Source organism: Zwartia lucis (genome assembly GCF_965234455.1).
GTDB lineage: Bacteria > Pseudomonadota > Gammaproteobacteria > Burkholderiales > Burkholderiaceae_B > Zwartia > Zwartia lucis.
In genome coordinates this window covers 519,043-575,316 of record NZ_OZ248472.1, presented here as the reverse complement: position 1 = coordinate 575,316, position 56,274 = coordinate 519,043, and the positions used below count along the sequence as shown (strand labels likewise).

Sequence of the window (56,274 nt, the reverse complement as noted above, 5' to 3'; positions counted from 1 at the left end):
CGTCCGCCACCCACACAAAATCAGCGTGACCAGGCTCCGTGACCACGGTACAACCCGTGTGAAACCTTAGCCAGGGGCCTGCATAGGTACTGGCAAAACCCTCAGACAACCACACCTTGCAATCTTGATCCAACAACGCCAGCAACAATGCTGCGGCGGCTGCATGAGCCTGCTGGGGCACTTGGAGCGCGGGCTGGGATAGGCTTAGGTCAAGCGTCTGGGGCTGGCCAGGCAAAGACAAGGCTTCCAAGGCTTTGCGAAATACGGCCTGGCTGCAAAGCGTAGGATTAGAAAATCCCCGCCCGATATCTTTGAGGGAGGGCTGCATCACGCGTCTTGACCTTCATCAGGGGAATCTTGACCGGCTTCACGCGCCACGGTAAAAAACTCTACCTTGGTGGCTTGCGCCTGCGCATTGCTTTCTTGCTTTTGCTCAGACAACAATTGACTAAGGGGACGCAAGAGCACTTGGTCCCAATGGTCATGCAAGGCGGGTTCTTGCAACAGTGCATCGGCCACCGCCGCGAGTTGGGCATGCCGGTGTGAGTTGCCCATCACATACGCCACGCCAACTTGTTGGCACTGCGTGAGTTGCGCATCGGGTTTCAGAACGCAGCGTGTGAGGCTCACCTCACCCAAGTTAAAGCGCGATCCTGTGCCACCCGCACGTCCTTGCACCATCATGAGGCCTGTCTCAGCGGGGCGGAGCCACTCCAGATTGCCCAAACAGTGGCTGGCTAAGTGTTGCTCTAACAAATCCTCAGGCGCCCGAGCTAAAAGTGCCATCCATGCTTTTCTTGCGACCAAAGCGGGAGGCAAGTCCTTGGCGGGGGTGGTGTAATCACTCTGCAACATTGTTTGGATAACTTGAAACCGTTAATGTTTTAATTTACAAAACTAAGATTTCAAATCTGTGACTACGTCAGTTTGGTTAAAGTATCTTTTCTTATGTCTAGTCCTTTTCGACACGCGGCTTACTTTGCACCCGCACCGCAATCGCAGGCTTGGGAGCTAGGCTCTCAATGGCTAGGACGCTGCGCGTACCAAGCGACAACACTTACGCAGCCGCAATTTGAAAACTTGAGTCCTGAAATATTTGAAATATTGACGTGCACACCTAGACTCTATGGCTGGCATGCCACGTTAAAAGCTCCTTTTGAACTGAATTCAAACGTAACGCTTGAAGCACTACAGCCGGGCTTCAGTCACTTGGCCGACAACACAGTGAACGCCTTTCATCTGCCCTTGAAATTAGTCGACATGGGTGATTTTCTAGCGTTAGTACCTGCACAACCCAACCCAGCCTTGCAGCAGCTTGCAGAGGATTGCGTGCGGGGCTTGCACGCGCTCGCCCTGCCACTGTCAGACGCTGAACTAAAAAGAAGAACGGGTGCAGGCTTGACAGCCAGACAGATAGAGCTGCTGCACGCCTGGGCCTATCCCTATGTCATGGAGCAATTTCAATTTCATATGACGCTGTCGGGATCATTAAAAAATGTGGCGCCGGAGATAAAAAAAGCATTGAAAGCAGCAGCAAAAAAATGGTTTGCGCCTTTTTTAGAGCATGGCCTTTATATCGATGCTGTGACTTGGTTTTCTCAAGACCAACAGAACGGCGACTTTCGATGGGTCGAGCGTTTCAAATTGGGCACTTTAAAATTGGACACCTCAACGTGCGCTTGATCTACGTCATCGGACCGTCGGGCGCGGGCAAGGACAGCTTGCTCAATAGCCTGCGGCAAGATATGGCAGCGATGACTGACACGGCCACCCCACCGCCCCTGTATTTTGCAAAACGCACTATCACAAGAAGCCACGACCAAAGTAACGAGGACCACGAGGTCGTCGATCCATCACACTTTGAGTCGCTGGTCAACAGCGATGCCTTTGCCATGCACTGGTTTGCCAATGGCTTGCACTATGGCATTCGACATCAGGAACTGGCTCCCATGTCAGAGAGCACCTGGGTGATGGTCAATGGCTCTCGCGCGTATTTGGAGGAAGCAAAACAACGCTTTCCGGGACTCACTGTGTTGTTCATTACAGCGCCTATCGAGGTATTGCGTGCGAGGCTGTTGTCCAGAGGACGAGAAAATGAACAAGCCATCGAAGTACGACTGAATCGTTCACAAGAGGTGGTGCTTGAGCCGCAAGACCTGTGTCTGTCAAATGGTGGCAGTTTGGCAGACAGCGTCATAACGCTAAAAAACCTTTTGCAGCAACGGACAGGCATTCCTTTCGTCAACATTTAGTTGAGCCTAATGTGAGCATGGGAAAAATATTGCTCTATGTTTCTATTTAAACGAAAAAATAATAATATCCGCTCATACACTGATTGCTTAGGATCACAAAAATGTATCGAATGACACAAAAGATGATCGGCGTAATGCTAGTGTTTTTTACTCAATACGCAGCCGCAATGGATATCACGATCCAAGGCACAACGGTCTACATGTCAGGGACGGTTGTCGGTGGCGAGTGCGATTTACTCAAGAAAATGATCGAAACGAGCAAAGTTGAGCTTGTCGTACTCAGCAACTCTAATGGCGGCAATGCAAATACGGGCTACTGTGTTGGCGAGACCATTCGAAGAAATAAAATTTCAACCAGCATTGAAGGTTTTTGCCTGTCTTCATGCTCCCGCATGTGGCTCGGCGGTGTGAGTCGGAAACTTGAAGGCGATGACTCTACCGTAGGCTTACACGGAAACTATAAGGGCGTTCATTTGATCCCAGAAAGCACCACGCGCCTGCGTGCGTGGATACCGCGCTTTGCACCCGAAGTCGATGTTGAGCTCATGAATCGTTGGACCGCTCTTTTTTACAACAAAGAGATGATGTATTTTTATAATAAAAGAGCAGCGTTATGCATGAACGGAAGAAATGATTGCTCAAACATCAGAGACAAAAATGTATTTAATGTAGGTTTAGCGACCAAGTGATAGTCTCCCACACTGGGAGAGGTTCTGTTGATCCCGTCAAAGCGTCAATCCGCCATTCACGTGGATACTCTGTCCGGTGACATAGCCTGCAGGTTCCGACAGCAGGAAAGTGACCATCGCGGCCACCTCGGCGCGCCGTCCGATGCGGCTCATGGGAATGCTGGCAGTCACGTGCTGCCACTGCGCCGGGGTTAGCGACGATGGCGTGCCCGGTTCTTTCTCAATGAACCCCGGCACGACCGCGTTCACTGTGATGCCGCGCGGCGCGAGGTTAGCGGCAAAGACACGAACCTGCGCTTCTAATGCGGCCTTGGCTGGGGCAGTCGCGCAAAAGCTGTGTGTCTTGGAGCGGTGTGCGCCAAAGGCACTGATGCAGACGATCCTGCCTCGCGCCTCTGCCAGTTTCGGTGCCAGCGTCGCTGTCAGACGGTGAAACGCCAGCGGCATGGCGTGCAGGGCCTTCTCGACCTGATCCGAGGGCGTGTTGGTGATCTGGCCCATTCGGGCATAGCCGGCGGCAAAGACAAAGCCGGTCAGCGCGCCATCCGCCAACGGTGCCGCCCATTGCGCCACCGCATCAAATAACGCAGCATCCTCGGTCAAGCCGAGACAGGTTGACACCTCGGCACCCGCCTCGCGACAGGTCTGCGCCACGCCCTCCAGCCGTTCGGTATTGGAGCCGGTGTGCAGCAGCAGCGCCACCTCCGGCCCAGCCAGACTGCGGGCGATTTCGGCGCCGATGCCAGATCCCGATCCGATGATGACATAACGTTTCATGGTGTCTTATACCTATGCATTTTGGGTAGCAAGGGAAACTCGTGTTGTGTTGCGAAAAAGCTCCGGCGAACACAGCTTGACCGTTGGGCAACGACCGCTGGGCCGGCTGGCCTTAAATTAAGCCGTTCTTCAACGTAGTCTCCCCGCGCCACTGGCGATCTAAGTTCTCCAGCAGCAGGTTGATCACGTTGTCCTCATACTTCTGCGTCTCGCCTGCAGAGTGCGGCGTGATGAACAGGTGGGGTACGCTCCATAGCGGCGAGGTCTTCGGCAGCGGCTCTTCCCACACACAATCAACGGCGGCCCCCGCGATGCGGCCGGACTGGAGGGCTTCGATCAGAGCCGGTTCGTTCACCACCCGCCCACGCGCCACGTTGACCAAGTAGGCCGTAGGCTTCATCGCCGCAAACGCCTTGGCATTGATCAGGTCTTCGGTCGAGGGATTCAGCGGGCAGGTCAGCGCGACGAAGTCGGCTTGGGGCAGTACCTCGAGTAGGCGCGCTTGCGGCACCGCCACGTCGGCGGCCTCGGCGCCTATGGTCGGGTCGCGCTTGACGGCAATGACGTGCATGTCAAAGGCCTTGGCCAGCTTAGCCAGGCGCGAGCCGATGCGGCCCATACCCACGATGACCAAGGTCTTGCCGCCGAGTTCGTCCTCGCGCTGCGGGATGTCACCGATCATGCCGCGCCACTGCTTCGCGGCCTGGTTGTCGCGCGCCTCCGGAATTTTTCGTGCGATACCAAGGATCAACGCGATGGCATGCTCAGCCACCGCCCGCTCATTCACCCCTTGTGCGCTAGCGAGGCGTATGCCGGCCAACTCAAGCGCATCGCGCGAATACTGATCGGTGCCCGCACTGATCGACTGGATGAATGCCAGCTTGTTGGCAGCCTCGACGAATTCGTTGCGCCATAAGCCCGACACTGACAACACGTCGACCTCGCCGATACGTGCCTTGAGTTCGTCGAGGCTGCGAACCTCAAACGACTTGATGCCGGTGTTGCGTAGCGCAAAGCGCTCCTGAATCCGATAGGCGGGATGGGCGAAGCAGATCGTGAGCTGATCCTTGGGCGAGAGTTTGCGGAGTGTCATTTCTGGGAGGTCCTTTTGAATGAGAGACGATTAGCCAGTCAGGCTGTCGCTGACAGGTAGATTCGGCATGTAGATCTGCGCGTAACCCTCTTTGAGTGCAGATGTAATCTGGTCGAGCCGTCGGTCGATGTGTTTTTCCAGAATCGCGACGCAGACTGCCTCGTCGCGCTGCTTCAGTCCTAGCAGGGCTTGCCGATGCTCGGTCTGCGTGCTCAACCGGTCAACGCGGTCCATGTCGATCCAACGCACGAAACGTATGCGTGCGTTGACATTGGCCAGCACACGCAGCATCTCCACGTTGCCCGACATGCCGAGCAGTCGTTCATGAAACATCTCGTCGAGCTGCACCAGTTCGACGATCGAACGAGAGCCTTGGTCGGGGCCCGTGCTGTCCAGAAACGCGAGCAGCGCATCGATGTCTTCGTCCTTCGCACGCTTGATGGCGAGCTTGACGGCCGCCACTTCGACGGCCTTGCGCAACTCGTACAGATAGAAAATCTCGTGCACATCAAGATCGCGGCAGTAATAACCCTTGCCAGGAGAGAAGCGGAGCAGCCCTTCAGTGTTGAGCCGGTTCAGTGCCTCTCGCAGTGGCGTACGGCTCGCACCGAGGCTGCGCGACAACTTGCCCTCATTGAGCCGCTCGCCGGGTTTGAACTCGTATGCCACGGCCATTGCCTTGAGGCGTTCGTAAACACGCTCCACTACGCTGTCAGTCGAAATTTCCAAACGGCTCATCCTCGGTTGCAAAACATGATCTGGCCGCAGCAAGGTCTGCGCGCCGAGGACTGCACGCGGCCGTGATCGCTGGCGCGCTGCTGTGCAGCGTCGGCGAATATTATATTGCGAATCACACGCATCGCGCCGAGATGTCGGTGGTGAGTGTGGTATCGATCATTGCAGCGCTTTGCAGGCGAGCGCCATGCGTTCGCAGGCTTCGAGAAGATTCGCCTCGGAGGCGGCGTACGAGATGCGGAAATGCGGCGCCAGTCCGAAGCAGCTTCCGGGTACGACGGCGAGGTCGTGCGCGTCGAGCAGATAACGGCAGAACGCCGCGTCGCTGGCTATCAGTGTGCCATCAGGAGTTCGACGCCCGATCAGTCTGGCGCAGCTCGCGAAGGTATAGAAAGCACCTTCGGGGCGGCGGCAAGAGATGCCTTCAATGGCGTTCAGTCGCTGGACAACCAGGTCGCGGCGGTGCTGGAAGGCCTCGCGCCACTCGGTCACAATAGCCTGTGGCCCAGACAAAGCCTCAGTCGCAGCGGCCTGACTGATCGAACACGGATTGGAAGTACTCTGGCTCTGCACCACGGCCATCGCCTCGATCAACGCCTTCGGACCGCCGCCGTAGCCAAGACGCCAGCCCGTCATCGCGTACGCTTTGGAGACGCCGTTGACGGTCAATGTGCGATTCTTTAGCGCCGGCTCAAGCTGAGCACCGGTGGCAAACGGTACGCCGTCGTACAGCAGATGCTCGTAGATATCATCGCTCATCAGCCAAATCTGCGGGTGTCGCAGCAGCACGTCGAGAATCGGACGCAACTGCTCGGCCGAATAGGCGGCACCACTCGGGTTTGAAGGCGAATTGAGCAGCAGCCAGCGCGTACGTGGCGTGATGGCCGCTTCCAGATCCGCGGCCTTTAGGCGAAAGCCGTTTTCCTCCCCGCAGATCACTGGGACCGGGCGGCCCCCGGCAATCAGCACCATGTCGGCGTATGAAGTCCAGTAAGGGGCGGCGAGGATCACCTCGTCACCGGCATCGAGGGTCGCCATGAAGGCGTTGTGCATCACTTGCTTTGCGCCGGCGCCGACGCTGATTTCATCACTGGTGTAGTCGAGCTGGTTTTCACGTCGGAACTTGGTGCTGATCGCCGCCTTCAATTCTGCTGTACCGTCGAGCGCGGTGTACTTGGTCTGGCCAGAACGGATCGCGCGGATCGCGGCTTCCTTGACATGATCCGGCGTATCGAAGTCGGGTTCCCCGGCACCCAACACGATGATCGGTCGACCCTCCTTGCGGCGTTGCGTCGCCACTGCGCCGATACGCAGGATCTCCGAAACCTGGATCGCGGCAATGCGCTGAGCACGCCGGAACGGTGCGGTGGTGGTGTCGTTCATGCTGAGATCCTGAAAAACGGAAATTGATTGGGAATATTTGCTTGTACCCGAAAATAATTATAGAAATTTACAGAATACAGATTGAGTATTATATTCTGTATACAGCAACGTATTCTCTTCTTTACCACGACGCCTATCCACTGGCAATACTTAAGGAGCTCTACAATGTCGCTACACAGTAACGCCGCCAGGCTTTTGATCCTTGCATGTTCTTTATGCATTCCTCTGACTTCGGCACATGCGCAAGCAACACAGCCACTGACTAAAGTACGTTACGAAGAAGCTATCCGCTCTTTAATGTATGTGCCGGCATATATAGCGATGTCCAAGGGTTTCCTAAAAGACGAGGGGCTTGATGTCAGCATGAAAACCTCGCAGGGCACAGACAAGGGGATGGCCGCCCTTTTATCTGGCAGCGCAGACATCGTATTAATCGGACCCGAAGCCACCATCTACGTGCAGAAAAGCGAGTCAACGCTGAAAACGAAAATGTTCGCCGGAAACACCGCGACTGACGGTTTTTTCCTGGTATCCAGGAAAAAAATTGACAACTTCAACTGGAATACACTTAAAGGTAAGCAGGTCATGACCTGGAGACCCGGCAGCGCACCAGATATATTTCTCAATTCGGTATTAAAAAAACATAGTCTTGACGGGGTCAAGGACCTCAAGATCATCAGCAATGTCGCACCGGTGGCACGCATGGGTGCATGGCTAACCGGTCAAGCTGATTACGGTCTCTTTACCGAACCCGATGCCAGCATGCTTGAAAAAAAGGGTGAAGGGTTTGTGGTTGCTTCAATAGGCCACGAAGTCGGGCCTGTCGATTACACCGTCTTTACCGCAACCGATGCCTATATCCAGAAAAACCCTAAAGTTTTGCAGGCCTGGACGAACGCCATGGCGCGTGCGCAGAAATATGCTTACGCAACCCCTTCGGATCAAGTGGCAAAAGAAATCGCCCAGTTCTTTCCAAGCATGGACCTTGCGCTTATCCAGTCATCTGTTGAACGCATGCGCAAGTTCGGCATCTGGAAATCAACACCGCTCATCGAGGCGGCTGCTATTGAAAAACTGCAAGATATGCTGATCCAGAGTGGAGTGCTGACGGACGCCGCACGCGTCAAGTATGAAGATGTCGTCGACACAAAGTTCGCAAAAAATGTCAAATGACACAGCGATCATAAAAAACCCGACTCTACCAGGCCAGCTTCCTGCCAAAATTCAGCTCCAGGACGTTAGCCTGCGTTATTTTTCCCCGGAAGGGGAAACTGAGGCGCTGTCGGAAATTTCATTTTCGCTGCAGCCAGGTGAGTTCGTCAGCATCATCGGCCAAAGCGGCTGCGGAAAAAGCACCTTGCTGTCGCTCATTGCCGGTATTTTTCCGCAAACCGACGGCAAAGTGCTGGTCGACGGCGAGCCCGTTTCCGGGCCTTCCCGCAAGGTAGGCTACATGCTGCAGCAAGACTACCTGTTCGAATGGCGCACGATCCTAGACAATGCGCTCCTTGGTGCCGAAGTACAAGGCCTGGACCTCGTGGAGGCCCGGGCGCGTGCCATACATCTACTGGAAAAATACGGACTCGGCGACTTCCTACACCATCGTCCGCGCCAGCTCTCTGGCGGGATGCGCCAGCGTGCCGCACTGGCGCGCACCCTGTGCACTCAGCCTGATATTGTGTTGCTCGACGAGCCATTTTCAGCACTTGATGCACAAACGCGTTTGTCGTTGGCGGACGAGATCACCGAGATCCTAAGGCGGGAGGGAAAGACCGTCATTCTTGTCACGCACGACATCGGCGAGGCGATCAGCATGACCGATCGGGTCATCGTTTTGTCGCGCCGCCCAGGCCGGGTCAAATCCGAGCACTTGATTAAATTCTCGGACACTTCTGGCGTGCGCCCCACTCCTTTCAAGGCCCGCACTCTCCCAGAGTTCAACACTTACTTCAACACCTTGTGGCAGGAGATTGATGTCCATGTCGAAGACTGATTCAAAGGGTATGCCGCCACCTGAATCCGGCTCGCGGAACGTGACAGCAAGCAGATCACCACAGGCAAAGGCCATGCCGAGTCCGCAATTTTTCGCTTATTTGCGCCATGAAAAAACACGCAAAAACGCCATACTTGGCAGCCAGCTAGCATTGTTAGCGATATTTTTTGGCGCATGGGAGCTTTTCCCACGCATGGGCTGGGTGAACCCTTTGTTTACCAGCTACCCTTCGGCGCTTTGGCCGACCTTTATCTCGATGCTGATGGACGGCAGTCTTCTGGGCCATGCCTGGTCCACCGTTTTCGCCACGATGGTCGGCTTTGCGCTAAGCATGATATTTGGCATTATGGTGGCCGCCATGATCTGGTGGTCGAACTTCGCCTACAAAGTGCTCGATCCCTTTCTGGTTCTGGCCAACGCAATGCCAAAAACAGCTTTTGTGCCCATCTTTTATGTATGGCTGGGTTCGACCTATTCTGTTTACGGCATCGCGATCGCGATCGCGCTGTTCATCACTATCATGATGGTCTACAACGGTTTCCAGAATATCGATCCCAATAAAATGAAACTGCTGCGCACTTTTGGCGCAACACGCTGGCAAATCCTAACCAAAGTCATCATCCCTGGAAGCGTCCCTACGCTTATCGCCACTCTCAAGATAAGCTTCGGCCTGTCACTGGTGGGCGTTGTCGTAGGAGAATTTCAGTCGTCCAACAGCGGTCTCGGATATCTGATTTTGTACGGCAGCCAAATTTTTCAATTCAATCTCGTGATGACCGCAATCACGGTCCTGGCCATCATTTCAGGGCTGATTTACCTGGTGATTTTCCAACTGGAAAAAGCGGTCCTGCGCCGGCATGCATAAGCGTCCGTGCAGATCAAAAGCCCAAATTACCGGAAGGGTTGCTTAATGGAAAATGTCGCTTTCTCAAGCTTGGCGGAACTGGCGCAAGGCCTGCAAAACAAAACTTACAGTTCTGTAGAACTCACACAGTTTTTCCTTGATCGCATTTCCCGTTATGACGGCAAGGTGCACGCCTTCACGGCCGTCTATGCGCAAGCGGCCTTGCAGCAAGCGCAAGCGGCCGACTTGCAGCGAAGCAGCGGCTTGCTTCTTTCCCCACTGCACGGTCTGCCCGTGGCTGTGAAAGACATTTGCGAAATTAACGGTCGCATCACAACGGCAGGCTCACAAGCCTGGTCGGAACGCGTCAGTTCGGTGACTGCAACGGTCATAGAACGGCTGCAGGCGGCAGGCATGATCCTCTTGGGTAAAACCCATATGGCGGAGTTCAGCTTTTGCGGATGGGGCGTCAACCCCCTGATGGGCACGCCATGCAATCCATGGAGCGGATCTGCGGGCCCCAGAGCACCGGGTGGATCCAGCAGCGGTTCGGGCGTAGCGGTAGCCGCGGGCCTGACCCCCCTGGCGATCGGCTCCGATACGGGCGGGTCAGTGCGCATTCCCGGCGCTTTCAATGGACTGACTGCACTCAAACCTACATACGGCCGCATCAGTGTATACGGGACCGTCCCCCTTTCCGGAACGCTGGATTCAATCGGCCCTATTGCCCGTACTGTGCAAGATGCGGCGCTTGCGACCCAGATCATGGCAGGTGCCGACAGCCGCGATCCACGCACGCAAGGACAACAACCGGGCGCGCCGGATCTCATGCAAACAGTATCGGTGCGCAACTTAAGGGTTGCCGTCATGCCGCCGTCGCAATACCCGGTGCCGGTGTCGGACGACGTTCAGTCCGCAACCGAAAACGCCATCCGTACGTTTCGGTCGCTTGGAATGAGCGTCGAACACGCCCAGCTTCCACTTGATTTTACGGATTTAATGATGACGCAAGGCATCATCACAAGTGCTGAAGTTTATTGGCAGCATTCGAACTATATCGAAAACCCCGACCTGGCTTTCGGGCCCTCGATACGGCGCCGCATCATCAGCGGCAAGACAGTTACCGCCCAAGCTTATCTCACTGCACTGGTTCATCGCAAGAATGCCATGGCGCAATTCAACCACTGGATGCAGGGCTACGATCTGCTGCTGACCCCCACCGTCCCATTCGCGGCGCCCTTGATAAACGACGTCGATGTAGAGTCGAAATCTGTCATGGCCTTTGTGCGACCGGTGAGCTACCTTAATGCGTGCGCAATATCGCTCCCCTCGGGCTTTTCGAAAGACGGCTTTCCTGTCGGCGTGCAGCTTATTGCGAAGCCTTGGAACGAGTATGTGCTCATTCAGGCAGGACAGGCATTTCAGCAGGCTACCGAGTGGCACCGTAAGACGCCAGCTTGAAAGGTCCTACGCTTTAAAGCCCTGCCCAGTAAATGCGCTCCACAGGCGCACCATGGCGTAGGTATCGAGTTTGCAATAGTCGAGCAACTGTCGCTCGATCTCGGCTTGTCGTGCGGGTGTGGTCTGGGGCGCGAGAGCTTCGACAAAGGCGCTCATGGCCATGCTGCCGTCTTGGACGCCATCGAGTTTCTCGTAATTCATATCTGGGTCTGGACAAAGTGCGGGCAGGACGGCTTTGATACTCCAACTGCCCTGTTGGCTCGGATGGTAGTAATACTCACGTGCAATGGGTAACAGGTCGACCACGCGTGAGTTAAGCGCGAGTAAGTCTTGGGCGAGCGGAGGAAACCTGTCGGCCAACTCACTGATGCGGGTCTTCTCAAAGCCTGCGTTGTAAACAAAGATCGGGATAGACTCATGACAGGCTGCAATCAGGGCCTTGGCAAAGGCCTCTGAGGGATCGTTGCCGGAGAGATCGATGAAGGATTGTTCGGTGAGCTGTGTTTTGACGTGGTCAGTGTGTTCGCTGTTTTTTGAGAGGCGATGCACGCTGAACTGAAACGGGATCTGCTGATAGGGTCGCGTGCCCTGCCAAATCGGCACGGCAAACATAATGGTTTCAAAATCCAGAAAATACGCGGGTAGTGTGTGCGCAGCGAGAGCCTGTGCCGCACCCTCTTGATTAAAATACGCAACGTTCGTGAGTGTCACGTTTTTAACGCGCTGTTGTTGCGCGTTGAGCAAATGATCGGGGACGTCTCTGAGCTCTGTGATGCCGTTGTTGGCGATGTGTCTGACAACGCCTGTGCTCAGGCGTCCGGGTAGCCACGCAACGGGGTGTTTGGCTTGAGGCACTTGGCTTTGACAGTGGGCATAAAACCCACAAGCATAGGGTTCGTGGCAGTGTTTGCTGATGGTGATCGCGGGTGCTGTAGCTTGAGCGACAGCGCTTTGTGCACCCTCGATCCAGCGCTGGACCTCTGCGCCACGGGCAAAGGCTTCATCGGTGAGGTCATTTTCTATGAGCAGGCCTTGATAGTCTCCACCACCGGGGTAAGTCCAGCGGTTGTCGATATGTGCGAGTGCGATGGTGGTGAGTGGCACGCCTGCTGCGCGGGCAACAAAGGCTTGGACGGCGACATCTTCGCGGTGATAATCCTTAATAGAGGTGGAGGATTTGACCTCGATCATGCGCCAGGACTTTAGGGTATGGGGTTGGGCATTTTCTGGTACCGGCAGCAACACGTCTGCAAACGCCATCGCACCCTCTGCGGCAAAGCCGGCTTCGAAAATAGGTTGTGGGGTGTCGAGCAAGGTCAGAGTCAGTGCGAGTGCAGCATCAATCCCCTCGGCAAAAGGTTCAATGACGGTGCCTTGACCTGTTGGGTCATACACCTGCTGGGCAATCTCTCCGACTTGATGTCCGGTAGCAAAGTTTTTCTGGGAGGCGGCGGTATCGACGCGCAAGTCTGGGTGATGGACTTCGAGCCACACGCGCTTGGGGCACTGCAGATAGGCCATCAGCTTTGACTTGGATAGTGGGCGCATAGGGGTTCTCTCAATCTAGGAACCGCGACGTTTTACGCGTCGTGGTTAGTAGTAAACGCCAGGAACCATCAGGTCCGGTGCCTTGCCCTCGCCCACCCATTTTTTGTAGAGCTCGGCATAGCGTCCGGTACGGACCTGCTGGTTCACAAAAAGGTTGAGGTAGTTGATCAGGCCGTATTCTGTGCGCGGTGCAAGCAGCGATACGTAGTCAATCGGGTAAGGCGCATTGCCACCGACTTTGAGGCGCTGGTCGTACTTGCCGGACTTGATAGACGCAAATGCCACGGTAGAGGTGACAACGGTGGCGTCGATCTTGCCTTGGCTCACAGCCAGGATGGTGTCAGCCTGGGTGGGGAAGGTCATAAAACTTCCCTTTTTATTGTTCCAGGCCTTTACGTCTTTTTCCAGTGCGATCGCCTCGAAGGTGCTGACAGTGTTGCCCACAGGGCGGCCTTTCAGGTCGGCATAGTTGGTGATCTTTTTGTCTTCACGGGTCAAGACGACCATGGTGAATGCGAAGTAGGGAATGGACATGCCTACCGTCTTGGCGCGCTCCAGCGTGTCGGAGGTGGAGCCCGCCACGATGTCGACGCGATTCGAGACCAGCGCGGGAATACGGTCAGCGAACGAAGTTCCCACGATTTCGGGTTTGACGCCCAGGACTTTGGCTAAGTCGTTGCAGTAGTCCACGTCAAAGCCAATGGGGTTGTTGCTGGCGTCACGCGAACCCATGGGGGGGAAGTCGAGCACCACGGCGCAGCGCAGCTTGCCGGACTCGATGATGCTGTCGAGTTTGTCCTTGGCGCTGGCGATTTGGCCTGCACACAAAAGGACGGTAGCAGCGGCAGCCGCAGCCAGAGTTTTCATCTTCATACCAACACCTCAAAAGTTTGCTCGACAGAAAGGGACCGGGGAGTCAAAGCATTTTGTACCACGTCCACGGCAGTGGTCTGACTACGTTGGACAGCATTTCGAGCAATAGTGACCTGTTAATATAGTTTTATCAAATGCCAGTATTGGCGTGACCTAGGCGAAATGAGTCATGGATAACGGCAAATCGCTTTTTAGTCAGAGGACAAGTGCGAAGTATTTTCGTGTCATGGCGCATGCAGAGTTGACATGGCGCTCCTGCTCCAAAACGACCGACTAAAACACGGACATTATTTGGAGATCAACCAGATACTCATGCTTGTACCTTTAAGATTAAATTCATGAAACCCCACTCCTCTACCGAACTCCCTGCGCAAAGCATCTCCGAAAGCAATAAAGATATACTTTCTAAGAGTCCGCGCTCATTGATGCGGATACTCAATATTTTTGAAAACTTAGCTCGTAACGAGAGTGGTATGACTCTGACTGAGCTCAGTCAGGTACTCGACTCCCCAAAAAGCAGCCTGCTCTCATTGCTGCGCACGCTCGTCGCTATGCACTATCTGCAGCTACTCAATAATCGATACCAGCTAGGTCCCGCAATCTTACAACTATCGATGAACATACTATCGGGTCGATCGTACGCAAGTCTGACGCGTACATTTCTGCAGGAATTATCAGAGCGAAGTGGCGAGAGCGTTTATCTAACCTCAATTGATTACGAAAAAATGATTGTCACATACGATGACATGATCGAGAGTAGACAAGCTGTTCGTTATGCCGTGGGTATTGGGGCGGTTCGTCCTCTGTATGTATCAGCGGCAGGAAAGGTCTTATTAGCTCACCAAAACCAATTCTTTTTAGACAAATTTCTAGGCCGCGGACCCTTCACAAACCCTGTTTCAGGAGAACGAATAGAGTCAGTAAACTTGCGCGAAGAATTATTGCTCATTCGTCAGGAAGAATGTGCTGTGAGTTTGAACCATGCTGTTGAAGGAGCCGCTGGAGTGGCTGCACCCATATTTCAGCCAGATGGAACGGCTACCCATGCGCTATTGATCGCCGCCCCGTTAGATCGGATGTTGAAAAATCTAACGAATATGAAAAAATTAGTCACTGATGTTGCCAGGCGAGCTTCGAGGACTTTGGCGAAACCAAACCTTCATAATTGAACTTAACTCTTTGCTGATTGGCCTAGAAGTTTTGACCAATTTGCAGCAGCTTCATCGCCAAGCCAATCCTTTAACGCCTCCAAACCACTTTGATGAGTAGGGAGATGGGGTGGCGTAGGGAGCTCAGTAGGGCTGTGAGAAAACCGCGGAGCAGGAGCTGGCTGGGTAACGCCCTCCACTTCAACAAAAGTTTTTCGTGCTACTAGGTGCGGATGCTGTGCAGCCTGTGACGCACTCAACACAGGTGAAAAACACGCATCGGTCCCCTCCAGAAGAGCGCACCATTCTTGCTGTGTGCGCTCGACAAAAAGCTGGCTCAGCGTTTCCTTGGCAACAGGCCAAGCCTGACGGTCGTTTTGCTTACCAAAATGTTTCGGATCCAAACCTAACCGCTCGCAAAACTCAGCATAGAATTTCGCCTCAATAGGCGCTATGCATATGTATTCACCATCCTTACATGCGTAAACATCATAATAGGGTGCACCGCCATCTAATATATTTCTCCCTCGCGGTTGCAGCATTCCAGCAGCATGCATACCAAACAGCGAAGTGGCTAAAGAGGCAGTCCCATCTACGATTGCCGCATCTACCACTTGCCCTTGTCCGCTTTTACGCGAATGCAACATGGCTGAAAGCATCCCGAGGGCTAAATACATACCTCCACCAGCATAGTCACCCACCAAATTTTGCGGTATTGTCGGCGGGTTTCCGTCACGTCCGAGCCAGTCCAAAACGCCCGTAATCGCGATGTAATTTAAGTCATGTCCTGCAGCCTGGGAAAGGGGCCCTTCTTGCCCCCAACCAGTCATACGCCCGTAAACAAGCCTTGGATTGCGAGCTAAACAAATGTCAGGACCCAGCCCAAGACGCTCAGTCACCCCTGGACGAAAACCCTCAATCAATCCATCCGCCTCCTCTAAAAGTTTTAATACCAACTCGCAACATTCTGGATTTTTGAGATCCAATGCAAGTTCCTGTCGGTTGCGTAACAAAAGGTTGTACTTAAGAGGTCGCTGAATACCCAGCTCTGAGGGTACCGGCCGCTCAACACGGATAACAGTCGCTCCCAAATCCGCCAGCAGCATGGCTGCAAAAGGAGCAGGCCCAATTCCTGCAAGCTCGACAATACGCACACCAGTTAAAGGACCCATCACCGACCTCCTAAGATCTCAGGAAAAGTATTATCAATCAAGCTTAATGCCGGAGGACTGCACCACTTTTTCCCAGCGCTGGATCTCCTTTTGCATGAAATCCCTAAATTCCTTTTCACTTGAGCCAACAGCCTCTGCACCCTGAGCAGCTAATCTAGATTTTACTTCTGGATCATTCAGTGCTGTGATGTAAGCACTACGCATTTTGTTGATAATTTCCACAGGCGTTTGACTTGGGGCCAGTAACGCCTGCCATGCACTCATTGTGAATCCAGGCAAGAGGGATTCCTTCACGGTAGGTACCTGGGGAGCCAATGTTGATCGCTGGTCACTCGTCACGGCGAGAGCAGTGACGCGCTTATCGCGGACAAAAGGGAAAGCTGAATTAATCGGGTCAGCAAACAAATCAAATCTTCCAGCAATAAAGTCTGGAAAGGCTGCAGCACCTCCCTTGTATGGAACATGGGTAGCATCGACATTCAGGCTTTGTAGGATTACGAACATAGCTAAATGGGTCAGATTGCCTGTACCAGATGAACCGTAAGATAATCGTCCGCCATTTTTTCTAATAAATTCGCGCAACGAAGCTGCATCTACGATGCCAGATTGCAAACTAGCCATAATCAAAAGAGGTTGATTGATTAGCAAGGACACAGGCACTAAATCACGTTCTAAGTTATATCCAACTTTTTGTTTGAAGGCCGCAGTGTAGGCAATAGATGAAGTGGTATGTAAAAATGTATAACCATCAGGTGCAGATTTAGCTACAAAATCAACGCCAATATTGCCATTCGCTCCTGGCTTATTTTCGACAATTACATTGGTACCTAAAATTGGACTAATCTTGGCGGCAACAAGCCTTGCCACCTGGTCAGTCGCACCCCCTGCTGCAAAGGGGACAATGAGACGCACTGGCTTAGTCGGCCAATCGGCTTGGGCATAGGCTGGAAGCAAAAACGTAACACTGACAAACAGCCCAGCAATCAATACAAGTCTTCTAAACAGGTTCTGATCTGATTTAATCATGAGTGAAATCTCCTTTTATAATTTTTAGTACTGAAAGAGGGTTTTGTATAAATTGCAGGACCTTCTTTCAATCCATCGTGACGTTATTGGCTCGAACAATCTGATCCCAACGCGCTATTTCTGCTTTTATGAAGGCCCCATACTGATCAGGCGAACTGTGGCGCACCTCAGCACCCTGAGAAGCAAACTTTTCAAGCAGCCCCTTGTCTTTGAGTGATTCCGCTATTGCAGCATTAAGCTTTTGGATGACTTCCGGTTTGGTGCCTGCAGGCGCCATCATTCCAGACCAAGCACCGAGCTCTAACCCAGGCGCTACTGTTTCTATCATTGTCGGCAATTGCGGCATAGCATCCATGCGTTTGAGGGTACTGACTGCCTGGCCTTTGATACGACCATCTTTAATCAAGGGAATCACGCCAGGAGCTGTACCCAAATAAAAATCAACCTGTCCACCAGCAAGATCCGTTACTGCTGGTGCCTCACTTTTATAGGGGATGTGAGTGGCTGTTGTGCCTGTAGACTGAAGAAACAGCAGCGCTGACAAATGTGTGATGTTTCCATTACCAGCAGATGCGTAGTTCAACTTCCCGGGGTTAGCCTTAAGTTTATTGACAAAGTCCTGCGGGGAATCTGCGTTCAGTTTGTTGGCTGTCACTAGAATGATGGGCAAATTCGCCGTAATGGACACCGGCGCTAAATCACGTGTTATGTCATAGGAGAGTTTAGGATACAAAGCCGGACTAATGGCGACGCCAGAGGTGTTGTAAAGCAGCGTATAACCATCGGCCGGGGCCTTGGCTACCAGCTCTGCTGCAATATTGCCATTTGCTCCGGCCTTATTTTCTACCACGACAGGCTGACCCAAAATCTCGGTCATTTTCTGAGCCAAAGCACGCGTGATGACGTCAGTGCCGCCCCCAGCACCAAAACCCAGTATCAGACGAATAGGTTTGTTTGGATAATTATCCTGAGCTTGAACTGAGGGAAAAATAGCCAAACTAACAACAGCCAATAAGGTACTTGCAGCATGTTTAAATTTCATTGTTTATCTCCTTAATTTTTTTATTTGAACGATAAAATCAATCCACCATAGTCAAACTGCCCCCTTAGCGTGCTTAGTTTTTGCACTTGACCATGCGCAAAGGGGTATAGGTCAACACGACATGCCCGTGCTGGTTCACAACTTTATTTGATGTTCTGACTAAAGCTCGACCAGGACGGCTTCGCGAAGCGCGAGACTCAACAACTTCGCACTCAACATGAAGCGTGTCGCCAGCGAAAACAGGCTGATGGACAGTGAGTTCCATATTTAAAAATGCATATCCGGTTTTTTGCATGGTGGACTGTGCAAGCAACCCCTCTGCGATCCCGTAGATAAAAGCGCCAGGTGCAATCCGACCCTTGATATCTGATTCATTCTTAACAAATTCCATATCAGTAAATAGCACCTCAGTCATGTGGATAACATTACAAAATGTGCATATATCTGCATCCATGACAGTGCGTGAGAGGGTCTGGAACTTGCGCCCTACAGGAAGATCCTCAAAATAAAGACCCAGTCCAACTATTGGCAAATCTTGATGACTCATTTTTTCCCCAGTTAAGTTTTAGGTACTACGTGGTATGCGACCCAACAAGCTGTTGGCAACGATGTTGCGTTGAATCTGATTTGTGCCCTCAATAATCTGGAGCACCTTTGCATCTCGAAAATATCGGTTGATCGGGTATTCAGCACTTACCCCAGCGGCACCGAATAACTGCACGGCATCTGTTGCTACTTTCATCGCCGTGTCAGTCGCAAAACACTTTGCCATCGCGGCTACCGGTGCAAGCACTTCGCTTGGAGCCCCCTGATCTACAAGCGATGCAGCGCGATAAACAAGATGACGTGCTGCTTCAGTCTGAATTGCCATGTCTGCCATCATCCAGCGAACACCCTGAAATTCTGATACCGTTTGACCAAAGGCCTGACGATTTTTTATGAAATTGCTAGCATGGTCTATCGCACCTTGAGCGAGACCTACGCCCCTAGCACCAATCAATGGTCGGCTTGCATTAAATGCTTCCATGACGGCTTTGAAGCCGCCTCCCACTAAATCGTCGTCAGAAACGAATACATCATCCAGAAAAAGTGGGCATGAGGGAATTCCTCGCGCACCAATTTTGTCTTCCTTCTTACCCACGGTGAAGCCCTTAGTTCCCTTACCCACTATGAATAAACTGATGCCATCTCGACCTAACTGTTCATACTTTGCAGCGACTAGCACGAAGTCAGCCAATTCAGAATTTGTGCACCAGATCTTGGCACCGTTGATTTTGAAACCGCCCTCGACCTTAATTGCACGCGTTCTGATACCACTCACATCAGAGCCACTTTGAGCTTCAGTCGTAGAAAAGGCACCTCGAAGGTCGCCGCTTGCAAGACCAGGCAACAGTCGCTGCTTTTGCTCCTCTGTGCCACCATGCAAGATGGCACCAAACGGAACCCACTGCACCAACAACAGATATGCAGTGTTGTAACAAACTCGAGCTAACTCTTCGATGGCGATGCAGGCAGAAAGCATGCTGTTAGTTCCGCCATACTTTATCGGAAACGGTAGTGTGAATAGCCCCAGCTCTTTCAATAGCTCGTACATATCATGAGGATATTGCGCGGTACGGTCTATTTCATCCGCTCTTTTTGCTACCCTCTCTCGAGCTACCCGACGAAGCAGTTCCTGAATCTGACGCTGGTCATCATTAATTTCATAAGTCATATCTGACCTTTGGTCATCATTTCAATGACGCGCTGCTCTTGAAGCTTTTCGACCTCTTGCTGACTCAGCTCAAGTAAATCACCCAGCACTTCCATTGTGTGCTCCCCACGGACAGGAGGCGCATATCGATTTTCGATCGGCGTAACAGACATGCGTATCGGGTTGCGGACCGTTGTGACTTCACCACCGTTAGCATGGATTTGTTTTACTTTGAGTTCGCGATGTATGACCTGTGGGTGCTCAAACACCTTGTCATAACTATTAATACTTCCGTTGGGGACATCGCTATCTGCCAAATCGAGCAGCCAGTCCGCGGTGCTGCGCTTCTGGAAAATAGCTGACAATTCGCTGATCAGCGCTTCACGGTGAGCATTTCGATCTGACATGCTTGCAAAGCGTGGGTCCTTTGCTAGATCTTCCCTACCGATAGCCGTGCACAGTTTTCTGAACTGCCCATCGTTACCGCACGCAATGATCAAGTGACCATCTGAGGTCTTGAAGGACTGATAGGGCGTTAAATTAGGATGCGCATTCCCCCAGCGTTTGGGAATCTTCCCACTTGTAAAGTAGCTGACGATCTGATTAGATCCGAAGTGAACGATGGTGTCGAGCAGGGATATGTCGATGTGTTGGCCTTGTCCCGTATTGCGCTGATGCTCTAGTGCGGCAAGGATAGCAATAGACGCATTTAAGCCAGTCAGTACATCGGTAATCGCAATGGATGTTTTCATTGGACCGCCACCGAGTTTGTCGTCTGACTCACCATTGATACTCATCAGCCCCCCCTCGCCTTGGAAAATGAAGTCGTATCCGGGCTTATCTGCATAGGGGCCGTCTTGGCCGTAACCTGTGATTGAGCAATATATCAACTCAGGCTTAATGGCTTTGAGGTCTTCGTAGGAAAGTCCATACCGCTTGAGATCTCCCACTTTGTAATTTTCGACTAGAACATCGCTTTTCTTTACCAATTCTTTGATGAGCCTCTGTCCCTCTAAGGTTGAAATATCGATTGCGACTGAGCGCTTGTTGCGATTGGTAGATGTGAAATAAGCCGAGTCTGAAGTTGGTTGACCCTGTTGATCGGGTATCCAGGGGGGGCCCCAGTGTCTGGTGTCATCCCCTAAGACTGGACGCTCCACCTTTACAACATCAGCCCCCAAATCTGCCAACATTTGGGTAGACCATGGCCCAGCCAATACTCGTGTCAAGTCGAGCACCCTGATCCGCGACAACGAACCTGACATCTGCAACTCCCTAAATGTTCGAATATAAGAATATGATTCGAAAATAATAACGGAAAAGTAACGTTTGTGTTCGCTTTTATGAATTTCGTTGCAATAACTTAACAATTTTCATAATCGATAGATGAACCTATTGCCCGGACGTCGTGATGTCCTTCAAGTAACTCAAGCAAATATCAATCGCAATTGTTTATTATGATATTGGCTTGCGAATGGCGCTTTAAGCCACTAATTTTAAAATCCTACCGACCAAGCCTTTCTTTGGTAGGTCAGGCAATTGCTCAAGTGGGATTTTAAAAATTTCCTCAGCCGCTGAGGCGCTGACCCCCAAGCTTAAGAGCAGGTGATAAATGACCTGATCCTCATAATCCTGTGGCTGTGGGGAAGCGAGCATTTCTTGAATGGCACCTCGTAAGGTGGTCATCACGAGGTTAACCGCGATCTCAAGAGGCATATCTGTAAAACAGCCTTGCTCAATACCTTGAGCAACATCCTTTTTAATGTCTTGATAGCCTTTGTGTTGTAAGTCGGTGAATGGCCACTCAGTTTTCAGCATTAACTTCCCCAACAAGGGCATGCCTGTGAGCAACCGAATTGCCATTCTAGTTTTAGCTGCCATGCGCAGGGGCACATCAACAATCGTGGCGCCCGCTAATGCAATCGGAGACGTTAATTCTCGCCCCGCTTGTTTAGCACTGACATTGAGTAAATCGTTTACGCTGCGAAAGCATTGAAAGAAAGTATCTCGAGACACTTGCGCATACTCAGTCACATCTTCAACGTTGATTTCGTTGGCAGGTTTAATGGAGACCAACTCAGGGCTAGCAGACACGAGATGAGAGCGCATCTGCGAGTGCTGTTTTTTGTTATTGCCAAAGAGGTGGTGAATAATCTTAGCCACTCAAACTCTCGCAGCAATCTTACCTAGCAGGCCCGTTGCTGGTAGTTTTGGTAAAGAAGGCATTGGAATTTTTAATAGATCATCCGCTATTTTTGAATCCAGACCCAAACCCATCAGCACTTGATACAGCACTTTATTTTCATAACTCGTAGACGCTGACTTGCCAAGCATTGTGTGAATACCACCAATGAGACTCCCGATCAAAAGGTTGCACCCAATTGAAGCAGGCATTTTAGTAAATACCCCTTCTTTAATACCAAGTTCGATGTCAGCGCTGATATGTTTAAAAACGTTGGTATCGGGGTTTTGACTCGGCCAAGGCAGTTGAATAAGAAAATTTCCTAAAAGCGGCACTTTCACCAAATAACGCATCGTGAGCTTTGAAGTGACAACCAAGCGGGTCGCTGTGTCTGGAATCTGATGCGTGATCGCCTCGATCTCAGTGGTGAGTTCGTGCGCAAGTTGACTCGCAAGGGCCAAAACGGATGCCTGAACGGATGGAAAGTATTTATAGAAGCTACCCCGAGAGACTTGCGCTTGCTGAACGACGTCATCAACATCGATCTCATGAATCGATTTCTCGAAAGATAGCGACAGCACACTGAATATTAGAGTGTTTTGCATTTCCTCACGTCGCGAGGCTGCAACTCTAATTCGATGGTCTTGGATTTTCAACATGGCGTTATTTTTAGCCCAATGGCGGTTTTGTTTAGGAAATATTAAGAGCCGCTGACTGAGTCGTTTTGCTTGGAGCGCTCAAAACCTATATTGGTTAATTTTACAACCTTGAAAGTCACGCATCAATTGCGCTTGCTTAAATATAAAAGGACATGATTTAATAAACACAATGTCACTATGACATATTAATATTATGACATGAGCGATTGCAGTATAAAAATTCGCATACGTTCATTAGACGTTGCATAATTCGGAAAAAACCATGAATGACATGAAAAAATATCTCGGCCGTTGCTTCGTCATTTTTGGAATGCTGACATTAATGGTGGGATGCGGGGATGGCTCGTCATCGAGCAGTTCGCAAACAGATCCTGGCACGCCAACAACGCTCGTGACTGCGCCCAATGGTTTGAGCACTCAAATCTGCGAAAGAAATGGTCAATGTATTTCTCCTCTTTTTACAAAACTCGCTGAGGTTTCGAACAAACTGAGCATCGCAGCTACGCCTTGGACAGACACCACTACGAATATCATTACCATCAATCAAACCCCTTTCGTCGAAGGTGAGGTGATGGCTGCGCAGATCGACCCGGCTGGCAGCGTGTTCAAAATCACAACCGATGACAAATATCGCTACTTCGAGGGCAATGGTTTACCAAGTACGCCGATGGGCAGTTTTCCTGTGCAACCAGGCACAGCGGCCTACTCTTATTACGCTGCCTTACCGGGCGGGACCGATCCGAGAACAGGTCAACAATATTCCTCTGCAGCCGCCATTTCTATTTCTCCTTACAACCTGACCAGCAAATTGCCGTTAAACCCTAAAGTGACTGGCTTTAATCCGATTAACTCGCTCATCATTGGTATCACGTTGACCGGAACAGCGTGGCATGCAGAAATCGCGAACGATTCGAATGGTAATTGGTACAGTCCAACCAATGCACTGCCTAATGATAAGTGCTTTGGTCATCCCTATGCTCAGCAGTATCACCTGCACGGCTATTCATGGAGGTGCTTCCCCAGTCAAGGGACGACAGGTCATTCACCCTTAGTTGGCTATGCGCTGGATGGTTTCGGCATTTATGGTCCACGCGGCGATGATGGAAAAATGGTCACAAATGCTCAGCTAGACGAGTGTCATGGCCATACACACCCCGTTGAATTTAATGGCACGATTCAAAACATCTATCACTACCATTTGAATAACGAATATCCTTTTTCTGTGGGCTGTTTTAGAGGAACGCCTGACTACGCTGCGGCACTTGGCTCCGAGGACATGCGATTTGGCGTGCCCTATGACAAGCTTCCGGATCTGTCAGGAAATACGGTTCCTCCGGATGTGACCTCTGAAATAATAAAAGGCGGGGTGCGCTAGGTACGATCGAAAACGTGTCCTTCAACATTCGTGCGGTGAATGCTGGCAAAAGCCAAACTTTAGCGCTTTTGCATACGGGCGAGGTACTGGGATGGGGCGGAGCGGGCAGCGGTCGCTATTCGCCCGGAAATATCGATATCTGCAGCCCCCGAAGATCGAATCGCGAGCCTGTATTCGTTGGGCAATCTGAACGTTTTTCTGCAACGTCAGCAGGCTACGGCGTCAGTCTGGGCGTCACGACGAAAAGCGAGCTGTTAGTTTGGGGTTGGAATCCAATTGGTATTGGTGGTGCTCCGGCAAGTTCTGAAATACCCACTTTAATAGAGGCCATCAGTCGCCCAGTATCCGTGGCGGCAGGTCAATCACTCTTTGCTGCCATTGATCAAACAGGCAGCCTCTACACCTGGGGGCTCAATGTTGACCACGCCTTGGGCCGGCCGTCTGAACAAATGAATGCTTTGCCTGGCGTTGTGCAGGGCCTACCCGCCATGCAAGCAGTCGAGCTGGGCGACAACTTTATGCTTGCGTTGACGCGTGCGGGCGAAGTTTTTTCTTTTGGCAGTAATTCTGCAGGACAACTTGGGCTAGGGCATTTAAACAATACCGCCACTCCAGCGCTTGTGCGTATGACGGCTTCGATCAAAAGTATCGCCGTCGGTGCAACCCACGTCTTGGCACTGAGCCGTGAGGGCGACGTTTACGCTTGGGGTAGCAATCAATATGGTCAGTTAGGTCATTCACAGCAGCGCTACGTCAATCAAGCGACCTTGCTAAAGATGCCAGAAAAAATCACAGCACTCGCTGCCGGTACGCATTTTTCCTTAGCGTTAACAGAAGCCGGTCACGTCTATGCTTGGGGGTGGAACGGTTTTGGCCAGCTTGGTACCAATGACACACAGCCTCGGAGCTCGCCCACAAAAGTGCTGGGACTTACTCAGGTGCAGGCCATCGCTGCGGGTGAGATGCATGCGGTTGCAGTTGGCAAGCAAGCTTTATACGGCTGGGGAAGTAATGAAACCGGTCAGCTTGGTCGTGCCGCCCAACAACAATTGATCCCTGTTCCCTTTTGGGAAAATGGCTGATGCGACCATGACCAACGGTCACGATCAAGAAAACGCCAGGCGTCAATTTTTACGCTACGGTTTAACCATCGCCTCGGGCATCGTGGTGCCACTGAGCTTGACGGCATGTGAGCAAAACGAGCGTGAGCGTCTAAAGGCGCCGGTACAGACCTTCGTCCAACCACCTCTGCTCGAAGCAAAAAATGGATTGCTGGATGTCACGCTGACCATTTCATATTTTGATACCTTGATATCGGGCGCACAGCCAAAGGACCGTCATCCCGTGTCCTTACGCGCCTATGGCTATGACACTCAGCGCGCAGGCTACGCAGGTCCAAGCTTAGTGGTGCGTGGCGGCGATACCTTAAGGATTCGGTTGCTGAATCAATTGCCGGAGAATCCTCCCTTTCGAGCCTTTCGCGATCCTACAAATTTCATCAAGCCCAATACGACGAATTTGCACGTGCACGGTTTGCATGTGTTTCCGGGGATCAATGAAAATACGACACCGCCTGAGTATGGTGACTATGTGGTGGATCCTAATTACGGTGGCGTATTGCCAAATGGGGAATCTCGTCAGTATGTTCACCGCATACCCAAAGATCACCCTGCCGGACCGTTCTACTATCACCCGCAATATCATGGCTCAAGTGCCTTGCAAGTCGCAAGCTTGATGTCGGGCGCGATTATGGTCAGAGGGGCGGTGGACGACTTGCCAGAAATGGCGCAAGCGACTGAGCTGATTTTTTTGTTTCAGGCGCCCTATTTTGCATTGAATCCATTCTTTCATGACGGGCTCGGTGTTGCCGATGGTCGCTTAGAAAAGTTTTGGCAGTTGACGCAAAACCCTACCGGTCGAGGCCTAAAGAAACAGAGGCGTGATGATCAGTATAGTGATGCTCAGCCCGTCATGATTAATGGTGTGCGTCGACCGACGATCGTGATGCGGTCTGGCGAAGTGCAGCGTTGGCGGTTGATCAATACTCAGGTGTTTAACTCTCTCAATCTCAGTCTAGATGGGCACGTGCTCAAGCAATACACCGCGGATGGCTGGGGGAGCGCTTCGTATGTTGATCATGACGATGCCAGAAAAACGAGCGGTCTGGGTTTGCAACTCGCGCCCGGTAATCGCGCCTCAGTCGTGGTCCAAGCAGACAAGCCGGGCACGTATTACTTGCGCGGTTTACCTATAAAAATTTCGGAAGGTGCGCATCCAATCGTCTTGCCAGAAGATATCTTGGCAACAGTGATTGTGGTCGACGCTGCAGTCAGCATGTCATTACCGAAGGCACCCTTGCCTGTCAGCCAATTTTTAGCGCCCATTACGGATGAAGAGTTAGCCAACAACGGCGGCAAAAAACGCAACATTATTTTTAAGATGAGCGGTAATGACGCGTTGTTTAATGCGCAACAAACACCGAGTCCGTTGGCTCAGGCAGCTGTTGCGCTCGACTCGCTTGCCGCGCAGGCTGAAAAATCCTTCCAATTTAACAAGTTGCAGCTTCAACAAAAGATCGCATCAACCTTCGGATCAAAGTCGCAGACTCCCATCTTTCCGCCGCCACCAAACCTAGTGCCGCCATTTGATATTCAGGCAGCCAACACACTGAATGAAATTGCGATACTGGATGCGGTTGAAGAATGGACTGTTTTCAACATGAATCACCTCGCGCATGTGTTTCATATTCATGTCAATCCGATGTACGTCATCAAGGTGAATGGCAAGCCCATTGAGCCTTATTGGTGCGACACCATCGCGTTACCCACAGGTGGCACCAGCCAAAAACCAAGCTCAATCACTTTTCGCATGCGCTTTAAGGATTTTGCTGGGCCCTTTATCCTACATAATCAACGGCTCCTAGCCAGTGATCTTGGGATGATTCAACGCGTGACCGTTGTGCCGTCAGGGATGCAACTTTAACTTTTCAAAAACATTAAGTTTCTTTGATTGAACTGGTACTTTATAGCGCAATTAGCGTACACTTTTAAAAATATCGTCAAAGAGTGCAATGTTATAAAAATACTAAATTTTACTTATTTCTGAAATTCGATCGTTTTCATTCCATAATATTGGAGAAACATGATGCCCGCCTTAAAAATACCCATGCTCGCGCGTGGCGTGATGTTTTCTTTTCTTGGATTGATGTTGGCCAGTTGCGGGAATGACAGCAATGTAAGCGACTCAGGTGACAAGGCGCCAGTGGCGCTTGATCAAGGTCCTGACTGGAATCCGACCAATCAGGCAGCCTTTTACTATTCCGATCAGGGCTCTTGGATCATGCCTTATGAATGGGCAAAGGCCCTTAAGCTACCAAATGGCCAATCGTTTTTAAGTCAACTCACCACCAGCTATGGCTATTTACCAAACCCAGTCAGCCCGGCGAATCCAGAAGGCTTGCCCGTTGGCTTTTTAGTTGCAAATCCTGGCACTAAAAACCAACAGTTATCCATGAACTGTGCGGCCTGCCACACCCGACAGATTAAAGTTGAAGGCATTAATTACCGCATTGATGGCGGACCCGCGTTTTCTAATTTATACGCACTCTTTAATGGGATCGATCTTATTGTTGGCAATACCCTTTCAGACCAAGCGGCCTTTGATGCGTTTCAAGCTGCCGTGCAAGTTCCTGCAGATACCTTACGGACGCAGTTAAACACTTGGTATAAACCTTACAACACCTTAATGACGAGGTCATTGCCGACCGAGCATTGGGGAATTGGCAGGGCTGATGCAGTGGCTATGCTTCAAAACAGAGTGTCGGGCTTAGATATTGGCCCCATCGAGGACCAAAATATCATTGCCTCAAACATTGCGGTTGCCGCCCAGCCTGTGCGTTATCCTTTTATTTGGAATTCTGGCAAGCAAGACTTCACACAATGGGCAGGGACAAGCATCAACGGAGATGCCACTTATGCCTTTTCGCGTAACACGGGAGAAGCATTAGGGGTCTTCGCGCTTTTTAAACCTCGATCCGATCTGGCGGTTGTTGGCGGCGTCAATTTTTTAATAGAGAATTCGGTCAATTACAATACTGTAAACAATATCCAAACTTTAGTCGATCAAATAGGATCCCCAAAATGGCCATGGCCGGTTGACAATGGGATGGTGCTTCAAGGTAAAGGACTCTACGAAAAAAATTGCACATCATGCCATGGGATTAAACAAGGCCAGCCTCGACCCGGCAACGCTAACACTTGGGCAACGCCTGTTCAAAATGTCAATACAGATAGCTCGTACTATAAAAACTTTGCCGTAGGCAAAGGCACCTCGGATAGTGGCATTTTAACTGGCCTCACTGTCCCTTTTTCTGATCCCATTTCTACGGTGCTCCCAACAGGGGCTGCTATCGTCTCGTTATTTGATGTGGCAAATTCGTCTGCCCTGTTACAACTCGACCCATCTATTGATCTGAACATCAAAGCCCCCAACCGTGAGGTGGGAGAGTTTGAGTCTAAAGTTTTACAAGGTGTCTGGTCCGCAGCGCCCTATCTCCATAATGGCTCTGTTCCAACCTTGGCAGCCTTGCTCACTCCAGCTGCCGAACGACCCACGAGCTTTCAGGTCGGGCCGGTTTATGACTTGGTCAATGTCGGCCTTGCCGTCGAGCAACCCAATGGCTCAGAAACCGTTCGCGTGACAACAGACTGCCAAGTCATGGAAGGTAATAGTCGGTGCGGACATGAGTTTGGTGTCGGACTCACGGCAGATGAAAAAAAGGCTTTGATCGAGTACCTTAAAACGCTTTGAGCTCACTACTTTAGGTGCAAGCGCGACCTGTCTGCATGAGTTGTTAACTCTAGAGTATAGGTAGCCTTGCTTTGAGGGGTCTTTATCACACAAATGTAATCTAATTGGCTGAATGCGCGCGCACAGCAATGTTAAACTTTGAAAAAAGTTTTAAATTCAATTAGTTACGATGAGACCTTCAGGATTGATCTTCCCTAATGCGCCTAATTATTCGTTGCCCCGTACGACCTGTCGCATACGACCCTGAAGATTGGTCTTCGCAGGATTTGTATTTTTCTTGGGCGCAGAGCACCGACACTGACTTTAGAAAGGTCTTAGATTTAGATGCTTTGCCCGTTGCGGACTCTGTGCTCGCGATCATCCCTGGTATTGATGTTCGCTTAACAGAGCTCAAAGTTCCTGCTGTCAGTACCAAAAAAATTATTCAGCTTTTACCCATGCTCTTAGAGGATGAGTTGTTGTCTTCAGTGTCGGACACCAGCTTTCAGTTGCTTCCTCCGATGTTGAATCAATCTCCAGAACTAAGATTAGTGAGCGTGATCAATCGCGACTGGTTATTGTGGCTCAGTCAAAAACTAGCGGTCATCAATTGCGAACAGATTCAATTGATTCCAGAAAGCATGTTGCTGTCAGTATCAGATTCGGTTGTCTATTTTCAGCAAGAAGACACCACGCATTTCTACACTGCAAAAAAATCAGCCACCGATATCCTCTGCTGGTCGCAACCCGCCACTGAACCCATTCTTGTGACGGATGCGCTCAACACTCAGCCTGAATTGCTTGCGTTATCTGCGCCGTTATTAATGAGCGGTATCGTTTCGGAAAAAAAATCTTACGAAGCGATTAATGTATTACCCGAGGCGTTCTACAACCTCAGAAGAGAAAGTCAAAGTGAATTGCAACATTGGCTGTCGCGAGACTTATGGAAGGTACCACTTCGATGGGCGCAATACGCCACACTGACGCTCTGTGTGAGTTATCTTTGCTATTTCTTGACCCTAGTATGGCAAGACCAACAATGGGCAGCCACTCTACAGAATGCAACCAATCAAGTTTTGTCAGAGGGCGGCGGTGATCAGGCGAGCTTTACAAAATTGGTCAACGCCAGTTGCCTTGCTGCGCATAAAAACCTTGAAAATTGCCGCGGAGACTTTGAAAGACAATTACTGGCCCTGCAAGATGTTCTCAAAAATACCCCTCCTGACACATTAAGGACCTTGGAGTATTCCAAAAAAGGCTTAGTTTTTGTGTTACAAGAATCGTCCCTATCCAATAGTCAGCGTTTAGCGCTTGTGCAAAATCAAGCTGTTCAGCGTCTTGGCTCGGCACGTTTTTTATTAAGTCCTTATGCAGATCTTGCTTATGACTAATTTTTCATCGTCATTGATGACGAAAATAAAGCGTGTGCAGATATTTAAGAAAGTGCCACCTATGCTTGCAATGGGGGGCGGAGTATTTCTGTTAACGGTTGTTCTTTGGTTTTTGTTCCTTAAACCGCTGCAGCAAACGCTCGAACTGCGTTTACAAAAATACCCTGCGCAATTATTGAGTATCCAAGAGCTCAATCAAACGCTGCGTCTGTATAAAGACAAGGACCTGCGCCTCACAGGCCTGTCAGACGAGGCCTTAGGTGCCATGGAGAAAAACCTGTTATCTCAGGGACTCAAATTTACGTTGGTTCGGTCAGAGAACACAAACGCATTGCAGCTAGATTTAAACATTGAAGAAATCGAATTTAGTCGTTGGCTTGAGCTTTTGGTGGATTTTCGAAAAAATAATGGGCTGTACCCGAGCAAGGTTGTCATCAAAAAAAATGATGGTATTGGCGTGATTCAAGCGAACACTACCTTGGTGCAAGCGCGATGAATCTTCAATTTGATCGCCTTTCTTTCCGTTTCGGGTGGCCGAGTCGGATCGTGCTGCTCGCTTGTGTACTCATTCTTGCTATCACTTATTTTCCGATACGTTTCTTGAGTTCGTTCGTTGCTAAAATGACCAATTGTCAGGTCATGCTGCTCCAACCCGAAGGGTCGATTTGGCAGGGCAGTACTCAGCTTGGCTTTTCAGCGATTAAATCCAGTTCCTCAGAAACGTGTCCAAACCCTCAAGTAGGCTCTGAACGCTTTTCTTGGAAAACTCAGTTTTCAGTATTTGATTTAAAAACTACATGGGTGATCCAGTATGTCAACACCGTCCGGCCAGTTGAACTGATCGTTCAACCCCGCGCCATCACGCTGCGTAGCAATCAAATTGAGCTACCGGCCAGTCTGATAGAGGTCGCGGGTGGGGTATTGCGTACGCTGAATTTTCGTGGAAAATTAGACATTCGTTGGGACGACCTTATTTGGGATGGGTCGCCCAGAGGGCTTGTTGAGGTTAAATTTTTGAATGTGGCGAGTCCGATTAGCCCAATTAAACCTCTCGGAAGTTATGCCTTAACACTTCAAATTAATCAGGCGTTAAGGTTTGATTTTTCTACCATCACTGGTCCCTTGCTCTTAACGGCAAAGGGAGGCGTTGATAGAGGTCGCTTGTCTTTGCAAGGAGAGGCAACGGCTGCTCCAGAATCGATTGACTCCTTGATTGGCTTGCTCTCAATCATTGGAAATAGAGACGGCGCTATCTACCGCTTTAAAATTTAAGGGATCGTTATGTTTCGTTTGTCTAAAACTTTTTTACAGTTTGTGCTCATCCTGCTTGTGCAGCAAAACAGTTTTGCACAAAACAATAATATCAACTTGAACTTTAATAATGCGGATGTCGATGCTGTCATTTCGACTATTTCCCGGGCCACCAATCGGTCGATTATTGTTGATCCAAAAGTTCGGGGAAAGATTTCTTTGATGAGTAGTCAGCCGCTCACACCCGATCAAGCGATCGACCGCTTGTCGACAGCCCTTCGTATGAATGGCTTTGCGCTCGTCAATACACCCGGTGGCTATCGCGTTGTAACAGAAGCCGATGCTAAATTGCAGTCTTCTCAGATTTACACCGCAAAAACAGATGTGGCGGGCGATCAAATTATTACCCGCGTGTTTCATTTAAATTTTGCATCAGCCGCCAATGTGGTCAATTTACTCAGGCCTCTGATTTCGCCCAATAATACGATCAACGCCTTACCCGGCAATAACTCAATCGTTGTGACCGATTACGCCAGCAACCTCGGGCGTATTGAAAAAATCATTCAAAGCGTCGACAACCCCGCTGCGACCAAAGTTGAAACGATTGCGTTAAATAATGCGCAAGCGGCCAAAGTGGCAGCGCTTGTCAATCGGGCGCTCGAAACCAGTGTGCCTCAGGGTGGCGATCCTCTTTCGAAACCCACCGTTCTGGCAGATCCCAGAACAAATTCACTCATCATTCGGAGTGGCAATGCCGAGCGGTTAGCGCAAATCCGAAGACTCGTCGCGACCCTCGACACCTCAAAAAATGTGGGGAGTATTTATGTGGTGCCTTTGAAAAATGCAGAGGCGGCCAAATTAGCGATTACCTTACGGGCACTCGTGGCGGCGGATGGTTCTTCGAATGATCCGACCAATACAAACGCCCAAGGCAACTCCAATATCAATGCCCGAGCGCCAACGACCCCTAATCAGGGTGCCGCCTCAGCGATGAACCTAGGCGGAGCCGGCGGCGCCGGCGGCGCCAATCCTCTTGGAGGTGGATCATCCGCTGCAGCCTCCACCGCGTTGACAAGCACCAGCGAGCCCTCTACCGGGGGCATTATTCAGGCCGATCCGAATACAAACTCGTTGATTATTACGGCAACCGAACCCGTTTTTAGAGATTTAATGAAAGTGATCGCGCAGCTCGATCGGCGTCGGGCTCAGGTCTATATCGAATCCATGATTGTGGAATTAACGGATCAAAATGCAGCCGAACTCGGGGTTCAGTGGCAGGCGCTCAACAGTTCAAACACTGCTTTTGCCGGCACAAATTTTATCGGACCTACCACTTCAGGCAATACAAACATCATCGGAGCCAGTGCTGCAATTAACGCAGTACTTGGCACAGCCGGTGCAGTCGCAACAGCGCCCTTAGGTCTTGGACTGAACGTGGGCTCAATCACGAGTTTTGGAAAAAATTTAGCGTTTTCTTCTCTGTTGAGAGCAGTTTCAACCATTTCTGGTGCAAACGTATTATCAACGCCTAATTTAATGACACTCGACAACGAAGAGGCTCGTATCATTGTCGGTCAAAATATTCCAATTGTGACGGGCTCTTACGCGCAAACAGGCAGCGCGACGACCGTCACCCCTTTTCAAACCTTTACGCGACAGGATGTAGGTTTAACGTTGCGTGTTCGACCTCAAGTATCTGAAAATGGCACGGTGAAGCTTCAGATTTTCCAAGAAGTATCGAGTATTCAAAATTTTTCGGCTGCCACCGGCGTGGTTTTAAATAAGCGAAATGTCGAATCCAATGTGATTGTTGAGGACGGACAAATTATTGTGTTGGGTGGTCTCATTGGTGATGACTACACTGACGGCAGTTCAAAGATTCCGTGGCTAGGTGATCTGCCCTTGATTGGTGCTCTGTTCAGATACGACAACAAGTCCCGAAAGAGATCGAATTTGATGGTTTTTATACGCCCTACTGTATTGCGCAATAACGAAGAAAACAATATTTTTTCAAACAATAAGTTAGATGATATGGAAGAAAAACGTAAAAGCTTTGTTCAAGCACCGATGTTGCTTAAAAAAGAAAATTTAAATGCCTCGGACTTGAGAGATGTGAGAGACATCATGCATGATATTGCACCATGATGAAAATCCCTTTTTCCTTTGCTAAAACCCACGAAGTCTTGTTGCTAGGCGCGCTAGAAGAAACGCCAACTCTCTATTGGAGTCTTAAAACAAAGCCCTCTATTCTTCATGAGGTTGCTCGCCACTTAGGACCCCTTCACTTCTGTAAAAAGAGCTCCGAAGAAATTCTTTCAATGATTAGCCAAGAGTTTGCTAAAAATGAAACGGACGCAGCAACGGTAGTGGATGAGTTAGAGGAAAATGTTGATCTCGCGCGCTTGATGCAAGATATCCCTCTGACGCAAGATCTGTTAGAGCTTAAAAATGATGCGCCCATCATTCGCATGATGAATAGCCTGTTTAAACAAGCGAGCCGTGATGGTGCGTCAGATATTCACCTAGAAGCCTATGAAAAACAATCTGTCGTGCGTTTTCGGGTAGACGGAGATTTACGAGACGTTGTGGATTTAAAGCGTGGTCTGCATTCAGCCTTAGTATCAAGAATTAAAATTATGGCGTCACTGGATATCGCTGAAAAGCGCATGCCTCAGGACGGCAGGATCTCTTTAAGAGTCGGAAATAAGGCGTTAGATATCCGGGTTTCCACGCTGCCAACGGCTCACGGTGAGCGGGTGGTCATGCGCTTGCTAGAAAAAAATTACTCTAAATTAGATTTGAAAGTGCTGGGCATGGCGCCAGATACTGAAAAAATTTTTTTAGAACTGATCAATAAGCCTTATGGGATTGTGCTGGTCACAGGCCCCACAGGTAGTGGAAAAACCACCACGCTCTATAGCGCGCTGTTAACCCTACGCTCGCAAGTCACCAACATTATGACTGTCGAAGACCCCATTGAATACAATCTGGAGGGTGTCGGACAAACACAGGTCAATTCGCGCATTGAAATGAATTTTGCGAGGGCGCTGCGTGCAATCCTGCGTCAAGATCCTGATATTGTCATGATCGGTGAGATCCGCGATTTAGAAACGGCACAAATCGCTGTTCAGGCCTCTCTGACGGGCCATCTGGTGCTGGCGACGCTTCACACAAACGACGCCCCTTCCGCCGTCACGCGCTTAATCGATATGGGCATCGAACCGTTTTTGTTATCCTCTTCGTTGCTAGGTGTCTTGGGTCAGCGTCTCATCCGCTTGAGCTGTACGGCCTGCCAAGGTCAGGGCTGTCCAGAATGCTCACACTCTGGCTTTAAAGGTCGCGCTGGCATTTACGAGTTGATGTCAACGTCTCCAGAACTCAAAGAGTTAATCCACCAAAGTGCTTCAGAAGCACAAATACGACAAAAAGCCCTGGATACTGGGATGCGCTCGTTAAAGCAGGATAGCGAGCGGTGGGTGAGCGCCAACATGACGACGCCTGCAGAAGTCAGGCGCGTGACCGGTATAGATCACCTGGACGCTTAACATGCCATTATTCCAGTTTGAAGCTGTGACCTATGCTGGCAAAACAGAGCGCGGTACTGTTGAGGGCGAAAGCGTGCGTGCGGTCAGACAGCTCTTGTTAAATAAAGAGTTGGTGCCAATTTCGATCACAGATGTGGCACTCACGCAAGCAGCAGTCAAAGAGCGCGGTTTATTCTCTAATCAGAAAGCGATCTCCCCAAAAGATCTGTCCATTTTGTCAAAACAGTTGGCCCTTCTGGTCAAATCTGGCATCTCAATCGAAGACAGTATCACCATACTTTCCGAAGACACGGGTATCAAAAAGCACACGCGTAAAGTGCTTGATTCTATCTTATCGGATATCCGTTCTGGTATGCCCCTTTCTCAGGCACTGGCGAACCATCCCCAATCCTTTGGCGCGTTCTATCAAGGTATCGTCGCTGCGTCCGAACAATCCGGTCAAATGGCTCAGGTGCTGACTCAGTTGGCCATTTTTTTAGAAAAGAGAGAAGCCCTCAAGCAAAAAGCCTTAGGCGCGTTGGTCTATCCCGCAACACTCCTGAGCGTTTCCTTTTTCGTCATCATCTTTTTGATGACCTATGTGGTGCCACAAATTGTTCGGGTGTTTGAATCGACAAAACAAAAATTGCCAGCGATCACGCAAGTTGTGATGGCCATATCTAATTTTTTAACGCAGTGGGGCTTAACGCTTTTACTGGCCGGCTTACTCGGTGCCTTGATCTTTAAATATATGTCGCGTCAACAAGAGTTTCGATACCGCTGCGACGCGTTTTATTTAAAAATACCTATTGTTGGGCAATTACTGCTTGAGTTTGAAACAGCGAGATTCGCCGGGACAATGGCCTTACTTGTGGGTGCCAATGTTCCAATACTCTCGGCGCTACATCATTCAAAAAATACGCTTTCTAACTTGGTTCTCAAAGAAACAATCGAGCTGGCTGAGGCGCGCCTCGCTGAAGGCACTTCGCTGGCCAAGGCCATTGCAAACCAAGGAATATTTTCACCAATCCTCGTGCACTTAATCCGCTCGGGTGAGGCGAGCGGACAGTTAGCGGAAATGTTGTCTTATGCCGCAGAAAACGCAGAGGCGGAAGCCGAAAGTAAAACCAAGATATTTACCAATTTACTTGAGCCCGTGTTGATTTTATTGATGGGGGGCTTTGTGCTCACCATTGTGATGGCCGTAATGCAACCGATCTTACAGATGAACAACGGTATCCGTTAAACCGCAGACTTGAAGCATCAAGATCATTGCACTTGAGTGACTTTTTGCTTGCTCCACAGCACCACGGTGAAGTTATTATCAGACTGTCGACCGATAAATCTTTTAATCAAGGTTTGGGTATTAATATTGCGCTGCTCAATCAGCATATTGGTATTTGCTATCCAGTAATCTGATTTGACGCCTATAGAACTGTCTGATTGTAGTAATTTGTTTGGTAGGACTTTTGAAAGCAAGGTCGTGATGTCGCTCTGATTTTTTAACGGTATCGCCAGTCTAAGTTGCGTCAATTTTATGGCATCCGCGGGGGATAAGGTTGGCCACATCGCTAACAACACCTCAACAGAGACGGTGTTTAGGTTGATCGCGGTCGGTTCAGGCAACACGATTGCAAACGGACTGATTTTTTTAATCGTGTCACTGGTGTAGCCCGGAACATTGATCAGCTCCTCTAGATATTGAAGCCGCTGGTTATTACGCAGGACATACTGGGCTGTTTGATTGGCTAGGTTCTTGTTCAGTCCGAGTTGCTCAAGCAAATTTGAATAGGTCTGCATAGCGGCCAGATTGATAGTGGTGAAGTTTACATCCCATAAATTTGAAATATTGAAAAGTGCTTGGGCGTCTTGAATCGAGCCACTAAAGTTGACGTTTTTTAGTTCTTCTGGAAGCTCTTGATTTTTAATGAAGTCGTCAATATTGCTATTTTCAATGGGCAGCGCCCAGATTTCGCCTAAGTGATCGACCCCTTGGCTACTCAATAAATCAATTCTTAAGATCAATCTCACGATATCGATGAGCGAGCGTTGCAACCAATAGATTTGCGTATTTTCTTTGTAAATCCGAGTCTTTCTAATTTCAAAATCTTGTTGCCACACTAGACTGGCGATACAGATCGAAATGAGACTGACCACGATTAAAGCCATAATCGTGGCAGATCCTTGTTGTGAGTGTGCCTCACGCATTTACAACTTCCCTTCTGCGATACAAGAACTCGTTAATGGAGCGAAATTGCCCATGAGTGAGAGTGAAATTTGCAGGCCTGAAGCAAATTTATTGGTGGACGAACTCCAGTAGGGCTCAATTTTATGCTGCAAGACACCTGGCAGTTGATAGGATAATTGCGTCGAGGCTACGCCTGAATCTGGATTTTTGGACAATAGTTCGAGTATGTCCACGGCGTCTTGCTTATTGCTAAAAGGCATCGTGGTGTATCTTTTAAAAGAATTATTCTCTAAGACATAGCCCACAAATTGCCAACCACTTGCTTGCATAGAAGAATAATGTCTCAAGATCCAAGTATATGTCTTTCCTTGAATAAAAGTAGGCGGTAATTTTCCATCATTATTATTAGCCATTCTCTCGCAGTCACTTTGAAAATGCTTCAGCATGACCACCACGGCCTCGTGCTCTTTGATTTGCCCTTCGATACTGTCTTTTACCCGAAACGCGCCACCCAGCCCCTGGCTGGCCATGAGTCCAAGGATGCCTAAGACGACCAGCGCAGCCATCGTTTCGATTAAGGTAAATCCGTGATTGTTCCTCATAGATTTGAATTTAAATAATTGAAGACAATCGTTGTAAGTTTGGCGAGTCGCTGATCTTGTGGCATGGTTGGATCAGATGGACTCGCGAGATAAACCTCAATGTCAACGCGCCTAAACAAAGGATTGGGTGTGGGAAAGGCGGTGCGGATACACACTAATGGAACATTTAATTGCGAGCAGTTTGTTTTGTTGACCTCGAATGAAGGCCATATTTTTTGCAACGCAATTTTGTTCAACGCATCATTGGCCGATAGCATCGCGAAATACTGTTGCTGAAGCGTCGTTTGCGTTTGAACGCTTTGCGTTAAAGCCTTAATGCCTGCCGTGAGGGCAATCGCTAAGATAGAAAGTCCAATCAGGACCTCTATGAGAGAGAAACCTTGCTGCTTAAAATTATTTTTATTTTTAGGCAGCATGATTTTCATTCGATCTCATAATAGCCATCTATCCGGCGGCGAATCGTAGCGGTCAACGTGTCTTGCGTCATCTTGAACAATATGGCAGGCGCGGAACCCGGTCCATCTAAAAGGAATTGAGTTGTGCCTTCAACGATTGTTTGCGTCTTCCACATGAAGGGAGAGAGTGCATCGCCTAGAACATAAAACTCATCTTTCAAGTTCGGTGTTAAAAAGCGCCAACCTTTTTCATCTATCTGAAACATGATCGGAGCGCCCGACAGCGTTGTTTCATCTTTAGCTTGATTCAGACTCACAAGGAGTCTGCGATTCATATCTTTCCATTGCGTTTGCTCAGTGCCGAAAAACGAAACAGACATCATCCCAAACACAATACTGAGGATGACTAAAACAACGAGTACCTCAACCAAGGAAAATCCAGCTTGAGCCTTTTTATTGCCAATTACCGAGATCTGCGTCAAAACCGGTTCCTCCAGGCTTATTGTCTGCTCCTAGACTAAAGACATCAATTTCTCCCCGGGTACCTGGATTGGAGTATTGATAGGCGAAGCCCCACGGATCCTTTGGTAAACGGTCGACATAGCCGTTTGGCTTCCAATTTTGCGGAATTGGCTCACTGGTTGGCTTGGCAACGAGGGCGGAAAGCCCTTGTTCAGTGGTGGGATAACGACCAATATCCAGACGGTAAAGTTTGAGTGCTTGGATAATCGAATTGATGTCTTGTTTGGCGGCGATCACACGTGCTTCGTCTGGTTTGCTCATAATCTGTGGCACGATTAAGGTTGCCATGATTCCAATGATCGCAATGACGACCATGACTTCGATGAGCGTAAAGCCAAGCTGCGAACGATTTTCGATACTATGACCATTCAGTTTGCGATCGAAAAATTTAAATGTTCTCATTTGAGTTGCAATCCAGATTAGACAAAAGCAGGGGGATTAGAGATAAAATCACACTTATGATGGATTCGTGCTAATAATAGTTGATAATTGAATCTCGTCAAAAAACACTTCTTTCGACTTCCTATGCAACGACCTACGCACACACTGCATGAGCACAAAAGCTCGCTTGGCCAGAGGTTCAGAAAGATCAAAGAGTTTCTGACTACCGATCACTCGATTGACTGGGCAAGCCTCTGGCATAAAGTAACGGGTCAACTCACATCAAATGCAATAAACCAGGACTCACACCGAACACGTCGCTGGAGTATTTTTTTAAATAATATTAAGCCACTCTGGTTTGCGCAAGTCCTTAGAAACACCTTGATTTTATGCATTGTCATCATTCTGACATATAGCTTTTTAGCGATTGAACGCTTACCAAAATTTTCAGATGTGATGCAGCCGGTACGTATTGATCAGATCCAAGATGTCCAAAAAACTGCTAAGTTATTTGGCTATAAAAATACGGATATGTCTAAAGTCAAACTGACAGGTTTGATGCGCCATGACGGCTCATCGGACGGGTATGCCGTTTTCGAGGTAGAGGGCAAAAATACTGGTGCGATTGCTGTCGGTGAGACCTTTGACAAGGGATATTTTTTAAAGAGTATTGGCGCGGAAGGTGTCGAGGTCATGTTTCAAGGCAAACTTCACCACATTTTAATGGTGACCAAGGGATATTAAATTAACAAAAAATGTCCCCAATCACCGCCTATGTCATTGTCTGGATTGCGTTGTTCGCGTGGGCATCGTTCATCGATTTCAAGAGTTTCATACTGCCTGATTGGATCACCTTGCCACTCATCTTGAGTGGCGTCATATTTAACACCTTTAGTGCAAATAGTTTTTGCTCAAGCACGGATTCATTAGTCGGCGTCTTGATCGGATATGGATTGATCCGTTTAGTGGATGCGTGTTATTTCAAACTCAAAAAACAGCGAGGAATCGGCCAAGGTGATGCAAAATTACTGGCGGCGATTGGAGCCATTTTGGGTTGGCAGTCAATTTTCCCGGTATTGTGCTTTGCCTCGATACTCGGGGTCATTGTTGGGCTCAGTTTAATTAAATTAAAGCGCTCAGCCCTTCAAAATAAAATACCCTTCGGCCCATTTTTGAGTTTTTTTGCCTGTACGTTTATTCTCGAGAAAGTGCTATCGGCTGGGTCTTAAATCTTTTGCTGAACAATGCGTCTACTTTCAGCTGCAATGCCATCCGAAATTTCTTTACGTTTGCGGTTGTAAACACCCCACGTAATTTTTCCTTCATAAAGCTCCATACGATTTTTTTGTGCTGCCGGAAAAGCAATCATTTTGTTGTAGTCGGCCATCTGCTTGTTGACGGCTGATGTTAAAGCGAGCGCCTCATTCAACTCGTCAGCAAGCTTATCGTAGGCTTGGGCCCAGGCGTTAAAAGCAGTTTTTTGGGCCTGAGTGATTCTGGATCTGTCAGACATCATGGCAAGGCTTAATTCGCTTGGTGTACAAAAGGTTTTGGCAAAATAAACAGCATACTCAGGTTCAATACAGAGATACTTTATTTTATTGGTCAGCACACTAACGGTTTCTCTCGGTGAAGGCGTGTCTGACGGCGCGGGACTTTGGTTGCTACCACCGGGGGGAGCGGCACACGCGCTGAGCAGCATTGTGAAGAGAATAACTAATAAGCGCATGAGGGTTCTCAGCTATAAATACATTGATTTTGGTGCTCGAATCGGTCTGCGCGACAGGCGCCGATGAGTGATCACTCGTATTAATGTATCACGATTATATTTGACTGACATCAGAGGATTTAGGAACTTTAGCCCTAGGCTTGTAATAGGCAAGTCACAAAACCTTCATAAAACGGTAACCCAACGTTCATTTAGCTCGCCTAGAGTTATTTCCAGTGCTCTTAACTGGAATCCACCATGACGCTCCCCTTCTCCCGCTTAGCCAAATACCTCGCTCTGGCATTTGCCGGTGTCACGATGACTGCACAGTTTGCCCTGGCGCAGCCTAGCGCACCGGACAATCGTCCTATCGTGCGTGTCGCGGTCCAACAGATCTCTAACAGCGGTGCACTCGATCCGTTACGCGAACAAAGCAACGTTGGCACACGTGTATTGCCGATGATCTACGCAGGTCTCATCGAACTCGACACCACCGGAGACTTGAAACCTAAAGCCGGTATCGCTGAGTCCTGGAAGCGCATCGACGATCGTACGCTTGAGTTCAAACTGCGCCCGGGCGTCAAGTTTCATAATGGCGATCCTGTCACCGTAGAAGACATTGCGTTTAGCTTTGGTCCTCAGCGTATGTTTGGTCAGTCCAAACCCATTACAGACGCTCCGACTGCTCAGCCTGAAGCTGCTGCAAAAGGCGCACCCGCAGCCGCCAATGATCCCACTTTTGCTACGGGTCCCACACCTCCTCCCGAAGTGGTCGCGGTTGCCCGAAATATATGGCCCTCACTGATTGGTGTTGAGATTGTTGACGACAAAACTGTTCGCCTAGTCAACGCCCTACCTGATGTGACCCTCGAGGGTCGACTGGCCCGCCCAGGCTCTGAAATCATTTCCAAAAAAGCTTACTTGGCTGCTAAGGACTGGAATACTTGGGCGCAAAACCCCGTCAGTGCAGGTCCTTTTAAAGTTAAAGAACTCAAGCAGGATCAGTCTTTAGTATTGGTGGCCAATGATGACTATTTTGGTGGTAAGCCCAACGTACGCGAGATCCGCTACACGGTTGTGCCTGAGGTGTCTTCACGTATCAATGGCCTGATCTCGGGTCAATATGACTTTGTGACCGATATCCCACCCGATCAGTTCAAACTCATTCAAAACAATCCAAAATTTGAAATCACGGGTGGTCCTGTGATGAATCACAGGCTGGTGGTGTTTGATAAGACCAATGCAGTGCTCGCCAATCCCAAGATTCGCCAGGCGATGACGCACGCAATTGACCGTAAGGCCATTGTCGATGCGCTGTGGGGTGGTAGAACGACGATTCCCGCAGGCCTGCAGTGGGAGTTTTACGACAACATGTATATCAAGGACTGGGAAGTTCCTAAGTATGACGTCGCTTTAGCTAAAAAACTGTTGAAAGAAGCGGGTTACAAAGGCGAGCCGATTCCTTTCCGTACGATGAACAACTATTACACCAACCAGACACAGACCGACCAAATCATGCTCGAGATGTGGAAAGCGGTGGGTTTGAACGTTCAAATGCAGATGACAGAAAACTGGTCCCAGATTTTTGAAAAAGGTCCAATGCGTGGCATTCGCGGTTGGTCTAATTCTGCACCGTTTAGCGATCCTGTCAGCTCGATGGTCAACCAGCACGGACCTAGGGGTCAACAGCAGCGTATGGGCGAGTGGAGCAATGACGAGTTCAACAAGCTTTCTAACGTATTAGTGACCTCGGTCAATCCACAAGAACGCCGCGAGACCTTTGCGCGCATGCTGGTGATCGCCGAGCGTGAAGACCCTGCGTACACGGTCTTGCATCGTACGGCCGTGTTTTACGCCAAGCGCAAGGATTTTGGCTGGAAACCTTCACAAACATTCTTGATGGACTTCAGGGCTGAAAACCTTCAGCCTCCAAAATGAGTTTTGACCGCCAGCCAGTGAAAAAGCATTCACCCGAGACGCTCTTGAGCGTCAAAGGACTCACTGTCGCTTTTGCCAGCGATACTGATGTGCGTAGAGTCGTGCACAGTGTTGACCTCGACATTAAAAAGGGGACGGCACTGGGCATCGTGGGCGAGTCGGGTTGTGGCAAAAGCGTGACGTGGATGGCGATGCTCGGTTTATTAGGGTCCAAAGCCCGCGTCTCGGGGAGCGCCAAGCTCTTCGGACAAGAGTTGATCGGTCTGAACGACCGCGATCTCTCAACGATTCGAGGCGGTAAGATCGCGATGATTTTTCAAGATCCTGCCTCTTGTCTCAATCCCGTTCACCGTATTGAAAAGCAGTTAGCTGAGAGCCTGGCACTACACCGAGGTCTTTATGGTGCCGAGGCGCGCCAGGTCTCTTTGGATTTACTGGATCGGGTTCAGATGCCCAATGCGGCACAACGCTTAAGCGCCTACCCTCACGAATTATCCGGCGGCATGAATCAACGTGTCATGATCGCGATGGCCTTGGCGGGTGAGCCTGACTTGCTGGTCGCGGATGAGCCAACCACGGCACTCGATGCGACAGTTCAGGCGCAGATTTTGGATCTCCTCAATCAATTGCGCAAAGACTCCGATATGGCGCTGGTGCTGATTTCTCATGACCTTGGTGTGATTGCCGAGGGCAGTGAGCGCGTCGCTGTCATGTATGGCGGTCGAATTGTCGAACTTTTACCCACAGGCGATTTATTCACGCGGGGTCATCACCCCTATACCAATGGACTCTTGGCGGCCATGCCGTCGATCGAGTCCGAACAGACCTCACTCAAAGCGATTCCCGGCCAAGTACCCATTGCGGGCACAGACTTTAAGGGTTGCAGCTTTGCACCACGATGCGATTTCACTCGAGCCGAATGTCACAGCGTCTTGCCCGCTCTACGCAGGGTCCATGTGGAGCATCGTGTGGCATGTCACTTGGAGCGTGCCGCATGACCCTCCTGCTCAAGGCGACCCAGGTCACTCGAAACTTTAACGTCAAAGCCTCCAAAACGTGGTTTGCTAAGCCGCATATTTTGCGCGCAGTCAACCAAATTTCTCTTGAGCTCTATGCAGGTCAAACACTGGGGCTCGTCGGTGAATCGGGGTGCGGAAAATCTACCCTCGCGCGCATGCTAATTGGTTTGCTTCCCACCTCAAGTGGTGAGATCACCTTTGCTGGGCAACTGATTCAAGCCAAACGCAATGCACACTGGCGTGCACAACGCAGAGACATGCAGATGGTGTATCAAGATCCTCTCGCTGCTCTGGACCGTCGTCTCAACATTTTCGATCAAGTCCAAGAACCGCTCGTGATTCAAAAGATCGGCGATCGTGCAGCGCAGCTGGCAGCCACCCGTGAGGCACTTGAGTCCGTCGGAATTGGTCAGGATCTCTACAGTCGTTATCCTCACGAGCTCTCCGGGGGACAACGTCAGCGTGTGGTGATGGCACGTGCGCTCGTGCTCAAGCCTCAGTTACTCGTCTGTGACGAGCCTGTATCGGCACTGGATCTCTCGATTCAGGCACAAGTCATTAATTTGTTGTCCGCGCTGCAAAAAAGCCGCAATCTCGCTATGTTGTTTATCAGCCATGATTTGCGGGTCGTGCGTCATATTTGCGACGACGTCGCGGTCATGTACCTCGGTAAAATTATCGAGCAAGGTCCTGCGGCAAAGATCTTGTCCGAGCCAGCGCATCCTTACACGGTCGCGCTGATTTCGGCGGTGTCACACCCAAATGGTGCGAACGGCTCGCACGGTACTCACAACAAGGTCGAGCCCCGCAAGCGGATTTTATTGACAGGCGAGCCACCCAACCCGATTGATATCCCGACCGGTTGCGCTTTTCATCCGCGCTGTCCGAGCGTGCTGGCGCGCTGCAAGACGGAAACGCCTGCCAAATCCATGCTCGACAATGGACACTCGGTTGCCTGTCATTTGCACACAGAGACTACGCCACTGGTGTATAAGCCCTCGACACATGAATCCTTACTTGTTACTCCACTCGAAGCCGTTGCCTGATGAACTATTTATTAACACGAGGCGCGCGCTCAGCTCTGACCGTTCTGCTGGTCGTCACCTTTACCTTTTTTATCCTAAGAATGTCCGGTGATCCGGCGATGATGATTCTGTCAGCCGATGCGCCACCCGAGGCCATCGAGGCATTTCGCCAGAGCTGGGGGCTCGACGCCCCTCTTTCTCACCAATATTTTGGCTACCTCGGTAATATCCTTGCAGGTAATTTTGGCGTATCGATGCGTAACGGCGCCTCGGCCATGTCACTGGTCCTCGAAGCCATCCCCGCCACTCTCGCCATCACACTCCCCGCCTTTGCCTTGAAACTACTCCTTGGCATTCCCGCGGGCATATTTGCCGCTTTTCACCGCAATACCTGGATAGACCGACTGATTATGAGTTTTTCTGTCGCGGGTCACTCGATGCCGAGCTTTGTCTTGGGGGTCTTGCTGGTTTTGATCTTTGCTGTGTCTTTAGGATGGTTACCGAGTGGCGGCTATGCCTCGTGGGGGCATGCAATTTTGCCTATTATTACGCTTTCGATTGGTGGTGCGGCAGTGCTCGCCCGTTACACCCGCTCAGCCATGCTCGAAGTGCTCGGTCAGCCCTACATCCGAGCAGCTTCCGCCAAAGGACTCAGTTGGCGTCTAGTCGTCATCCGTCATGCCCTACCCAATGCAGCGGCACCCATCTTGACAATCATGGGACTGATGCTTGGTGCGTTGATCGCTGGCGCGGTCGTGGTGGAAAGTGTGTTTTCCTGGCCGGGTGTCGGCCGGTTGATCGTCTCAGCGGTTGCGAACCGTGATCTCGCCGTCGTGCAAGCGGCCTTGCTGTTAGTGACCTTCAGTATGGTGGGCGCTAATTTACTAGTTGATGCACTCAACGTGATGATCGATCCCAAAATTCGGTCTTCCAAATAGGAGAGTCAAATGACAACATTGACATTGAAACTCTCCACCCTGCGCGGTCATTTAGTCCGCTGCCCAACCATTGTGCTGATAGGCTGGATTTGGCTCGCAGTCATGCTGTTTGTCGCGCTCTTTGCAGAAGTTCTAACCCCCTACGTCTATACCGCGCTCGACTTGTCAGCCAGGCTACAGCCTCCGATTGGCTTTGGTGGGCAAACCAATCATCTCCTAGGCACGGACGAGCTCGGGCGTGATGTCATGTCACGCCTGCTCACCTCTATTCAGATGAGCTTGCTCATTGCTTTTGCCAGCACCTTGATTTCTGCATCGATCGGTTTGACGTTAGGCTTTTTAGCGGCACGCTTTAGAGGCTTGGTCGAGCAAGCGGTGATGGTAGCAATTGATTTCCAGGCCTCAATCCCCTTTATGCTGATTGCACTCGCAGTGTTGGCGTTTTTTGGAAATACTCTGGTACTTTTTATCTGTCTCATGGGGTGCCATGGCTGGGAGAGGACTGCCCGCATCACGCGCAACCTCACCGTCGCAGCGGTCGAACAAGGCTATGCCAATGCGGTTCAAGCCCTCGGTGCAAGTACTTGGCGTGTTTACTTTCGACATATCTTGCCCAACATCGCCAGTACTTTAATCGTCAGTATGACACTGACCTTTCCAGAAGTCATTTTGCTCGAGTCTGGTTTATCATTTTTGGGGTTAGGCGTACAAGCGCCGTTGACGAGTCTGGGCAACATGGTGGGGTATGGCCGCGAATACCTGCAATCTGCTCCCTGGATCCTGCTGGCACCGGCCTCGATTATCGTACTGACAACACTTTCAATTTCCTTAGTAGGCGATTGGGTTCGGGACAAGCTCGATCCGACGCTGCAATAAAACTAACAACGGTTAAAACAAATCCTGTCATCAATTTAATGAGGAAGATTATTCATGGCACACGCAAAAAAAAATGTACTCATGATTGTGGTGGATCAGTGGCGTGGCGATACGCTCGGCAAGCTCGGTCACCCAACGGTCAAGACACCCAATATTGATGCGCTCGCCAATGAAGGCGTGACGTTTGCTAAGCACTATACCCAGGCCGTTCCCTGCGGTCCAGGTCGCGCCTCGATGCTCACCGGTCTCTACATGATGACGCACCGTGCAGTACAAAACACCATTCCGCTCGATGCACGCCACACCAATATCGCCAAAGAAGTCCGTAAAGCAGGCTACGAGCCCGCGCTCGTCGGCTATACGACCACCACACCCGACCCACGCGAGACGGCCCCTCAAGATCCAAGATTTAAAGTACTCGGCGCAGACATGGAAGGTTGGAAGCCCGTCGGCTCCTGGGGTCTAAAAATGGAAGCTTACTTTGCCTGGGTCAAAGCCAAAGGCTATCCCGTTCCTAAAATCCCCACCAATATCTGGCTGCCCAAAGGTCAGGACGAGGACGACATCGGTGCAACGGCCAAACCAAGCTCGATCCCAGCTGACCTGTCAGATACCTCATTCTTTACAGACCGTGCCTTGGAGTACCTCAAAGGCACAGAGAACAAACCTTGGTTTCTGCACCTGGGCTACTATCGACCGCACCCGCCTTTTATTGCCCCAGAGCCCTACAACGCCATGTACAAGCCGGAGGACTGCCCGGCCCCCATCCGTGCAGAATCCGTGGATATCGAAGCTGCACAACACCCGATGCTGGAGTTTTATCTCAAAGCGATCGAGCGTAAGAAATTCTTTGAACACGGTCAGGGTATGGCCGCCGATATGACGGAGCAAGAAGTCTTGCAAATGCGTGCGACCTACTACGGACTGATGTCCGAAGTCGACGAACATGTCGGACGCGTCTGTGACTATCTCAAGCAAACCGGTCAGTGGGACAACACCTTAGTGGTGCTCACGAGCGATCATGGCGAGCAGCTCGGTGACCATCACTTGCTGGGTAAGCTCGGCTATTTTGACCAGAGCTTTCATATCCCCATGATCGTGCGCGATCCTAGCGAGTCGGCCAATGACACGCGTGGCAAGATCGTCCGTCAGTTCACCGAAACGGTCGATACCATGCCAACTATTCTCGAATGGATGGGGCTACCCGTCCCACGCACTTGCGATGGCGAGTCACTCCTGCCCTTTATACACAACGCCGAGGCACCGGCTGACTGGCGCACCGAAGTGCACTACGAGTTCGACTTTAGAAATATTTTCTACTCCAAACCAGAAGACTATCTCGGACTGGGCATGGACGAGTGCTCATTGTCGGTCATCCAAAACGATCGCTACAAATACGTGCACTTCGCGGCCTTGCCACCCTTATTTTTTGATTTAGAAAAAGATCCGAATCAGTTGCGCAACCTTGCCCAAGACCCCGCTTACGCAACACAGATGTTGGAGATGGCTCAGAAAATGCTGAACTGGCGACTCAAGCATGCGGATCGCACACTCACCGGCTATGCAGCGACACCTGACGGGTTAGTATCAAGACTATGAATCACCTTGCCCCGCTGCTATTAAGCAAAGAAGCCATCGTGTTTGATCTCGATGGCACGCTGCTGCATACCGAACCTGATATTCGTATGGCCATCAACACTGCCTTAACTGATTGTGGACATCGTTCAATAGACCCGAATGTCGAACTCCCCAACCTGCACGGTCCCTCCCGTGAACTCGTCAGGAGCGCCGTCGCCTTAGTCGACTTTCCAGAAGAAGGTTTAGACGTTTTCATTCCCATCTTTCAGCATCATTACAAACTTCAGGCACATGCGCACTCACATCTCTACCCTGGCGTCATGTCGCTGTTGGAGGAGCTGCGAGAGCGTGACTTTAAACTTGCGATTTGTACCAATAAAATCGAAGCGAACGCACGACATGCCTTAACAAAAACGGGCATTATCGATTTCTTTAGCGTCATCACGGGCTCGGATACGACTGCCTTTTCCAAGCCACACCCTCTACCCTTGTCGCATACCCTCAAGGAACTAGATGTTGCGCACGAGCATGCCGTACTGATTGGCGACACACACGTCGATGCGCGCTGTGCGGCGCATTGCAATGTCGACTTTATTTTGCACCAAAATGGCTACGGAAGACCCAGCGAGACCGACTACCGGGTCGCTGGGCAATTCAATACTTATGGTGGCGTGTTCGCATGACAGTATGCTGTTTAAAAACTTTACTTTTTAGGACGCCCGGCGCGCAGCTTTGTCAAAGCAGCGCGTGCCTTATCCAACTGAGTGACGCTAAAGTTTTTAAGCATCCCGACACCTATACGGAGCAAGTCGCTCTTTTTTAGCTCAATGCCGGCCTTCAGTGCTGCTTTTTTGATGTCTTGCAACACTTTGTATTCGTGACCAGGCATCGTAAAGCTGTCACGCACCAGCTTCACTTTTTTAGCTTTTTGCGCAGGCGCGACCTCAACAGGCACTAATTTGGGCTTCTTGGTGGTTGTCTTCTCAGCGGTTGGCTTTTTAACACTTGGTTTTTTAGCGCTTGGCTTTTTATCGACGGCTTTTACAGCAGCATCTTTTTTTACAGCGGCTTTCTTAGCGGGTACTTTCTTAGCGATAGCTTTTTTAGCTGACGGTTTCTTTGCCACGGCTTCCTTAGTCACAGCTTTCTTAGCTACGGCTTTCTTGGCAGGTGCTTTCTTTGCAGTTGCTTTCTTTGCCACGACAGGCTGAGAGGCCTCAACGGGTGTGTTGACTAAGTCTTTCACGTCATTTTGGATCATCATGCTCTTCCTTGCGATAAAAGTAATCCTTAATTTATGTGATTTACAACATTACCGCAATGCATTTATTTTATTAACATCCAATGTTGAGCAATCTCAGTACGCGTCGCAATCCAGATCCGTGGATCGCTTTTAATAAAATTCAAAATGTCACGCAGTGCGTTGATCCGCCCAGGACGACCGACAATTCTCAAGTGCAAACCAATCGTCAACATAGATTTAGACTGCCAACGCTCACCCTCCTCCAGCAATCTTTGCACCGTCTCAATGACATAGTTTGAAAAGTCCTTGGCTTGCACAAACGCCGGAGACTCACCAAAAAACCGCATGTCATTGGTATCAAACTGATAGGGTAATACAAGCGTTCGCCCCTTCTCACCCGTCTCCCAATACGGCAACTCGTCGTTATACGCATCGCTGTCGTAAAGCAGCCCCAGCTTAGCTGCGAGTGCGCGCGTGTGTAATGTCGGTGTGGATTTGCAATGCCAACCCGTAGGGCGCTGTCCTGTCGCAGTCTCGATCGCCTCGAGGGTACGACGCATCATCGACTCTTCGTCAGTGGGTGACATACCGGCGGGAGATTGCCACAACCAACCATGCGCGCACAGATCATGTCCACGACCGACGGCATCTTTTAGTAGCTCCGGCGTGCGCTCTGCAGCACGACCACACGCGTTTAAGGTGACTTTGACACCAGCTTCATCAAGCTCGCGCATCACGCGCCAATAGCCTAGACGCGAACCAAACTCAAAATGCGACTCGCGGCACAGGTCAGGTTGCGACACGACTTTGCTCGTGACTTCGTGCGTCGGCTCATTCGAGGGGTCGCCATCCGCAAGACTGAGCTCAGCGCCCTCTTCAATATTCACCACTAGATTGATCGCAACGCTTGCACCGCCTGGCCACTTTGGATCAGGGCGCTGATCCCGGTAACCATATAAATCTCTGCGATCCATCTCAAACTCCCGACTTAGGTGACTGATACAAGCGTGCAATGTTTGCGTCGACACCGTTTAGGATGCGACCTTTGGGACGGGCAAAACTTCCTGACAGTTGTTTCGCAGGTTGCATGCGCGCGACCGTCAGGGCTTGCAACGCTGCCGCCTGCATCGGATCAACCACGGGCACACCCACCGCGGCAGCAACCTGCCGCGCATAACCGGCGAGTACTGCGCCACACAGCACGATGACGTCTGAGCCATCTTGTTGCACGAGTTGTTCACAGGCTTGGATTAAGGCCTGCGCAACCATTGGATCGGCATCGGTCACGCTGAAAGCGCTTGGCACCTCGATGGCCCGCCATTTCGAGACACGTTGCGCAAAACCGTAGGAGGCCGTCAGCTCTTCGTAGACAGGCACCATCGAGGCACCGAGCGTGAGACATCCGATCTTGCCGCCGAGCATGCTTGCGGTTACCAACGCCGCCTCAGCCATCCCCACCACAGGAATATCCAGCATCTCGCGCAAGGCCATCAATCCTGTGTCAATTGAAACGCCCAGCACCAATACATCATGTCCGTCCTGATGCGTCGCCGCCAGCCGCAGCATTTCTGCCAATGCGATTGCGTTTTCTGAACGGCTGCTAATAATGGCGGGTCCGGTCTGTGCAGTGTAGGCATTGATAATCGCTTGTTCACCCACCACAAGCATGGCCTGCGTCAACAGCCGTTGCGTCACATGCTCACTGGTGTTCGGGTTAATCAGCAAAATATTCATTGGATTTGTATCATTCTTAGGAGAAAATTTTCGCGAGATCTACCGCTGAGTCAGCGGGTTCCAGGTTGAGGCTGCCCTCGATATGGTTGAGGTGTTCCAGCATTAACCGCTGTCCACCTTCGATATCACGTTTCGCGATCGCATCAACGATCAGGCTGTGCTCATCGGCCAGGCAACTCGAGGCAGTTGGTGCGTCATACAAAATAATAATGAGACATGTCAAGGTCGAGAGCTCGCGCATCGTACGCGCCAAGGCCTGATTACCGGCCAGCTCCGCCATCAAGGTGTGAAACTCCCCCGATAGGCGCACGATCAGCCTTTTATCCTCACGTCGGCGGGCCTCGAGTTCTAGCGCGCAATGTTGGCGCAAACGCTCGATCCGCTCGGGGGTTAGATTTTCAATTAGACGCCGCACAAGCTCGGGCTCGATCAAGCGTCTGGCTTCAAACACATGCAAGGCCTGCTCGATCGTGGGACGCGCGACATACGCACCGCGCTGGGGATACATTTCCACAACCTGCTCGTGCGCAAGACGGGCCAAGACCTCGCGTACACGTGCGCGACTCACTTTAAAGATCTCGGCCAGGCGTTCTTCGACCAGCTTTGTACCGGGATGCAGCCGATGCTCCAAGATGGCGACGTAAATCTTTTCATACATTTCGTCTTGCGTGTTTTCACGCTTTAAACGAGCAGAAATCTTCGACTGCATCTCAGTCCCTTTCTTTTTAAAACACAGACTACTAGGCCCAACTAAACAACTTGCCCCAGCCTTTGATTTCAGAGGGATCGACGCCCACCTTGCGCAACGCCCCCCAAACGGTTGTACTCACCGTATCAAGCAGCACCACCTGACTCTTATGTTCAAAATGGTCAGCAAGCTGCGCCGCACGTAAATTCGTACAGTAGGTCACGATGGCTTCAGGTTGAGCTTGACTGACTGTGTGTAAATCTTTCTCAATCGTCTCGGGCTCAACCAGCGCGAAATCATAATTTACCGAAATATCGTGATGCACTTCACCCACGACCTCAATATTGGCCGAGGCATATTGTCTAACAATTTTCTGCTGAACGTCCTCTGTATAGGGGCTCACAATCCCCAAGCGCTTGATGTGCTTGAGCGCAAGCAATTCATTGAGTGCCAGCACTGCTGTCGATGCGGGTATACCCGTACGGGCCGTAATTCTCTCGCATAGCAAAATATCTTTTTCAAAGCCCATCCAGCCCGCCGAGGTCCCGCTCCAGGTAATCACATCTGGCTTGGCATCCGCCAACAGCTCGGCTGCCGCGAGGATATTGCTGTCATCAAACTGACCAAGTGCTTGATCTGAAAGAGAAATATTCGTCACACGAAAGCGTGCGAAGTGGGCATGCACATTGGGCAACCCACTCAATATGGCGTTCGTGAGAGGCTCAAGCGCGGTATTGGATGATGGCGTGAGCACACCGATTCGGATCATCTTTTGCATACCTGTCCTTTTTTGCTGTTGACTTTAATGTCTACGTTATTGTAAACATTATGTCAGCACCAATAAATCAAAAATGATAAATACTGGCACGTGTCTTGCTAGAGAACACACAAGCAAGTGATGTGCCAGAAGAAACAACGATGAGCCATCTATAGAAGGAATGTTTGCAAGTGCACTCAAATGTGATGTATGCACTAATGTTGACAATCTACTGCCCCACTTTGGGGCAATTCGCGCAGAACGTAATGAATTTGGAGCACGTTTGACATGAGTAACACCCTCGACTTAGTCATCAAGAACGCGAAAGTCGCTACGGCCTCCGATGTATTTATGGCTGACATCGGCATCAAAGATGGCACGATTGTCATGCTAGGCAGTCATTTACCAGACGCACTCAAAACGATTGATGCAGCTGGTCGCGTGGTCACCCCCGGTGGCGTGGATGCGCACTGTCATCTGGATCAGCCCATGCCAGCCCCCATGAAAATGGTCGATAACTTTGAGACCGGCACGCGTTCGGCCGCTTGCGGTGGCACGACAACCATCATTCCTTTTGCCGCGCAGGCAAAAGGACAATCCTTGCGCGACGCAGTCAAAGACTACCACCAGCGCTCGGATGGTCGCGCCCACGTGGATTACACCTTTCACTTGATTGTGAGCGATCCCACGCCTACTGTTCTCAACGAAGAGCTTCCCGCACTGATCGCCGAGGGTTATACGTCCTTCAAAATCTACATGACCTACGACGATCTCAAGCTCAATGACGGGCAGATCCTCGATGTCCTGTCTGTCGCCAAACAACACGGTGCGATGGCAATGATTCATGCGGAAAATGCCGACTGTATCGAATGGTTGACCCGCAGGCTTGAGGCCGCGGGTCAAACAGCCCCGCGCTTTCATTCGCACTCCAGACCCATGCTTGTCGAGCGCGAAGCCACGCACCGTGCCATTGCGCTCTCCGAGCTGGTGGACGTCCCTATTTTGATTGTCCACGTCTCAGGTCGAGAGGCCGTCGAACAAATCCGCTGGGCGCGCAGTCATGGCTTGCAAATTTTTGCTGAAACCTGTCCCCAGTATCTATTCCTGACAGCGGAAGACCTTGGTATCGATAACAGCTACCTAGGTGCAAAATGCATTTGTAGCCCGCCGCCAAGAGATCGTAAAAATCAGGAAGTCATTTGGAATGCCTTGAGCGATGGCTTGTTCTCGGTGTTTTCCTCTGATCATGCGCCGTTTAGCTACGAAAGCCCCGAAGGCAAAAAACCTGGGGGCGAAGAAGTAGCCTTCAGACACATTCCCAACGGCATCCCGGGCTTGGAGACGCGTATGCCCCTTTTGTACTCAGAGGGTGTGCTGGGCGGGCGCCTTTCACTCACCAAGTTTGTTGAGCTAACCTCGACCAATCCCGCCAAAGCTTACGGACTGCATCCCCTCAAGGGCACCATCGCACCAGGCTCGCACGCCGACCTCGTGATCTGGGATGAAAAACCCGTCACGATTCAAAACAGTGCCTTACATCATGCCGTCGACTACACGCCCTACGAAGGGATGGAGCTCAAGGCCTGGCCAGCGATGACCTTGAGTCGGGGTGAAATCGTCTGGGATGGTCAGCATTTCATCCCGCGTCTGGGTAAAGGACAGTTTTTATCCTGCGGCAAACCCACTTTGATGACAACAGGTCGCTAGGAGCAACAGATGCGAATCCTGCTCATCAATCCGAATATATCTCAGAGCGTTTCAGACCTCATTGATACTGAGGCCAAGCGCACGGCCAGCCCAGACACCCAGATTCAGACTGTCACCGCTGCCTTTGGCGTCGCCTACATCGAGACCCGCTTCGAAGCCCTGATCGGTGCCTACGCCTCCGCGCAACTGGCCGGTGATCATGCGGGTCAATACGATGCCGTCGTCGTCGCCGCCTTTGGAGACCCAGGCTTGCAAGGTCTTAAGGAAGTGCTGCCCTGCCCGGTCGTGGGTTTGACCCAAGCAGCACTGGCGAGTGCCTGCCTGCTTGGTAACAAAATTTCGATTGTTGCAATTTCTAAACGTATCAAGGCTTGGTATGCCGAGACCGTTGATTCCTATGGCTTGAGCGAGCGTTTGGTCAGCATACGCAGCCTCGAAGAACCCCTGCCGAACATCGGTTCCGTTCAACAAGATAAAGCCGTCAGTCTGCTGGCTGCCGCCAATCTGTGCGTCAGCCAAGACGGTGCGGATGTCATTATTTTGGCGGGCGCACCGTTGGCGGGGCTGGCACGCAGCTTGGCCGGCCAACTCCCAGTCCCCGTCGTAGATGGTGTCTCAAGCGCCGTCAGACATGCAGAGTCTTTAGTCCGCCTCAATGCCGGGCAGACCCGCGCGGGCAGCTTTGCGCCGCCACCGCTCAAACCCAATGCAGGACTCCCTCAGTCAATCGCGACGCTGCTCGCGAATGGTCATCAACGCATTTAACCCCTCAAAAGGACGCATCATGAACCAGAGAACACCACGCACTCTCCTGAGCACTGTAATCGGCACACTCTTGTTGGCAGCCACCTGCCTTCAGGCGAACGCACAAGAAAAACTGCAAATCGCGGGCAATTTTGCCACTTCCCATCCTAGTAGCGTTGCCGTCGATAAAGTGTTCAAAGACGAGCTTGCTCGCCTGACAAACAACAAACTGCAAGTGGATGTATTTCCCGCCATGCAGCTGGGTGGCGCCAAGGAAAACGTCGATGGCGTGCGCGCGGGCACACTTGGTATGACCTGGGTAGGTGCTTCTTTCATGTCGCGCATCGCGCCTGAAATCGAAGCGGTGAGCTTGCCGTTTGTCTTTAAAAATCGCGAAGCGGCCTACCGTGTCATTGATGGCCCCGTTGGCAAGGCAATTGATCAAAAATTGCTGGAGAAAGGCTTTGTCGTGCTCGGCTGGATGGAGCTCGGGATGCGCAACATCACTAACAGTAAAGGTCCAATCAAAACGGTCGACGATCTCAAGGGCATGAAGATCCGCATGCAACCAAACGAGACGCATCTGGCCTCCTTCCGTGCCTTGGGCGCAAACCCAATCGCGATGGACGTCAAAGAACTCTACTCCGCACTCGAGCAAAAAGTGGTAGACGGTCAGGAAAATCCCTACACCGTGATCGATGCCAACCGCTATGCCGAGGTGCAAAAGCATCTGTCGAACTCCTCGCATTTCTTTGACTTCATCGTCGTCGTTGCTAGCAAGCGCGTGTTTGACAAGATGAGTCCTGCAAATCAAAAGGCTGTCCGCGAAGCCATGACCAAGACTGTTGCCTATCAGCGCAGTCTGGCTGCAGAAAACGATCTCAAGTCCTTGAACAATCTCAAAGCAAAAATGACCTATACGGAAATTCAGCCTGAGGCGTTTGAACAAATGCGCAAACTCACTGCGCCGGTCATTGAAAGCGTCAAAAAACGTGCAGGTGCCGACTTGGTCAATCAAGTGATTGCAGAAACCTCCAAGTAATTTTTTAATGTTCTGGACAGCCCAATGATGAATTCCATCCCTGCCACCTACGACACGACTACCCCTTTGGGTAAGTGTTTTCGGGGTTTAGATCTTATTTTAATTTGGGCACTTGTCCTAATATTTATCTTCATGGTCAGCATTGTCTCCGCCCAAGTGGCCATGCGCTACGGCTTTAACGTATCGATTGACTGGGCCGAAGAGTCCGGCCGACTCGCGTTTGTTTGGGTGGTGTTTCTCGCTATTCCACTCGCGGTCTCACAAGGCGCGCATATCGGCATCAATCTGTT

General features: G+C 50.6%; 58 protein-coding genes (2 of these 58 cut by a window edge). 31 read left to right on the top strand and 27 right to left on the bottom strand.

The window, feature by feature from the left end; translation table 11 throughout:
• Both phnH and phnG read right to left on the bottom strand, forming a co-directional pair.
• On the bottom strand, window positions 1-328 hold the 5' portion of the coding sequence (gene phnH, locus AC8GE9_RS02700) for a phosphonate C-P lyase system protein PhnH (protein ID WP_506676308.1). It extends 296 nt beyond the left edge of the window; 328 of the gene's 624 nt are visible here — the first part of the coding sequence; its start codon is at window positions 326-328; the stop codon falls past the left edge of the window.
• Window positions 328-855, bottom strand: coding sequence for a phosphonate C-P lyase system protein PhnG (phnG, locus tag AC8GE9_RS02695; RefSeq protein ID WP_506675568.1), 528 nt, complete (start codon window positions 853-855; stop codon window positions 328-330). The genes phnH and phnG overlap by 1 nt, the downstream gene beginning before the upstream one ends.
• 93 nt (window positions 856-948) lie before the next feature.
• On the opposite strand from phnG, the gene AC8GE9_RS02690 reads away from it, so the two are divergent.
• The 3 genes from AC8GE9_RS02690 to AC8GE9_RS02680 all read left to right on the top strand — a co-directional run bounded on the left by AC8GE9_RS02690 (window position 949) and on the right by AC8GE9_RS02680 (window position 2,941).
• The gene (locus AC8GE9_RS02690; protein ID WP_506675567.1) at window positions 949-1,683 is read left to right on the top strand and encodes a DUF1045 domain-containing protein; all 735 of its coding nucleotides are present in this window, start codon (window positions 949-951) and stop codon (window positions 1,681-1,683) included.
• The gene (phnN, locus tag AC8GE9_RS02685) at window positions 1,674-2,252 is read left to right on the top strand and encodes a phosphonate metabolism protein/1,5-bisphosphokinase (PRPP-forming) PhnN (protein ID WP_506675566.1); all 579 of its coding nucleotides are present in this window, start codon (window positions 1,674-1,676) and stop codon (window positions 2,250-2,252) included. Before AC8GE9_RS02690 ends, phnN begins: the two co-directional genes overlap by 10 nt.
• A gap of 101 nt (window positions 2,253-2,353) precedes the next feature.
• Entirely contained in the window at window positions 2,354-2,941 is a 588-nt protein-coding gene (locus AC8GE9_RS02680; RefSeq protein WP_506675565.1) for a hypothetical protein, read from the top strand.
• A gap of 36 nt (window positions 2,942-2,977) precedes the next feature.
• Here AC8GE9_RS02680 and AC8GE9_RS02675 read toward each other — a convergent pair whose 3' ends face one another.
• The 4 genes from AC8GE9_RS02675 to AC8GE9_RS02660 form a co-directional block, all read right to left on the bottom strand.
• A complete protein-coding gene (locus AC8GE9_RS02675; RefSeq protein ID WP_506675564.1) occupies window positions 2,978-3,718 on the bottom strand; it encodes an SDR family NAD(P)-dependent oxidoreductase in 741 nt (246 codons plus the stop codon).
• Window positions 3,719-3,830: 112 nt separating this feature from the next.
• Complete coding sequence (locus tag AC8GE9_RS02670; RefSeq protein ID WP_506675563.1) at window positions 3,831-4,811, bottom strand: D-2-hydroxyacid dehydrogenase; 981 nt, start codon at window positions 4,809-4,811, stop codon at window positions 3,831-3,833.
• 30 nt (window positions 4,812-4,841) lie between these two features.
• Complete coding sequence (locus tag AC8GE9_RS02665) at window positions 4,842-5,549, bottom strand: GntR family transcriptional regulator (protein WP_506675562.1); 708 nt, start codon at window positions 5,547-5,549, stop codon at window positions 4,842-4,844.
• Between the two features lie 156 nt (window positions 5,550-5,705).
• Window positions 5,706-6,929, bottom strand: a complete 1,224-nt coding sequence (locus AC8GE9_RS02660) for a pyridoxal phosphate-dependent aminotransferase (protein ID WP_506675561.1) — start codon at window positions 6,927-6,929, stop codon at window positions 5,706-5,708.
• 165 nt (window positions 6,930-7,094) lie between these two features.
• On the opposite strand from AC8GE9_RS02660, the gene AC8GE9_RS02655 reads away from it, so the two are divergent.
• The 4 genes from AC8GE9_RS02655 to AC8GE9_RS02640 are packed head-to-tail and all read left to right on the top strand — an operon-like array spanning window position 7,095 to window position 11,227.
• Window positions 7,095-8,102 (top strand): ABC transporter substrate-binding protein, encoded by a 1,008-nt coding sequence (locus AC8GE9_RS02655; RefSeq protein WP_506675560.1) that lies wholly within the window; start codon window positions 7,095-7,097, stop codon window positions 8,100-8,102.
• Window positions 8,092-8,922, top strand: a complete 831-nt coding sequence (locus AC8GE9_RS02650) for an ABC transporter ATP-binding protein (RefSeq protein ID WP_506676307.1) — start codon at window positions 8,092-8,094, stop codon at window positions 8,920-8,922. Before AC8GE9_RS02655 ends, AC8GE9_RS02650 begins: the two co-directional genes overlap by 11 nt.
• Entirely contained in the window at window positions 8,909-9,787 is an 879-nt protein-coding gene (locus AC8GE9_RS02645) for an ABC transporter permease (protein WP_506675559.1), read from the top strand. Before AC8GE9_RS02650 ends, AC8GE9_RS02645 begins: the two co-directional genes overlap by 14 nt.
• A gap of 45 nt (window positions 9,788-9,832) precedes the next feature.
• Window positions 9,833-11,227: an amidase gene (locus AC8GE9_RS02640; protein ID WP_506676306.1), complete on the top strand. Its 1,395-nt coding sequence runs from the start codon at window positions 9,833-9,835 to the stop codon at window positions 11,225-11,227.
• 6 nt (window positions 11,228-11,233) lie between these two features.
• On the opposite strand, the gene AC8GE9_RS02635 is transcribed toward AC8GE9_RS02640, so the two are convergent.
• Window positions 11,234-12,775 carry a DUF2779 domain-containing protein gene (locus AC8GE9_RS02635; RefSeq protein WP_506675558.1) on the bottom strand — a complete coding sequence of 514 codons (1,542 nt, stop codon included), beginning with the start codon at window positions 12,773-12,775 and terminating at the stop codon, window positions 11,234-11,236.
• 45 nt (window positions 12,776-12,820) lie between these two features.
• Complete coding sequence (locus tag AC8GE9_RS02630) at window positions 12,821-13,648, bottom strand: ABC transporter substrate-binding protein (RefSeq protein ID WP_506675557.1); 828 nt, start codon at window positions 13,646-13,648, stop codon at window positions 12,821-12,823.
• Window positions 13,649-13,986: 338 nt separating this feature from the next.
• Here AC8GE9_RS02630 and AC8GE9_RS02625 point away from each other — a divergent pair, with 338 nt between their 5' ends.
• Window positions 13,987-14,817, top strand: a complete 831-nt coding sequence (locus AC8GE9_RS02625) for an IclR family transcriptional regulator (RefSeq protein WP_506675556.1) — start codon at window positions 13,987-13,989, stop codon at window positions 14,815-14,817.
• Window positions 14,818-14,819: 2 nt separating this feature from the next.
• On the opposite strand, the gene AC8GE9_RS02620 is transcribed toward AC8GE9_RS02625, so the two are convergent.
• The 8 genes from AC8GE9_RS02620 to AC8GE9_RS02585 form a co-directional block, all read right to left on the bottom strand.
• Window positions 14,820-15,968 carry a CaiB/BaiF CoA transferase family protein gene (locus tag AC8GE9_RS02620; protein WP_506675555.1) on the bottom strand — a complete coding sequence of 383 codons (1,149 nt, stop codon included), beginning with the start codon at window positions 15,966-15,968 and terminating at the stop codon, window positions 14,820-14,822.
• 33 nt (window positions 15,969-16,001) lie between these two features.
• Window positions 16,002-16,994, bottom strand: coding sequence for a Bug family tripartite tricarboxylate transporter substrate binding protein (locus AC8GE9_RS02615; RefSeq protein ID WP_506675554.1), 993 nt, complete (start codon window positions 16,992-16,994; stop codon window positions 16,002-16,004).
• A 67-nt stretch (window positions 16,995-17,061) separates the two neighbouring features.
• Entirely contained in the window at window positions 17,062-18,036 is a 975-nt protein-coding gene (locus AC8GE9_RS02610; protein WP_506675553.1) for a tripartite tricarboxylate transporter substrate binding protein, read from the bottom strand.
• A gap of 73 nt (window positions 18,037-18,109) precedes the next feature.
• Window positions 18,110-18,583, bottom strand: a complete 474-nt coding sequence (locus AC8GE9_RS02605; RefSeq protein WP_506675552.1) for a MaoC family dehydratase — start codon at window positions 18,581-18,583, stop codon at window positions 18,110-18,112.
• 18 nt (window positions 18,584-18,601) lie between these two features.
• Window positions 18,602-19,750 (bottom strand): acyl-CoA dehydrogenase family protein, encoded by a 1,149-nt coding sequence (locus AC8GE9_RS02600; protein WP_506675551.1) that lies wholly within the window; start codon window positions 19,748-19,750, stop codon window positions 18,602-18,604.
• The gene (locus tag AC8GE9_RS02595; RefSeq protein WP_506675550.1) at window positions 19,747-20,994 is read right to left on the bottom strand and encodes a CaiB/BaiF CoA transferase family protein; all 1,248 of its coding nucleotides are present in this window, start codon (window positions 20,992-20,994) and stop codon (window positions 19,747-19,749) included. The genes AC8GE9_RS02600 and AC8GE9_RS02595 overlap by 4 nt, the downstream gene beginning before the upstream one ends.
• 217 nt (window positions 20,995-21,211) lie before the next feature.
• Entirely contained in the window at window positions 21,212-21,838 is a 627-nt protein-coding gene (locus AC8GE9_RS02590) for a TetR/AcrR family transcriptional regulator (protein WP_506675549.1), read from the bottom strand.
• A 54-nt stretch (window positions 21,839-21,892) separates the two neighbouring features.
• Entirely contained in the window at window positions 21,893-22,516 is a 624-nt protein-coding gene (locus tag AC8GE9_RS02585) for a TetR/AcrR family transcriptional regulator (RefSeq protein ID WP_506675548.1), read from the bottom strand.
• Between the two features lie 316 nt (window positions 22,517-22,832).
• Between AC8GE9_RS02585 and AC8GE9_RS02580 the strand changes: the two genes are divergently transcribed.
• The 10 genes from AC8GE9_RS02580 to AC8GE9_RS02535 all read left to right on the top strand — a co-directional run bounded on the left by AC8GE9_RS02580 (window position 22,833) and on the right by AC8GE9_RS02535 (window position 36,145).
• Window positions 22,833-23,945: a YHYH protein gene (locus tag AC8GE9_RS02580; protein ID WP_506675547.1), complete on the top strand. Its 1,113-nt coding sequence runs from the start codon at window positions 22,833-22,835 to the stop codon at window positions 23,943-23,945.
• Between the two features lie 14 nt (window positions 23,946-23,959).
• Window positions 23,960-25,027, top strand: a complete 1,068-nt coding sequence (locus AC8GE9_RS02575; RefSeq protein WP_506675546.1) for an RCC1 domain-containing protein — start codon at window positions 23,960-23,962, stop codon at window positions 25,025-25,027.
• Complete coding sequence (locus tag AC8GE9_RS02570; protein ID WP_506675545.1) at window positions 25,020-26,927, top strand: multicopper oxidase family protein; 1,908 nt, start codon at window positions 25,020-25,022, stop codon at window positions 26,925-26,927. The genes AC8GE9_RS02575 and AC8GE9_RS02570 overlap by 8 nt, the downstream gene beginning before the upstream one ends.
• A 159-nt stretch (window positions 26,928-27,086) precedes the next feature.
• Entirely contained in the window at window positions 27,087-28,754 is a 1,668-nt protein-coding gene (locus tag AC8GE9_RS02565; protein WP_506675544.1) for a di-heme-cytochrome C peroxidase, read from the top strand.
• Window positions 28,755-28,951: 197 nt separating this feature from the next.
• Window positions 28,952-30,124, top strand: a complete 1,173-nt coding sequence (locus AC8GE9_RS02560; RefSeq protein WP_506675543.1) for a type II secretion system protein L — start codon at window positions 28,952-28,954, stop codon at window positions 30,122-30,124.
• Window positions 30,117-30,620 carry a type II secretion system protein M gene (locus AC8GE9_RS02555; RefSeq protein WP_506675542.1) on the top strand — a complete coding sequence of 168 codons (504 nt, stop codon included), beginning with the start codon at window positions 30,117-30,119 and terminating at the stop codon, window positions 30,618-30,620. Before AC8GE9_RS02560 ends, AC8GE9_RS02555 begins: the two co-directional genes overlap by 8 nt.
• Window positions 30,617-31,396, top strand: coding sequence for a type II secretion system protein N (gene gspN / locus AC8GE9_RS02550; RefSeq protein ID WP_506675541.1), 780 nt, complete (start codon window positions 30,617-30,619; stop codon window positions 31,394-31,396). Before AC8GE9_RS02555 ends, gspN begins: the two co-directional genes overlap by 4 nt.
• A gap of 9 nt (window positions 31,397-31,405) precedes the next feature.
• Window positions 31,406-33,520, top strand: coding sequence for a type II secretion system secretin GspD (gene gspD, locus AC8GE9_RS02545; RefSeq protein WP_506675540.1), 2,115 nt, complete (start codon window positions 31,406-31,408; stop codon window positions 33,518-33,520).
• Window positions 33,517-34,920, top strand: coding sequence for a GspE/PulE family protein (locus AC8GE9_RS02540; RefSeq protein ID WP_506675539.1), 1,404 nt, complete (start codon window positions 33,517-33,519; stop codon window positions 34,918-34,920). Before gspD ends, AC8GE9_RS02540 begins: the two co-directional genes overlap by 4 nt.
• Before the next feature lies 1 nt (window position 34,921).
• Window positions 34,922-36,145 (top strand): type II secretion system F family protein, encoded by a 1,224-nt coding sequence (locus tag AC8GE9_RS02535; protein ID WP_506675538.1) that lies wholly within the window; start codon window positions 34,922-34,924, stop codon window positions 36,143-36,145.
• 23 nt (window positions 36,146-36,168) lie between these two features.
• Here the strand turns inward: AC8GE9_RS02535 and gspK are convergent, their stop codons facing one another.
• The 5 genes from gspK to gspG are packed head-to-tail and all read right to left on the bottom strand — an operon-like array spanning window position 36,169 to window position 39,008.
• A complete protein-coding gene (gene gspK / locus AC8GE9_RS02530) occupies window positions 36,169-37,107 on the bottom strand; it encodes a type II secretion system minor pseudopilin GspK (protein WP_506675537.1) in 939 nt (312 codons plus the stop codon).
• Window positions 37,108-37,689 carry a PulJ/GspJ family protein gene (locus tag AC8GE9_RS02525; RefSeq protein WP_506675536.1) on the bottom strand — a complete coding sequence of 194 codons (582 nt, stop codon included), beginning with the start codon at window positions 37,687-37,689 and terminating at the stop codon, window positions 37,108-37,110.
• A complete protein-coding gene (locus AC8GE9_RS02520) occupies window positions 37,686-38,114 on the bottom strand; it encodes a type II secretion system protein (protein ID WP_506675535.1) in 429 nt (142 codons plus the stop codon). Before AC8GE9_RS02520 ends, AC8GE9_RS02525 begins: the two co-directional genes overlap by 4 nt.
• On the bottom strand, window positions 38,111-38,566 hold the full coding sequence (locus AC8GE9_RS02515) for a prepilin-type N-terminal cleavage/methylation domain-containing protein (protein WP_506675534.1): 456 nt from the start codon (window positions 38,564-38,566) through the stop codon (window positions 38,111-38,113). Before AC8GE9_RS02515 ends, AC8GE9_RS02520 begins: the two co-directional genes overlap by 4 nt.
• Complete coding sequence (gspG, locus tag AC8GE9_RS02510; RefSeq protein ID WP_506675533.1) at window positions 38,538-39,008, bottom strand: type II secretion system major pseudopilin GspG; 471 nt, start codon at window positions 39,006-39,008, stop codon at window positions 38,538-38,540. The genes AC8GE9_RS02515 and gspG overlap by 29 nt, the downstream gene beginning before the upstream one ends.
• A gap of 123 nt (window positions 39,009-39,131) precedes the next feature.
• Here gspG and AC8GE9_RS02505 point away from each other — a divergent pair, with 123 nt between their 5' ends.
• Together AC8GE9_RS02505 and AC8GE9_RS02500 are read left to right on the top strand one after the other, a co-directional pair.
• Window positions 39,132-39,731 carry a hypothetical protein gene (locus AC8GE9_RS02505; RefSeq protein ID WP_506675532.1) on the top strand — a complete coding sequence of 200 codons (600 nt, stop codon included), beginning with the start codon at window positions 39,132-39,134 and terminating at the stop codon, window positions 39,729-39,731.
• 11 nt (window positions 39,732-39,742) lie between these two features.
• Complete coding sequence (locus AC8GE9_RS02500; protein WP_506675531.1) at window positions 39,743-40,216, top strand: prepilin peptidase; 474 nt, start codon at window positions 39,743-39,745, stop codon at window positions 40,214-40,216.
• Here AC8GE9_RS02500 and AC8GE9_RS02495 read toward each other — a convergent pair.
• The gene (locus tag AC8GE9_RS02495; RefSeq protein ID WP_506675530.1) at window positions 40,213-40,716 is read right to left on the bottom strand and encodes a hypothetical protein; all 504 of its coding nucleotides are present in this window, start codon (window positions 40,714-40,716) and stop codon (window positions 40,213-40,215) included. The two genes, AC8GE9_RS02500 and AC8GE9_RS02495, sit on opposite strands and share 4 nt — an antisense overlap.
• A gap of 237 nt (window positions 40,717-40,953) precedes the next feature.
• On the opposite strand from AC8GE9_RS02495, the gene AC8GE9_RS02490 reads away from it, so the two are divergent.
• Genes AC8GE9_RS02490 through AC8GE9_RS02460 form a run of 7 tightly spaced genes read left to right on the top strand, consistent with a single transcriptional unit; the run spans window position 40,954 to window position 48,752 of the window.
• Complete coding sequence (locus tag AC8GE9_RS02490; protein WP_506675529.1) at window positions 40,954-42,633, top strand: ABC transporter substrate-binding protein; 1,680 nt, start codon at window positions 40,954-40,956, stop codon at window positions 42,631-42,633.
• Window positions 42,630-43,631: an ABC transporter ATP-binding protein gene (locus AC8GE9_RS02485; RefSeq protein ID WP_506675528.1), complete on the top strand. Its 1,002-nt coding sequence runs from the start codon at window positions 42,630-42,632 to the stop codon at window positions 43,629-43,631. Before AC8GE9_RS02490 ends, AC8GE9_RS02485 begins: the two co-directional genes overlap by 4 nt.
• Window positions 43,628-44,698: an ABC transporter ATP-binding protein gene (locus AC8GE9_RS02480; protein WP_506675527.1), complete on the top strand. Its 1,071-nt coding sequence runs from the start codon at window positions 43,628-43,630 to the stop codon at window positions 44,696-44,698. Before AC8GE9_RS02485 ends, AC8GE9_RS02480 begins: the two co-directional genes overlap by 4 nt.
• Window positions 44,698-45,615, top strand: a complete 918-nt coding sequence (locus tag AC8GE9_RS02475) for an ABC transporter permease (RefSeq protein WP_506675526.1) — start codon at window positions 44,698-44,700, stop codon at window positions 45,613-45,615. Before AC8GE9_RS02480 ends, AC8GE9_RS02475 begins: the two co-directional genes overlap by 1 nt.
• A 9-nt stretch (window positions 45,616-45,624) precedes the next feature.
• Window positions 45,625-46,491 carry an ABC transporter permease gene (locus tag AC8GE9_RS02470; protein WP_506675525.1) on the top strand — a complete coding sequence of 289 codons (867 nt, stop codon included), beginning with the start codon at window positions 45,625-45,627 and terminating at the stop codon, window positions 46,489-46,491.
• Window positions 46,492-46,545: 54 nt separating this feature from the next.
• Entirely contained in the window at window positions 46,546-48,090 is a 1,545-nt protein-coding gene (pehA, locus tag AC8GE9_RS02465; RefSeq protein WP_506675524.1) for a phosphoric/sulfuric ester hydrolase PehA, read from the top strand.
• Window positions 48,087-48,752: an HAD family hydrolase gene (locus tag AC8GE9_RS02460; RefSeq protein ID WP_506675523.1), complete on the top strand. Its 666-nt coding sequence runs from the start codon at window positions 48,087-48,089 to the stop codon at window positions 48,750-48,752. Before pehA ends, AC8GE9_RS02460 begins: the two co-directional genes overlap by 4 nt.
• 20 nt (window positions 48,753-48,772) lie before the next feature.
• Here the strand turns inward: AC8GE9_RS02460 and AC8GE9_RS02455 are convergent, their stop codons facing one another.
• The 5 genes from AC8GE9_RS02455 to AC8GE9_RS02435 all read right to left on the bottom strand — a co-directional run bounded on the left by AC8GE9_RS02455 (window position 48,773) and on the right by AC8GE9_RS02435 (window position 52,512).
• Window positions 48,773-49,270, bottom strand: a complete 498-nt coding sequence (locus AC8GE9_RS02455) for a hypothetical protein (RefSeq protein ID WP_506675522.1) — start codon at window positions 49,268-49,270, stop codon at window positions 48,773-48,775.
• Between the two features lie 125 nt (window positions 49,271-49,395).
• Window positions 49,396-50,286 (bottom strand): polysaccharide deacetylase family protein, encoded by an 891-nt coding sequence (locus AC8GE9_RS02450; protein ID WP_506675521.1) that lies wholly within the window; start codon window positions 50,284-50,286, stop codon window positions 49,396-49,398.
• Window position 50,287: 1 nt separating this feature from the next.
• Window positions 50,288-51,046, bottom strand: a complete 759-nt coding sequence (locus AC8GE9_RS02445) for an aspartate/glutamate racemase family protein (RefSeq protein ID WP_506675520.1) — start codon at window positions 51,044-51,046, stop codon at window positions 50,288-50,290.
• Window positions 51,047-51,062: 16 nt separating this feature from the next.
• Window positions 51,063-51,755 (bottom strand): GntR family transcriptional regulator, encoded by a 693-nt coding sequence (locus AC8GE9_RS02440; RefSeq protein ID WP_506675519.1) that lies wholly within the window; start codon window positions 51,753-51,755, stop codon window positions 51,063-51,065.
• A 31-nt stretch (window positions 51,756-51,786) separates the two neighbouring features.
• Window positions 51,787-52,512 carry a maleate cis-trans isomerase family protein gene (locus AC8GE9_RS02435; protein ID WP_506675518.1) on the bottom strand — a complete coding sequence of 242 codons (726 nt, stop codon included), beginning with the start codon at window positions 52,510-52,512 and terminating at the stop codon, window positions 51,787-51,789.
• Between the two features lie 267 nt (window positions 52,513-52,779).
• On the opposite strand from AC8GE9_RS02435, the gene hydA reads away from it, so the two are divergent.
• The 4 genes in view from hydA to AC8GE9_RS02415 are tightly spaced (at most 24 nt apart) and all read left to right on the top strand, a layout consistent with a single transcriptional unit that may run on beyond the window.
• Window positions 52,780-54,198, top strand: coding sequence for a dihydropyrimidinase (hydA, locus tag AC8GE9_RS02430; protein ID WP_506675517.1), 1,419 nt, complete (start codon window positions 52,780-52,782; stop codon window positions 54,196-54,198).
• A 9-nt stretch (window positions 54,199-54,207) separates the two neighbouring features.
• Complete coding sequence (locus AC8GE9_RS02425) at window positions 54,208-54,963, top strand: aspartate/glutamate racemase family protein (RefSeq protein ID WP_506675516.1); 756 nt, start codon at window positions 54,208-54,210, stop codon at window positions 54,961-54,963.
• Between the two features lie 19 nt (window positions 54,964-54,982).
• Entirely contained in the window at window positions 54,983-55,984 is a 1,002-nt protein-coding gene (locus AC8GE9_RS02420; protein ID WP_506675515.1) for a TRAP transporter substrate-binding protein, read from the top strand.
• 24 nt (window positions 55,985-56,008) lie between these two features.
• Window positions 56,009-56,274 carry the 5' portion of a TRAP transporter small permease gene (locus tag AC8GE9_RS02415; RefSeq protein ID WP_506675514.1) on the top strand. The gene runs 259 nt beyond the window's last position, so only the first 266 of its 525 coding nucleotides appear in the window; the start codon lies at window positions 56,009-56,011; its stop codon lies off the right edge, out of view.

Excerpts from the sequence above, each read along its gene's own strand:
- gspD (WP_506675540.1), top strand. The coding sequence starts at position 31,406 with ATGTTTCGTTTGTCTAAAACTTTTTTACAGTTTGTGCTCATCCTGCTT.
- AC8GE9_RS02630 (WP_506675557.1), bottom strand. The coding sequence starts at position 13,648 with ATGAAGATGAAAACTCTGGCTGCGGCTGCCGCTGCTACCGTCCTTTTG.
- gspN (WP_506675541.1), top strand. The coding sequence starts at position 30,617 with ATGAATCTTCAATTTGATCGCCTTTCTTTCCGTTTCGGGTGGCCGAGT.
- AC8GE9_RS02535 (WP_506675538.1), top strand. The coding sequence starts at position 34,922 with ATGCCATTATTCCAGTTTGAAGCTGTGACCTATGCTGGCAAAACAGAG.
- phnG (WP_506675568.1), bottom strand. The coding sequence starts at position 855 with ATGTTGCAGAGTGATTACACCACCCCCGCCAAGGACTTGCCTCCCGCT.
- gspG (WP_506675533.1), bottom strand. The coding sequence starts at position 39,008 with ATGAGAACATTTAAATTTTTCGATCGCAAACTGAATGGTCATAGTATC.
- AC8GE9_RS02600 (WP_506675551.1), bottom strand. The coding sequence starts at position 19,750 with ATGACTTATGAAATTAATGATGACCAGCGTCAGATTCAGGAACTGCTT.
- pehA (WP_506675524.1), top strand. The coding sequence starts at position 46,546 with ATGGCACACGCAAAAAAAAATGTACTCATGATTGTGGTGGATCAGTGG.
- AC8GE9_RS02690 (WP_506675567.1), top strand. The coding sequence starts at position 949 with ATGTCTAGTCCTTTTCGACACGCGGCTTACTTTGCACCCGCACCGCAA.
- hydA (WP_506675517.1), top strand. The coding sequence starts at position 52,780 with ATGAGTAACACCCTCGACTTAGTCATCAAGAACGCGAAAGTCGCTACG.
- AC8GE9_RS02650 (WP_506676307.1), top strand. The coding sequence starts at position 8,092 with ATGTCAAATGACACAGCGATCATAAAAAACCCGACTCTACCAGGCCAG.
- AC8GE9_RS02425 (WP_506675516.1), top strand. The coding sequence starts at position 54,208 with ATGCGAATCCTGCTCATCAATCCGAATATATCTCAGAGCGTTTCAGAC.
- AC8GE9_RS02670 (WP_506675563.1), bottom strand. The coding sequence starts at position 4,811 with ATGACACTCCGCAAACTCTCGCCCAAGGATCAGCTCACGATCTGCTTC.
- AC8GE9_RS02645 (WP_506675559.1), top strand. The coding sequence starts at position 8,909 with ATGTCGAAGACTGATTCAAAGGGTATGCCGCCACCTGAATCCGGCTCG.
- AC8GE9_RS02445 (WP_506675520.1), bottom strand. The coding sequence starts at position 51,046 with ATGAATATTTTGCTGATTAACCCGAACACCAGTGAGCATGTGACGCAA.
- AC8GE9_RS02565 (WP_506675544.1), top strand. The coding sequence starts at position 27,087 with ATGATGCCCGCCTTAAAAATACCCATGCTCGCGCGTGGCGTGATGTTT.
- AC8GE9_RS02460 (WP_506675523.1), top strand. The coding sequence starts at position 48,087 with ATGAATCACCTTGCCCCGCTGCTATTAAGCAAAGAAGCCATCGTGTTT.
- AC8GE9_RS02660 (WP_506675561.1), bottom strand. The coding sequence starts at position 6,929 with ATGAACGACACCACCACCGCACCGTTCCGGCGTGCTCAGCGCATTGCC.
- AC8GE9_RS02625 (WP_506675556.1), top strand. The coding sequence starts at position 13,987 with ATGAAACCCCACTCCTCTACCGAACTCCCTGCGCAAAGCATCTCCGAA.
- AC8GE9_RS02490 (WP_506675529.1), top strand. The coding sequence starts at position 40,954 with ATGACGCTCCCCTTCTCCCGCTTAGCCAAATACCTCGCTCTGGCATTT.
- AC8GE9_RS02580 (WP_506675547.1), top strand. The coding sequence starts at position 22,833 with ATGAATGACATGAAAAAATATCTCGGCCGTTGCTTCGTCATTTTTGGA.
- AC8GE9_RS02420 (WP_506675515.1), top strand. The coding sequence starts at position 54,983 with ATGAACCAGAGAACACCACGCACTCTCCTGAGCACTGTAATCGGCACA.
- AC8GE9_RS02440 (WP_506675519.1), bottom strand. The coding sequence starts at position 51,755 with ATGCAGTCGAAGATTTCTGCTCGTTTAAAGCGTGAAAACACGCAAGAC.
- AC8GE9_RS02435 (WP_506675518.1), bottom strand. The coding sequence starts at position 52,512 with ATGCAAAAGATGATCCGAATCGGTGTGCTCACGCCATCATCCAATACC.
- gspK (WP_506675537.1), bottom strand. The coding sequence starts at position 37,107 with ATGCGTGAGGCACACTCACAACAAGGATCTGCCACGATTATGGCTTTA.
- AC8GE9_RS02520 (WP_506675535.1), bottom strand. The coding sequence starts at position 38,114 with ATGAAAATCATGCTGCCTAAAAATAAAAATAATTTTAAGCAGCAAGGT.
- AC8GE9_RS02590 (WP_506675549.1), bottom strand. The coding sequence starts at position 21,838 with ATGCGCTCTCATCTCGTGTCTGCTAGCCCTGAGTTGGTCTCCATTAAA.
- AC8GE9_RS02610 (WP_506675553.1), bottom strand. The coding sequence starts at position 18,036 with ATGAAATTTAAACATGCTGCAAGTACCTTATTGGCTGTTGTTAGTTTG.
- AC8GE9_RS02485 (WP_506675528.1), top strand. The coding sequence starts at position 42,630 with ATGAGTTTTGACCGCCAGCCAGTGAAAAAGCATTCACCCGAGACGCTC.
- AC8GE9_RS02595 (WP_506675550.1), bottom strand. The coding sequence starts at position 20,994 with ATGTCAGGTTCGTTGTCGCGGATCAGGGTGCTCGACTTGACACGAGTA.
- AC8GE9_RS02665 (WP_506675562.1), bottom strand. The coding sequence starts at position 5,549 with ATGAGCCGTTTGGAAATTTCGACTGACAGCGTAGTGGAGCGTGTTTAC.
- AC8GE9_RS02525 (WP_506675536.1), bottom strand. The coding sequence starts at position 37,689 with ATGAGGAACAATCACGGATTTACCTTAATCGAAACGATGGCTGCGCTG.
- AC8GE9_RS02570 (WP_506675545.1), top strand. The coding sequence starts at position 25,020 with ATGGCTGATGCGACCATGACCAACGGTCACGATCAAGAAAACGCCAGG.
- AC8GE9_RS02620 (WP_506675555.1), bottom strand. The coding sequence starts at position 15,968 with ATGGGTCCTTTAACTGGTGTGCGTATTGTCGAGCTTGCAGGAATTGGG.
- AC8GE9_RS02560 (WP_506675543.1), top strand. The coding sequence starts at position 28,952 with ATGCGCCTAATTATTCGTTGCCCCGTACGACCTGTCGCATACGACCCT.
- AC8GE9_RS02505 (WP_506675532.1), top strand. The coding sequence starts at position 39,132 with ATGCAACGACCTACGCACACACTGCATGAGCACAAAAGCTCGCTTGGC.
- AC8GE9_RS02675 (WP_506675564.1), bottom strand. The coding sequence starts at position 3,718 with ATGAAACGTTATGTCATCATCGGATCGGGATCTGGCATCGGCGCCGAA.
- AC8GE9_RS02480 (WP_506675527.1), top strand. The coding sequence starts at position 43,628 with ATGACCCTCCTGCTCAAGGCGACCCAGGTCACTCGAAACTTTAACGTC.
- AC8GE9_RS02680 (WP_506675565.1), top strand. The coding sequence starts at position 2,354 with ATGTATCGAATGACACAAAAGATGATCGGCGTAATGCTAGTGTTTTTT.
- AC8GE9_RS02540 (WP_506675539.1), top strand. The coding sequence starts at position 33,517 with ATGATGAAAATCCCTTTTTCCTTTGCTAAAACCCACGAAGTCTTGTTG.
- AC8GE9_RS02500 (WP_506675531.1), top strand. The coding sequence starts at position 39,743 with ATGTCCCCAATCACCGCCTATGTCATTGTCTGGATTGCGTTGTTCGCG.
- AC8GE9_RS02450 (WP_506675521.1), bottom strand. The coding sequence starts at position 50,286 with ATGGATCGCAGAGATTTATATGGTTACCGGGATCAGCGCCCTGATCCA.
- AC8GE9_RS02585 (WP_506675548.1), bottom strand. The coding sequence starts at position 22,516 with ATGCAAAACACTCTAATATTCAGTGTGCTGTCGCTATCTTTCGAGAAA.
- AC8GE9_RS02655 (WP_506675560.1), top strand. The coding sequence starts at position 7,095 with ATGTCGCTACACAGTAACGCCGCCAGGCTTTTGATCCTTGCATGTTCT.
- AC8GE9_RS02605 (WP_506675552.1), bottom strand. The coding sequence starts at position 18,583 with ATGAGTCATCAAGATTTGCCAATAGTTGGACTGGGTCTTTATTTTGAG.
- AC8GE9_RS02555 (WP_506675542.1), top strand. The coding sequence starts at position 30,117 with ATGACTAATTTTTCATCGTCATTGATGACGAAAATAAAGCGTGTGCAG.
- AC8GE9_RS02635 (WP_506675558.1), bottom strand. The coding sequence starts at position 12,775 with ATGCGCCCACTATCCAAGTCAAAGCTGATGGCCTATCTGCAGTGCCCC.
- AC8GE9_RS02470 (WP_506675525.1), top strand. The coding sequence starts at position 45,625 with ATGACAACATTGACATTGAAACTCTCCACCCTGCGCGGTCATTTAGTC.
- AC8GE9_RS02640 (WP_506676306.1), top strand. The coding sequence starts at position 9,833 with ATGGAAAATGTCGCTTTCTCAAGCTTGGCGGAACTGGCGCAAGGCCTG.
- AC8GE9_RS02615 (WP_506675554.1), bottom strand. The coding sequence starts at position 16,994 with ATGATTAAATCAGATCAGAACCTGTTTAGAAGACTTGTATTGATTGCT.
- AC8GE9_RS02475 (WP_506675526.1), top strand. The coding sequence starts at position 44,698 with ATGAACTATTTATTAACACGAGGCGCGCGCTCAGCTCTGACCGTTCTG.
- AC8GE9_RS02495 (WP_506675530.1), bottom strand. The coding sequence starts at position 40,716 with ATGCGCTTATTAGTTATTCTCTTCACAATGCTGCTCAGCGCGTGTGCC.